Genomic DNA, 56301 nt, shown 5'->3' with positions numbered 1-56301 from the left:
GCCCATGAATTATCTATGATTGTGCGGATGCCCTTCGATTTGGAAAGCGAAGCTACCTCCTGAATATTTACCATATCGAATGTGAATGAGGTAGGAGACTCCATAAGAATAGCACGGGTCTGCGGGTTGATGGCATCAGCAACTGCTTCCGTAGAAGTGGAATGTACAATTGTATAATTTATATTGAACTTCGATAAGTATTTAGCTAGGCTGACGGAGGTTTCGTATATGTGTCCGACCAGAATCAGATGGTCCCCGGCGGATAAACTACACATTAAAGCCGCACTGATAGCAGCCATTCCGGAAGCAAAGCACTTGCAGTCCGCCCCACCTTCCAGTGCAGCAATCATTTGCTCTGCAATCTGAACGGTAGGATTGGTTCCCCTCGAATAGACATAATGCTCCTTTTCATTATTAGCCGCTTCAGCATAATCTTCGTAAGTATCAAAGAAAAATGGAGCAGTCTCATAAATAGGAGGAGCAGCAGCCTTAGCAAAACACCCTAGTTCGTCCTCAAATCGGAGACAGATAAGCTGATCATCCGAGAAACTCAAATCTGATCACCACTTTCTGAAAAATTTCAAACTCATGAGGTAGTCTCCTCAATCCGGGACTCAAATATTCTATAGGGTTATTTCAAAAATCTTTTAAAGAACTGCTGGGATCTAAAAATGATAATTAAATGCATGAAATAAATATGGAGCAGTGAATGGAAGCAATGAGTAAAAATACACTCAGGGTATCAGAGTTGATCATCTGTATTTCATTGTTTGAGCTGGGAAGTACAACCCTGACTGTTCACCTTGCTCCTCTTTTTTGGCTTAATTATCAAAATGGTCTTATTTTTAATGTTTTTTCTATCTCATTGGCACGATATGAAGTGTTCCATCCTCGCTTAACTCTGCATAGGCAATCTCATCGATACTATCATATCCCTGCTCTCGCACCTTAGCCTTAATCTCTCCAATATCAATTGTTTTCCCACGCATAGATTCATTTAGCAACCTTCCCTTATCAATGACAGTAACAGAAAAAAGATCAGGCTGTGCATCTATTCCCATATCCTGAGCGGCGGGTGGCTCGTATTCAGGTTTCCGCATGACTGACAAGGAGCCGTTCGTCTCTAACGTAGCGTACCAGACCTCACGCAGAGAAAAAATATTTTGCTGGCGTAGCATGGAGAGTAGCTGTGTAAATTCTATGTCATATTTCTCCAGCATTTCTTGATTAACCTGCCCTTTATCCACGAGCAGCACTGTTCGACCTTCTGCCATATATCCAAATTTCACAAAATGGGTCGTCGCTTTTTCAAAAAAGTAGGCCAGCGCGCACCATAGTGCCAAAGCAAATAAAAGCTGCCCAATGGTCACCTTATCGTCATATAACGTATTTCCCACAATTTCGCTTAACACCAATGATGTTAGGAAATCGAGTGGTGTTAACTGACTGAGTGTTTTCCGACCTGTAATAAAAGTAATGATCCACAAGCCAAAAAAGCTGATGATCAATTTGACACCAATCGAAACAAATACCTCCATAAATAGGCCTCCCGGAAGAAGTTGTTTTGTTATGTGTTATTTACACCGGCCTACCTCAGCATAAACAGAGGATTATTCCTGAAATGTCCGAATAAAAAAGCCCGCTACCAACTAGAGGCAGCGAACTTTTTAATTACGGCTAGTATATAATCTTAATCAAAGGCAATATGCCAGCTCCCGTAATTTTGTGCATAGTGACATCATTGCCCGCTAGCTTGGACTCCGGAGTCAGATTATCTACTTTTCACAAGCAGCTGAATCGCTTCTTTAACCAGCTTATCCGTGTCTCCTCCTGCCTCTTGCTCTTCCAATATACATCGTTGCAGATTCTCTGCTACAATTTGGGCAATCGCTTTATCTGATGCGTTACGTACGGCAGATAACTGGCTAACGACGTCTTTGCACGATTTTCCTTCATCCATTAAACGAAGTACCCCACGCACCTGTCCCTCAATCCTCCTCAGGCGCGTTTTCAGTTCATCACTGTAATTGTAATCCATAAGTAATGCACTCCTTTTTTGACTTACCATATACACGTATAGGTATATTATAAACCAAAAAAATAAATAGGATACCCTAAATAAATAGATTCACCTTGCCCTGGGAAGCATCCCCCAAGTAGGCGGCTACCCCAGCATATTCCAAACCTTCGATTAGCTCTTCTTGCTGCAGCCCTAACAAATCCATGGTCATGGTACAGGCGACGAGCTTGATCCCCTGCTCTCGTGCCAACTCTATAAGCTGCGGCAAGGAAAGCGCATTGTGTTTTTTCATGACATGCTTGATCATCTGTGGACCGAGTCCGGCAAAATTCATTTTGGATAGTGCAAGCTTTTTGGGTCCACGAGGCATGATCCAACCAAAGGCTTTTTCGAGTATCCCCTTATTAGTGCTCACGATTTCATCCTTGCGTAACGTATTTAGCCCCCAAAAAGTAAAGAAAATAGTTACTTCGTGATCATATGCTGCCGCTCCGTTCGCAATAATGAATGCAGCAATCGCCTTATCCAGCTCCCCGCTGAATAATACAATCGTTGTTTTGGGTGTGCTCATATGGATTCGCTTCCCTTAGTCTCTCCAGCCCATTCGGATATGCCTGAAAGCACAGATTTGACTTTTTTAGCGCCTTTGGCAACTAATAACTGACAAGCCATTTCACTGCGTGCTCCAGCTTGGCAAATCACTGCGATCTCTTCTTCCAAGTTCAGTTCAGAAAGTCTGTGCTCCAGTTCGCCAAGAGGGATGTGCTTAGATCCAGGGATATGTTTAAGCGTAAATTCAGCGGGTTCACGAACATCGAGTAAAATGAAGTTCTCTTTGCCAGAACATTTTGCTTGTAGCTCTTCATGGCTTATCGTAGAAGAAAATATTTGCTCCTTCTTCACCTCAGCTAGATTTGCTTTTTGTAGATAATGTCTCATTACATCTCCATCTTGGAGGGTGCCCAAATATTGATGTCCGGTGTTTTTGGCCCAGCTCTGAAAATCGGCTAATGAACCTTTGTCAGTCGCCTGAACCTCCATAATCTTTCCGGGAACGAGCTCATTCATAGCCTTTCTTGCTTTTACAATAGGCATAGGACAAGCTAGCCCTTTACAATCAAGAATATGATCTGCTTGGATATTGTTAGTTGATGACATTCTATAACCTCCGCCTGTTTTTTGAGGGGCTTAGCTTAGTTAAATCTTTTATACATATACCCCTATAGGTATTAGGATAATGATACTCACTTCTCTTGTCAACTTATTTGGCCGTTTTTTCTCAGAAGCAAACAAAATCATGTCTTAAACAAATAAAATTAAAAGCAAAAAAAGCCGCGCAAAAACGCGACTCTAATGCATAAACATAAACCAAAATTAATCGTCTTTTTTCATCAGTTCTGGCAGATCCAGCGACATCGAAATATTACACAGCATACCTCTAGCGAGAAAAAGCATCGTTCTTTCCATTGCTTGTTCAATACCTGCTCGTCGGAAAGCATCATACACCGTCGTATGAATTTCACGTAACCCTTGCTGCATCACGCTTACAACCTCATCCTCGCGGATCGTCTGCGCCTGCATTTGCAAAAGTGTTTCATTACGGTATTCCGTCATAATTTGCGAATAGGCTGCAATTAGCTCTTGCTCGAGCTGCTCAGATGAGGCCGAATGAATGACGCTGTGAAAAGAATCTATGATACGTGTAAAGGAAACCTTCAGGGCTTCAACAAGCAATGCTTCCTTGGTAGCGAAAAAACGAAAGACATAGGGTTGAGAAATATTGGCCCGTTCTGCAACTTTGGCTGTTGTAGCTCGGTAGTAGCCCATCTCAGCAAACACTTCAATGGCAGCAGATATGATTTCCTTTTGGCGATTTATAGATGTTGACGTAGCTTTAGTCATGTTTTTTCATCCTTTTATTTAACATTTCTGATTAGTGATTAATCAATTACAAAATAGTATAAACGACATATACTAAAAATACAATGAGCTTGAACAAAGTCGCCTCCGCAATTCTAACGAAAACGACTCTGTTATATACATCCAATTATGGCGTTTTAGAGTTAAAATATAATCGGATATAATTGACCTTTTGCGTTTTGGTTTGATAGGAAAATACTAAATTATAACTAAGTCCTGATGTGTTATTGATCGTATAATTAGCTTCTGCTGTGTCAGGTATGTCTCTAGAGGTATCAACGGTTTCCGTAGGTTGGCCTAAATCGTCAACAATTTGTTTGATAAGCAACTTTTTATAGTCTGGATCGGAAGATGTAATTTCTGTAACTTTATCGCTTCCATCCAGCATGATATCTGTATGATACTTAGCGTAACTTCTCATAGGACCAGTAGAACCAGACTCGGATTTCCCCCACAGCTCAAATAAAAGATCGCTGCTAGTTCCCAAGCCAAGACCTTTAGGCAAATTCGGTAAGGTTCCCTGCTTGGCTGCGCTAAATATAGCAGCTGCAGGGCTGTGTTTACTGTGAGGTGTAGCTGTACTATTGGCAGATTCTTGATGGGTCGAGGTTGAGGTTGAGCCTTGCCCATTAGTATTGAGATCCGTGTTTTGATCTGTAGAACTAGCAGGCGATGTGACTGTTTCTGCTTTAGTAGGAGCAGTTGATTTTGCTTCCCCGCTATTGCTGCATCCTGTCATCACAGCAAAACCTATCGCCAATAAAGCACTAGTGGTGATTAGCTTGTAAGCCAACTTTTTACGATCATAAGATTGATGTGTATGCTTCATTATAAGATCACTCTTTCCTTGTTCATGGGTACAAACCAAGTGTAACCGAACCTCGTTTCCAGAATACCTCTACTTGTTTCCAACTTGTAAACAAGGACATTAATGATTTTCTAATATACACTATTTACGACCATAAGATCCCAGCTGTTGTTTAGAAAAGGAGTAAGGAGAGTCACTCTTCTTCAACCATATATTCCCTTTAATGATGAAGATGTATACAGCAAAAACAAAGTAGATCGTACCCGCAATCCAGTCTATTGCCGTTGGGATGTCTCGCTGTACTATTGCATGTATATACCAAATTCCGACTGGAACATGCAGGAGAAGTGCCGTAAACAAGCCAGGATTATATAGGGTTTTTGCTTTAATATTTACGACGATACCGTGCCAGACGACCTGAAAAAATCCCATAAAAACGGGTGCGAGTCCAAGCCAGATTACTTGCGGAAACCATACGGGGAGCAGGTAAAACACATAGGCAATTGCAACATTGATAATCATCGCTGATTGAGTGTTTAAGGGGTAATGATCGGGTGCTTCACTTTTAAACATAACGTTGTTAAATAAACCAGCAAAATATCCAGGCCAGCGGTACTCCTCAAATTGATGAAACAATATAGCTACAAAACTCAACCATAACATGCCTGTTATATCCGAAAGGATAGCTTGATTCATAAGCAAAACAACACATACGACCACACCGATTATAGCCCCTGCATCTTGCCAATATTTTCTCAAATAATTCATATTAGTCACTCCTATGCTTTATTTTTGATCAAAATATCTTTCAAACAGCAGATTTAATTGTTCCTCTATTGAAGGTATTTTCACAACTGCCCCTGATTCAAGAATCGGACTCATCAATGCGGGCAGAAAAATAGCTCCGAATATTTGCAGCATCATCGCTAACAAGCGCTCCGGCTGTTGCTCGCCTGTCAGCTCCTTGATCGTGTTCTGAACCTTTGGAAATCCCATTATGTTTAAAAACCTTCCGTATTCCTGTTGAGATGTGAAGGGCGTGCTACCCATGGCAATAATTCGCGAAAGAAGCTCTGGATATTGACGAATCACCTGTAAATAGTTATGTAAAAATTGTTTCAGTCTATCTCGGGGGGGGATCGCTGTATTATCCAAAATAGAAAAGGTGTGTTGAAAGCCATTTAATATCACTTCAATAGCTTCACTGAGCAAATTTTCCTTGGAGCCAAAATAATAATTAACTAATGAAATATTAGTAGCAGACAGATCGGCAATTTTTCGGATTGTAACCGCCTCAAAACCTTCCTTTTGAATAAATTCCAGCGTAGCGTCTAAGATTTTTTCTTTGGTTTGTTGTTTTTTGTCTGGGTGATTCATGTTTTTCCTCCTCCTGTTTCGTTCAATCATAACGGACAAATGAAACGGACAACTTTATATAAGCAACTTTTCAAACAACAATTAAAACATTGTTTAAATTTTTGTTTGAACTCAGTTTAGCACTTTATATTTCACAAAACAAGGAGTGATTTGAGATTTAGGGAATAGAAAAACCCGCATACGAATGAGATCGTTTGCGGGTTGATTGAATTGAGGTTGAGAAAAGGACTAAATAGCCCAATTTCCTTTGCGGAACACGGCTTCTTTACTTCCATCTTGCAGTTCGCCATCAATATCCAGCTCAGCTGAGCCGATCATGAAGTCAACATGAGTCAGACTGACATTGGCACCGTTCTGGAGCAGCTCCTCCCGGTTCATTTGTGTCCCATTTTCCATATTAAATGGATACGCACTGCCTAGGGCCAAGTGACAGGAGGCATTTTCGTCGATACCTGTATTGTAAAAAATACGATTGAGATTGGAGATCGGTGAATCGTGCGGCACCAGCGCAACTTCTCCCAAATAGCTGGCCCCTTCATCCGTAGCGAGCAAATGAGTCAGATGCTGCTCGCCGGATTCTGCTGTATATTCAGTGACTTTACCGTCCTTAAAGGTAAACGTTATGCGATCCACCAGTTGTCCATTTAAATTGAGTGGCATGGTACTTGTGACATGACCATTCACACCTGTACGCTTAGGCATCGTGAACACTTCTTCTGTCGGCATATTCGCGACAAAGTAATCTCCGCGCTCGTTCTCCCCACCGCCGCTGCGCCAAATATGCCCGTCAGCCAGTTCAATTCGCAAATCTGTTCCTGGTGCACGATAGTGGAGACTTTTATACTTTTTATGATTCAGCTTGTCTTGTACCTGTTCAAGGTTTTTCAAATGTTTCTGCCAATTCTGAATAGGATCAGAGCCATCTACACGGTTCATTTGGAAGATTGTATCCCACATGACACGTATACGATCCTCTTCTGCTACATCTGCAAATACTTTATCGGCCCAAGCCTTCGTCGGCGCTTTAATTAAACACCAGCTAATTTTATGATTTCGGGTATATTTGGAAAAATTTTCTCTCGCCGTAGCTGCCGCCTTAGTCGCACGAGATACCTTTTGTGGATCAATGCCTTGATATAAATCGGGGTTCGGCACTTTAATCGTTAGTGTGGCTCCACCCTCTTCGGCAAATTTCTCCATCATTTCTGCCTTCCAAGCAGGGTAGTAATCGAAGCTAGCTTCGTCACCATGTTCAAAACGACTAAGTGTAATGGAATCATCCTCAAACTCTACCTGTACATATTTAGCGCCTGCTTCATAGGCTTTGCTGACAATCAGGCGTGTAAACTCAACAGTTTCCAGTGGTGCAGTTACCAAAAACACCTGTCCAGGCTGAATGTTAACCCCTACTCTTACAACCAGTTCTGCGTATTGCTCCAACAATGATTCAAATGTACTCATTTTTCCACGCTCCTGTTCCGTTTTGATTATATTGAATAATTTCATCATTACAGTACGGATTGCTTCTCCAGTTCACGCAGCTCCACTCTTCGTATTTTGCCTGAGCTGGTTTTAGGGAGTTCTTTAATAAACTCTATTTTTCGTGGGTATTTATAAGGCGCCGTCCATGTTTTCACATGATGTTGCAGTTCCTTCACTAACGCCGGTGATCCTTCTACCCCAGCTTTGAGTACGACAAAAGCCTTTACAACATGTCCACGGATCTCGTCAGGGCTGGCTACGGCAGCACATTCCTGCACGGAGTCATGCTTCATAAGCGCTTCCTCTACTTCAAAAGGACCAATGGTATAGCCAGAACTGATAATGATATCATCCCCACGTCCTTCGAACCAGAAATATCCATCCTCATCTTTGCGAGCCCGGTCTCCCGTAACAAAATAATCTCCGTGGACACTAGCTAATTTGCGTTCTGGATCATGGTAATACGTATGGAATAATGCCGGCAGATCAGCGCGTACCGCAATATCGCCCACTTGCCCCGGAGCCAGCGGAATGCCATCCTCGTCTACGACCTCAACGAGTCCCAGTGCAATAGATTTGCCCATCGAGCCTGTACGCAGAGGTGCATCCTTTAAATTACCAATAATTAATGTGCTCTCCGTTTGACCGTAGCCGTCACGAATCGTAATGTTGAACTGCTCCTGAAACTTATTAATGACCTCCTGATTGAGAGGCTCTCCCGCAGAAACTGCGCTGCGCAATTGGGATAGATCATATTGATCCAAACCATCCGTTTTCGCCATAATCCGATATTCTGTCGGCGTACAGCACAACACTTGGATTCCGTACTGCTGCATGAACTGCAAATAGCGACCCGGACGAAACGGACCATTATATACGAATCCGGTCGCTCCATTCCCCAGTACAGATAAAAACGGACTCCAAATCCACTTTTGCCATCCTGGTGCAGCTGTAGCCCATACTACGTCTGAAGCTCGAATATCCAACCATGGTGATGTTATCCGCAGATGAGCATATCCCCAGCCATGGCTATGTACAACACCTTTAGGATTTCCCGTGGTGCCCGAAGTATAGGCCAGAATGGCCATGTCGTCACGGTGCGTCTTCACAGCTTCAAAAGTATCTTCCTGTCCATCCATCAGCTCATTCAGCACGAGCCAGCCAGATACATCTAGCGTGTCGTCCCCGGAGACCACGATACGATAATCCAGAGTAGGCAAATCATCGCTTATTTTGTCCACTTCACCTGTTACTCCGGTCCAGGCAATGACTGCGCGTGCTTCAGAATGGCGAAGACGATATGCAATATCCTTGGCACGCAGCATTTCTGAAGATGGAATGACAGCAAGCCCCAGCTTCAAGCAGGCTAAATAAATTACATACGCAATAATACGCCGTGGTACTACGACCAGAACTCTGTCACCTTTGTTAAATCCCAGACTTGCGAGTCCTCCAGCCAGTCGATTAGCCTTTTTCAACAGCTCTCCATAGGTGATTTCTTCGTATTCTCCTGTCTCACTCAGCCACTTAAGTGCTGTTTTATCAGCCTCATGGTGTTCCATTTCCGAAGTCATATTGTAAGATTCAGGCGCAAGCCATTGTTGTTGATCTGTCAAATTATACCTTCCCCTTTATACATAAGATGAGATCCACTTTCTTACTGTAGTATAACACGTCTTAGTACCAGGTTCTAATACCAGAATCATTTTTTTGGAAAAAAATGAATTGGGTAAAAACAACCACAAAAAGAAAGAGCCTGATTTCAGACTCTTTCTCTTCACTGCAATCTTGATCTACAACTGGAGTTCTACCACTGTATAAGCCGCTTCCTGACCATTTACGAGCAACGCAATCCGATGCGTTCCCGCATAATGGCGACGAGTTGTCAGGTCTGCAAAACGGTGTGTCCGTGTACCTGTAAGATGGGTTCCTCCGGGGACCGTTTTGTCAGATAGCAAAAACAGTTTACGTGAAACTTGTCCTCTCGCCTTTACAAAGTCAATGCCGTACTCGATGCGGACTCGTACCGGGTCACCTTCACGAAGCTGAAGCGCGTAGCTCAACTCACAGCTATCACCAAGCTTTAGCACGGCAGGGTCTGTGGTGAAAGAGGCACCCGTGACCAACGGTCCCCCGTCTGTTTCATCCGCATAGCCGAACATTGCCATCACTTCGGGGATGGATTTGCGAATCAGGGTCCGGCAGCCATGACGCACAATCCAGTCGGTGTCAGGATGTGTCCCTTTCCACCGTTGAGCCGTAGCAATGACCACATCAGGATGATCCTTGGCAATATCGTTCAGGTTGTTGGCTACACTTTTACGTACATATAGTGATGGATCGGCTTTCAGTAATTCCAATACAGCCAATACTGGAGCAGGATCGCGCTTAAACACAGGCAACGCCTGTCCCCAGGGCAGCCGTGGACGGCAGCCTTCGCTGGCAAGACGGCGAACGTGCTCACTTTGATGTCCCGCCCAGGTCGTCATCTGCTGCATCATCCGTTCCGGTTCACGCAAGAGGAAGGGTCTTACGGCGAACTCCGCAGAGGACCTAGATGTGAATCGCTCCAGCGCCTTCATGGACAGGTCCCAATGCCCTTCTCCCTGTCCATACACCTCCACAAAATCGGGGAAAAACAAGTACGGAAAACCACTGCAATACTCATCTATAGTAAAAAGAATACCCAGAGCTTCTTCATAATTACTGGGCAAAAATGCCCCTAATGTTAACGAAATACGCCGTATTCGTTCTTTCAGCTCCAGCTCATCCCATTTTTTATCCATCACTTGATGGATAAATCCGATGGTATCGAACGGCCTGTATGCAGACTGTACTTTTTCACCGAATTGTTGAAGAAAATTCTCCGTGTACATATTTTTTAAGGGCTCAGCCATTATATATCTCCTTTTGAATGAGGTTGAGAGAATTGTAGCAAGGCATACTAAAAATGCCAAGTCCTATGATGAGGACCTGACATTTTTACATCAACACAAGAAATCGATTTAACTTATAATTCGTGTTGGGCAAACCAATTGGTAATGCGTTGCAGTCGTTCCACGCGAAGCTGCGGGTGCCCTTTTCGTGAAAGCTCGTGACTTGAAGCTGGAAAACGGACAAATTGCGTAGGTTTCCCCAAGCGACGCAATGCTGTAAACAGCTGTTCTCCCTGCTCTATAGGGCATCGCAGATCCTGCTCCCCATGTAATATGAGCAGCGGTGTGTTAATTTGCTGCACATAAGCCAGTGGAGATTGCCTCCACAAGAGCTCGCAATCCTCCCACGGATTCCCGCCGACTTCATCTTCAGTAAACGAGTACCCTATGTCGCTCACTCCATACATTGACAGCCAATTAGATATGGAGCGCTGGGTTACAGCTGCGCGGAAACGATCGGTATGGCCAACAATCCAGTTTGTCATAAAGCCACCATAGCTGCCCCCTGTTACACCCAGCCTTTCCGGATCAATGAATGGGAACTGGCGTATAGCCTCGTCCACTGCGCTCAGTAGATCAGTGTAATCGCGTCCGCCGTAATCTCTAAGGACGACATTGGTAAAAGACTGTCCGTACCCTCGACTTCCTCCGGGATTCGTGTAGATGACTGTATATCCCTGAGCGGCCAGCAACTGAAATTCATGAAAAAAAGAATTGGAATACATGGCATGAGGGCCACCGTGTATCTCCAAAATGGCAGGATAGGATACTCCCTCCTTAAACCCAGCAGGCTTCATTACCCATCCCTGCACCCGTCGGCCATCCTCAACCTCCGTCCAAAAGCACTCAGGCACACTAATCTCAATCTCATCAAGCAAAGAATCATTTACTCGTGTCAGCCGTTCCTCAGTTCCTGAATGAATCGCAATCCGGAACAAATCGCCTGGTAAAGTTACATCGGTGGAAGCGGCAATGATATGCTGCTCATCCGATGTAAGCTCGAATTGGTAAATTTCTCGTTCTCCTTGCGTTAAAATTTTAAAAGTTCCATCAAGAGCAAACTGATATACGTGCACATTTCCTTCACGTGTAACCAGCGTGTACAGGGATTGACCGTCCGCACTGAAGCGTGGTGGTCCTATATGAAGATGTGAACGCATGTCGCTCATACCCGCATTACCAAGGTGAGCGTCAAGCGTCTCACTAACGCATACTGCCTTCCCCCCACTGGAAGGAACCGTGTACAGTCGGGTCTGAGTAGCGCCTTTGGCATGTCGATCATGGCCGTAAAAGGCAATCGTTGAACCGTCGGGAGAATAAGCAGCACTCTCGATGTGCAGTTCAGAATGGGTCAGCTTAAGCGGTGCTGCGGCATCATCATTTGAAATCGCAGGAGTTATCGTAAACAAATCATTTAGTTCACGTAAATCCGTATCCTCTTTCGAATGTTCTGCTATTCTGGCGACGAATAAAATACGTTGAGCATCCGGTGACCACACAGGCTCTGCCACATCATAAGCGCCGGAAGTCAGTTGAACTGTGTGCCCCGAAGTCATATCCGTTACATACAAGTGATCACGAGTATCATCCCACAGTCCATAGCCGTCGGATTTAGCTTTCGTTCGATTAACAACTCGTCCCTTAAGTTGCGTCTCCTGAGTTCCTTCATCGGATATCGGGCTTGACGGGTTCTCGGCCGTTTTAGCTACAAACGATATGCAGGTCCCATTAGGAGACCAGGCTAATGAACGAACGTTGTTCTCTACGTATGTAAGCTGTCGTGCCTCTCCCCCGCGTTCTGGAATAATCCATACCTGGCGCTTGCCGTCTGTTGTACGGAGAAAAGCTAGTTGTGATCCGTCGGGTGACCAGACAGGCATTTCATCTTTCGGTCCGTATGTAAAGGGTAATGCGCTAGCGCCATCGGACGATAATAGCCAAATTCCTGAGTTATAATCTGTCCGTTCTTTATTAATATACTGTTCTACGTAAGCGATTTCACCACTAATAGGATGAATAACTGGATCGCTAACCCAGTGAAGTCGATATAAATCCTCGGCTGTTATACAGCGCTTGGTCGTGCTAAATTGCGAGTCGCCCAAAAAAATCCCTCCTTATATCATCAGATTCCACATTTTCAAATTTTAATTAATCCGATTAATTTTATGTGATTATAATAATTATACAATTACGTTACTCTTTTAATTTATTTCTGTCAATTTGTCCAAAATTAAAAAGCCCCTCTCTCAGTCGCTATCGACCAGAAAACACCGTTATTTCGGTTAATTTCATGAGAGAGGGTAACGTTATTCATCAATCATAACTGAAAATTCATTCGCTCCAAGCCCCTTTCAGCGAACGAATCGGCTTCGTCTGTTCCGGTTGATCGGGTCTAATTTTGGTTGGCTGTCTCGGCTTCATTTTTTTCACGAATGTAAGTGGAGAATAATTCAGGATTCACCACTTTACGCAGTAAATGCATCGTCCCGTCCCCTGTTCCATGGTCAAAAGCATGGATACGTTCATATCCCCAACGCTCGTACATGGATAGCAAATAGGGATGCTTTTCTGCAGTCGCCAGTGTTACTGCAGGAGCTCCCACCTGATCACGTATAATCGTTTGCTCTACCCAATTCAACAATTTTTTCCCATATCCTTTGCCCTGGGTAGCCGGGTCTACAGCAAACCACATCACAAACGGTAGATCGGTTATAAAATTAAGGGCTCTATTTTTGAGATGGCTAACGGTAGCCTGAATGACACCGTCTACTTCCAGCACATAGCAATCATTATTTTTAATATTTTCTTGAATGAGAGCAACGTCTGCCTGAGCGGCAGGCCATCGAAGCCCCAACTGCCGAATTGTTTCATACGCCTCATACGTCACATACTGCAATCTTTCTGCGTCCTCTTGGAGTGCCAGACGATAGATTTCACTCATACTAACCCGCCTCCTTATAGTGTTTTTATAAAACGCGTGAACCACTATATAATTATTCCTATCTATTTAATCAGATATAAAAGTTAACATAACTGTAGCATGCTCACCATCCAGCGACAAATTAATTTTTTCTATAACTCCATTTAAAATAACAATATCCCCTCGAAAGAGGGGCATTCGGTAAATCAAAGTCAACGCAAAAAAGCCCGAAAGCCGGGCCCCTTTACTTTCTTGACGAATAAAATGCTGTCCATGCCTCAGGCATTTTCAAACACAACATGTTTGCAGTGTTACTCCACAGGGGCAGTAAAGCTGCGTTTGGCAAACTCGCTGTCCAGCATATAAAAGGCGTTGCTGTCTCTTTCAATGCGTTTAAGCTTCTGGATAACACTGTCGAACAGCGCTTCTTCCTCGACTTGCTCATCAATAAACCATTTCAAGAAATGGATCGTTGCATGCTCACGTGCATCGAGGGCCAAGTCAGCCAAATGATAAAATTTTTGCGTGTTTTGCTGCTCATGCTTGTAGCCATGCTCAAATACGTCCAGCATGGAATCGTAGCTATTTTTGGGCTCTGGTAATGCAGCCAATGTAGCGCGTCCTCTACGATCATTAATGTATTTATACAGTTTCATGGCATGAAACCGTTCCTCCTCAGCTTGTACTAGGAAGAAGTTTGCAAACCCATCCAGACTTTCACTGGAGCAATAAGCAGCCATCGCCAAATATACGTGAGCGGAGTAAAATTCAAAGTTCATTTGCTCATTCAGAGCCTGTGCCAAATTGTCATTCATGTCTCAGGTCACCTCGGTCATGTATGTAATGATGTAACGATCATAGTGTACCACGAATCCGATCACAAAAAAACGGACGGAAATGAATTCAGTTCAGTGCTCTCACATTCCGCCCGCGATTTCCACACTCAGTTCGCAATCAAGGCTCCAGGCCCCAAACACGTTTGTCGTTTATATACAAAGGTGCTTTGTCCCAATCCGTATAAGAGGTCTTGGTAGAATCATAGGAAAAATCATCACTTTCGTTATAGTCGCTCCAGTCCGTCTTGTTCATGCGAATTTGAATATCTCCTGTATTTTCCCCTGCTGCCAGACTTCCCGCACCAGCTCCAAAGGAGATCTCCAGATAATAATCTGCACCTGTAACGACCTTATCCAGTTTCACAAAACGTCCCTGAACGTTACTACTACCCAACTGTGCATAGTCACAATGGAATTCCTGTGACTTGTCGCCATCTACGGTATAGTAGTATCTCAGCTTAACATTTTTCAGTTCGACAGCCTCTTTACCCTTGTTTACAACACGGAACAGTGGCCGAATCTGGTTATCTCCCGGATTAGTGTCGCCCACGCGGTATTGGGCAATCACGTCTCCCGTTGCTGGAATGGGAGCTGCCGTAGGCTTAGCACTGACCTCGACAGAATCCGGGCTGGTTCCTAAAGAATTTGTTGCATTTGCTACATAATAATAAGTGGTTTCATTCAGCACTCCTGTATCCTTGTAAGTGCTGTCTGTTACCGTTGCTACTGTGGTATAAGGACCACCACTGGTTGTCGAGCGCTTGACCGTATAGCTATCAGCACCCGTCGCTTTGCTCCAAGTGAGTGTAACCTGAGCATCCCCTGCGTTTGCCTTCACATTTGCCGGAGCTTTGGGAGCTGTCGGCTCGGTTGGTCCACTACCGTTAATGAGACGGTCATACTCAGCATAAGCCGTTGCCATATCGACTTGGGACCAGAAACGGTGATACGTAAATTCTGGAGCACCTTTATCCCATTTTTTGGTCTGATTGTTCCAAGAAGTCGTGTATTTATCTTTAAGATAGGACCATTGCGGATCTTTAGTGATATTAGGCCGGGTATCGCTATAGCTGGAATAGGTACCATTGCCGCCCTTGGACGGGTCAGAAGCGGTAGCGTCTGTGCCAGGGATCGTGTTGCCTTGTCCAGTCTTACCACTCCAGCCGTTCGGGATATACACTTCTTTAGTAAAATAACGATAATAATCCTCGCGAGCTTCCTTCGTTGTAATACCTATACCATCGTTATAACCCCATGCAGCATCAAGCAAAGCTTTAGACAGATCCTTAGCTTCCTTGCCTAACTCGGAATAGTCTCCTTTTTCAGCTTTCGTTCCAGCAGCAAAGAAAGTAAGTGCTTTAACATAGCTGCCCAGTACTCCGGCATCCTGCCCCGGATTCTTTGTTACCACATGGAGATTGGTATTCCCTTTATGATTGGCAAATCCGCTCCAGGTTTCAGGCTTTCCACTCCACTCCAGATTGCTCGGCAGCCAGAATTCGCCTTTAGCTGCTGTAGTAGCCACTTTCGGATTTTTGCCACCCAGAATACGCTTGCCTTGTGCATCCAAATAATATCCCTGCACGTCAGTCACAGGCCGTTCGTTGGCAAATACATAGTTCTTGGACCATGCGATCCAGTTTTCCGTCACTTGTTTAGCCATTTTAAACTGCTCGGACCAAGTATCCCCTTTCTTGGCTAAAATGTAGTACAGCTCGGCAACTCGCTCGACAGGCCAAGCCTGCATCCCGAACCAATTGTTCGACGGTGGATCGTTATATACAGGAGCCCCTGTATAAGCCATGCCATAAAAGGTGCTCGTGCCAGATGGATAAGCCTTGTAGGCACCATCCCAGCTATTCGTCGCTCCGCCTGCAATGGCCCCCTCATCAGATTGCAGCCAAGTATAAAACTCCAGTTGGCGCTTCAGCGAGGTCGCCCAGTCCTGTCCCGCCGTTGGAGAATTCGGTATTAATCCACCATCTTGATCGGACAACGCATAAGCTGCGACGACATTTTGGTAGCCCTGATGTGCATGACTGGCGCCGATACGCCAAGCCCAGTTGCCGCTTTGGCCCAGTCCGCCTCCCCAAGCCGTATACCACGCCATCAGGTAAAGGCTGGCATCCTTGCCCGTACCAGCAATAGGGGCACCGTTGGAAGCGCTTCCGGTTTTCTGGAAGTATTTATCGTACATACCGTAACGCAAAAAGTCTCCCATCTTTTTGGCTTTATTTAAATATACGGAGTTATCATATCCCAATTCCTTAGCCCAGTACATCGCTTGAACCGCCCGTGCATCCGCATCGGTGGCATTCGTGTAGCGCCATTGCTGTGCAGGGGCATTATTTTCCTTGGTGAACAGGCTCATAAAGCCTTCATTAGACTTCCCAAACTTATGATTATCTTGTGATGGATGCGGTACAGCCTCCCAGACCGATTCCTGTTCCCCGCGCTGGAAGGTGTTTACATAGGCTGCTGTATGCGATGGATTCAGAAGATTTCCGAAACCGTACCAATTATCCACGTCCAGCAACCAGTGCATCAGATATGTCTGGTTGTTGCCATAGGTTGCCTTCAGCTCAGAGTCCAGCGGATCCTTGCCAGCACCATACTGACCACTCAGGAGGCTCGGGTACTGATCCGGCTGCGAATATTCTGCTGCATAAGTGGCGGGGCTGTTCGGGTTATAGTTACTCATTGTCGGTTGCTCTTCCTTACCGTCGCCTTCATTAACAGGAATGATATATTTCTCCATGTTGTCCCACGCGGATTCCAAATGCCCCCAATCCCCGGTATAATGACCATACAGTACTTCCAGCCACATCCAGTAGCTGTACGCTTCCGAAGTCGTTAAGTGTCCGTAATCCGGAGCCTCGCTCATGAGCGTTTCAACGGAATGATAAGGTATGCCTTCTTTTGAAAAGTATCCGCTAGCCGGATCCTTCAGCTGTTTATACAATTGTAGAAAGCGTGTCGATTCCGGTGTTGCAGCTGATGCACGGTCGGGTTCTGCCTGAAATAAGCCCAAGGTTAACGGAAGTACCAAAATAGCTGACATGACCATAGAGACAGATTTCCTGAACACGGATTTTCTGCTGATCACTTTGCATTCATCCTCTCCATTATCAATTTTGACTTTACACAAGATTTTATTCCGAAAAATGACAGCACAAAAAGACAGCACCATCACCTCACTTTCCCATAAAAAAGGTGGAGGACACGCTGTCTATTGCTCCAAATGCTTCGCATTGGCCCTGGAAAAAATATACCACACTAGGCGCCAAATGAGAGTCGAAAAATTATATATGTTTAGAGTTTCACAAGGAAAATTGACGAAATCGATTGGAATCGGTACTATTTCACAGGGAGGCGTTAAAACATGAAAATTTTGCTATTGCTTGGTTGTATCGTGATGTTTTTAGCCGTAGCGCTTGGAGCGTTCGGCGCACACGCATTGAAAAAGAGACTTTCCGCAGACATGATGAGCATATTCCAGACAGGAATTCAATATCAAATCGCTCATGGACTGGGTTTGCTGCTGCTTGGAGTTCTTGCTGACAGACTTGTCCATTCTTCTCTCATCGTAACCGCAGGCTGGGTTATGCTGGTGGGTATTCTCCTGTTTTCCGGCAGTCTGTATGCCCTTAGTGTATCCGGTGTGAAAAAGCTTGGAGCAATCACCCCATTTGGCGGGTTGGCTTTTTTGGCAAGCTGGGTCATTGTGATCGTGGCGGTTGTGCAGGGTTAAACAAGGGTAAAGAAACAGAGACTTGGAAAAGGAGGCGCTTCCAAGTCTCTCGAATTATTAACGTAGCATTCCTGAGTATTATGAAAGAATACATTATTTCGTCTGCACTTGTTGCGCTTTCTGAGCGGCTATCCGGTGTCCTTCGATATAACGTCTGGATTCAGCCATCTCATGCTCCTGAGCAGCTTCCATAATAATATGAACCCCCGGCTTGTACTGCTCCAGCAGTTCCATGTAGAGGCCATAGTTCATGTCTCCAAAACCCGGCGGCACCGTCTCAATTTCACCCGACGATGACAAACGCCGGTCTTTGGCATGCGCAGCGATAATCCGGGGGCCCAGCAGTTGGAAAGCTTCCCGAATGATCTCATCCTGCTGCGCCATATTTTCCGTTTTCAGCAGATTACCTGGATCAATCACAACACCGATGTGTGAAGAGGGCACTTCCTCCAGAAAGGTAGCCAACTCTACGGCAGTTCCTACCAAGTGATCGTTTGCAGCTTCCAATCCTACGAATACGCCCCACTTCTCCGCTTCATCTGCTAATTCACGCACTACTTCCCTTACAACTCTCCAGTCACGTTCCGTATAGGCGGTACCATCCTCATTACGTCCCACTTCGGCTGCAACCATGGGTGCTCCTAACAGACCCGCATATCGGATCAGCTCTTTAAAGCGCTCTACATTTTCACGCAGCAATTCCTCATCCTGTACAAAAAAATGCAAATAGCACCCGAGCACCGAGATGGAAACACCATGCTTACGAAATTCTTCTGCTATAGACAGTGCCAATCCCGGATTGAACTTACCCGGTTTATTAAAATCCACATCACTGATCGCTCTCCACGGAGCCAGCTGAACATGAGTAAAGCCCGCTGCGCCTACCTTTGCAGCCAATTCGCGATAAGGCAACTTGCCAAACAAATGTGCCAATACACCTACTGTCACTAAAATTCACCTCTTATTTTTATTTTTGTATGCTACTTGTTACCGTAATCTGCTCCAAGGTCTCATTGATGATGTGCGTAATCCGCTCCACTTCATCATGAATAAAAAAGTGTCCTCCCTCAAAGGTAAACATACGAAATTGCTGATCCGTATGCTGTGCCCATGCCTCCGCATCTTGTAAGGTCACCGTGTTATCGGTCATTCCCGTCAAAGCGGTGATAGGACAATGTAAAAGTGCGGCTTTAGCCGTGTACTTATACAACTCAACAGCTTTGAAATCCGCTCTTAACACGGGCATAAAATAGTCGTATAATTCCTGATTGTCAAAAATCGCTTCCGAAAGCTGACCGTACTGCTGCAAATGCGTCCTGAACTGATCTGCGGGCAGATCGTGTAACCACGGGGAATTTCTTGGGACATGCGGTGCCCGTCCACCCGAAACGAACAGATGAGCAGGCTTGCCATATCCACCGGCCACCAGCTTGTAGTACAGCTCGAATGAGATCATCGTCCCCATACTGTGGCCGTATATGGCATAAGGATTGCCGGGGGCTATCTCTTCGCTGATCTTGTGCATCAGATCCTCGCTCATCTCCTCAATGCTTTCCTTTAGCGGTTCCCCAGAACGAATACCCCTGCCCGCTAATTCCAGTGGAACAAGCTTAATCTGCGGAAGTAGCGACTTTTTCCATTTGAAGCTGACCGACGCCGATCCGCCTGCATATGGGATGAAAAATAATGTGATAGGTGCCATTCTTGCAACCTCCTGCCTTGCTAAGTTCTAACTTTTTCATTTTAGCATAAAAAGGTATATTTACCCATTTCAAATATTTTGCAAATCCCAGAAGAAAGGTTGAGAAAATCAAGCGCATTTTACATAAAGAGGGGAATATCTTCCTAAAGGAAGAACGGCTTCATGTTTGAATATAATCATGTATTGGGCCTTTTATTTTTTCAAATCGAGAGGAGTTCTGCGCCATGAAGTATGGTTTCTTCGATGATGTCAATCAAGAATATGTCATCCACACCCCTCAAACCCCTTATCCTTGGATTAATTATTTAGGTAATGAACGATTTTTTGGACTGATTTCCAATACAAGTGGCGGCTATGCATTTTACCGGGATGCTCGCTTACGTCGCTTAACACGTTACCGTTACAATAATATTCCTGTCGATAACGGTGGTCGTTATTTTTATATTTATGATGATGGGGATTATTGGACTCCAGGCTGGATGCCGGTCAAACGGGAGCTGGAGCAGTATGAATGCCGCCATGGACTTGGTTATACCTCAATTATGGGAGAACGCAACGGTATTCGAGCCACGCAGCTGGCTTTTGTACCCCTATCCTTTGACGGCGAGGTCCATCAGGTTAAGCTTCAGAACACATCGTTACAAACCAAAAAGATCAAACTCTTTTCGTTCGTGGAATTTTGTCTGTGGAACGCCTATGACGATATGACCAACTACCAGCGCAACTTGAACACGGGCGAGGTTGAGATACAGGACTCTGTCATTTATCACAAAACGGAATACCGTGAACGCCGCAATCACTATGCTTTTTTCTCTGCTAATCGTCCGCTAGCGGGTTATGATACAGATCGTGAAGCTTTTCTGGGACTCTACAACGGATTAGATCAGCCTCAAACGGTCGCCGCTGGGCAAGCCTCGAACTCTATTGCCAGCGGATGGTCCCCTGTCGGATCACATTGCATTGAGATCACGCTGGAGCCAGGCAAAGAAACAAGCTGTAACTTTATACTCGGTTATGTGGAAAATCCCGAGGAAGAGAAATGGGAGTCCCACGGTGTTATTAATAAAAAACAGGCACATGCCATGATTGCGCAGTTTGCGGATGAAACCGATGTAAAACAAGCTTTGAGTGAACTCCGAGCCTATTGGTACAATCTGCTGTCCAAGTACACCCTTCAAAGCCACGACGACAAGCTGAACCGAATGGTAAACATATGGAACCCGTATCAATGCATGGTTACATTCAATATGTCACGTTCAGCTTCGTATTTTGAATCTGGTATCGGACGTGGTATGGGCTTCCGGGATTCAAATCAAGATTTGCTCGGTTTCGTCCACCAAATACCGGAGCGGGCACGGGAACGGATTATCGACATTGCCTCTACTCAATTTGAAAACGGCGGAGCTTATCATCAGTACCAACCGTTAACCAAAAAAGGAAACCACGAGGTTGGCGGTGGCTTTAACGACGATCCGTTATGGCTTATTGTCGGTACCGCAGCGTATATCAAAGAAACGGGAGACTTTGGCATACTGGACGAACAAGTGCCCTTTGACGGAAATGTAGAGCGTGCGGCTACGCTGTTTGAACATTTGAAGCGTTCTTTTTACCATGTAATAAATAATCTTGGTCCGCATGGTCTTCCACTCATTGGCCGAGCTGACTGGAACGATTGTCTGAATCTCAATTGTTTTTCCGCTACACCCGATGAGTCCTATCAGACAACACAGAATTTGGAGGGCCGAGTAGCTGAATCCGTGTTTATCGCCGGACTATTCGTATATACGGGACCGGATTTTATTGAGCTCTGCAAGCGCAGAGGTTTGGATGCAGAAGCGTCCACAGCTCAAGCCCATGTGGATCGTATGCGAGCAGCTACATTGGAGCATGGTTTTGACGGGGAATGGTTCTTACGTGCGTATGACCATTATGGAGACAAAATCGGAAGCAAGGATTGTGAGGAAGGTCAAATTTTCATTGAACCTCAAGGTTTCTGTGTCATGGCAGGAATTGGTGTTGAAGAAGGCCTGGCACATAAAGCTCTCGATTCTACACGTGATCGACTGGAAACTCCCTACGGCATCGTGCTGCAACATCCATCTTATTCCCGTTACTACATCAATCTGGGTGAAATCTCATCTTACCCACCCGGGTATAAGGAAAATGCCGGTATTTTCTGCCATAATAACCCGTGGATTATGATGGCGGAAGCCGTAATAGGACGTGGGGATCGCGCTTTCGAGCTATATAGCAAAATTGCACCTGCCTATCTGGAGGACATCAGCGACATTCACCGCACCGAGCCGTATGTGTATGCTCAAATGATTGCGGGCAAGGATGCTGTTCGTGAAGGCGAAGCCAAAAATTCCTGGCTGACGGGTACAGCGGCGTGGAATTTTATAGCTATTACTCAATCCATCCTCGGTATCCAGCCGGAATGGGACGGTCTGCGTATTGACCCGTGCATTCCTATAGCCTGGGACGAATTCACAGTCACCCGCGTCTTCCGTGGCGATACCTACGTGATCCATATCACGAATCCACAGCATGTCTCCAAGGGTGTAGCTACGGTTACTGTAGACGGTACCCTCCTTACGAATAATATTCTGCCGGTTGCAGCGGACGGGGCTATCCACCAAGTAAAAGTGTTACTAGGTTAACAAGTTCATGGCCTTCAAAAAAATTAGCTTCAACTTCATCACATAGTATCTTATAATACGAGAATGGCTAAAGATACATTAAGTGTGGTGACATCATGAACAAGACAAAACGGCTTACTCAAACCATGGATTACAAAACAAAGCAAGCCCACTGGGTACGCAAAATGTTATTACTGTATTGGATGATTATAGCTGTACATTTTATCGTCCAGCTGGGCAGCTACTTATTTCTTGATTACGCCGCTTCGCCTTATGAATTTTACGTCGGAACCCTGATTGTTCCTACGCTAATCATGAGTGGTTCCAACTTACTGGCAGAGTTGGCTCATTTTAAATTTAACAGGTATTCTTTTGCGATCCTGTTTATGGCAAGCACCGTCATTTGCTGGATGATTATTCGTCTAAATTATGATATCCGGATTATTCCTGCGCTATGTTTGTTGCCTATTTTCTCTTCTATTCTGTTCTTCAATCGTCGCTTAATATGGCTTTCCTTTGTATTGCAAGTGGTCGTCTTTTTTCTGTTGCTGGCAGCAGATGGATCATTCCGCAGCTATTTGTCAGACTTTGATATTGTGGCGATTCCAACCTTTTTGATTATGTCCACCTTTCTTGCTCTCATTATTCAGGCCAGCGGCCGCGATTTGTTAGTGGATTTGTATAAAACAAAGCGTGCCCAACAGGAATTAATGATCAGTAATGCGATTATCAGCAAAATGTCAATGACTGATGGTTTGACAAAGCTGTACAATCATTTGTCCTTTCAAAACTTTTATGAAAAAGCACTCGAATATGCCGAACAAGGAGCGATCATCCATCTGGCGTTAGTGGATATTGATAATTTCAAGAAGATCAATGACACTTACGGACACCAGTTCGGAGATAAAATTTTGGAAGGCATCTCGCAAATCATTACAGAACAGATTACCGCAAATGACATTGCAGCTCGCTATGGCGGTGAGGAATTTGCTATTTTGATGTTCGAGCATACTTTCGAAGAAGCTTATCAGATCGTCGAAAACATCCGGCGTGAAGTGGAGAAAATGACCTTTCATGAGAAATTGCAAATCGTTTCTGTAACCGTAAGCATTGGACTGAAAAGCTATACAGAGGAAATGAACAAAGATAAAGATGTATTTTTTCAGCAAGCAGATGACTATCTGTACCAAGCTAAGCGCTCCGGGAAAAACAAAATTGTTGCTCTTAATCATATCGCTTAATGTAAAAACACTTCATTTGATGAGACTCCGGCTTGCCGGAGTTTTCTTGTATATAGAGCTTAAAATGTAATAGAGTTGACAATTCCATAAGTTGAAACTAAAATCGTTACATATGTATTGGTTATTTACTTACGATAAATAAGTTCGAAGGAGATGGTTTTTAAATGTCAACCCTCGTTATTGTCGTTCACCCTGATCTTGCGGAATCTCGCATTAACAAAAGATGGGTGCAAGAACTCAAGAAACAATCCGGCGTGACCGTTCACAACCTGTATGAAGTATATCCGGATGAGCAAATCAATGCCGCCCAGGAGCAGGAACTGCTAGAGCAGCATGACCGTATCGTTCTGCAATTCCCTTTTTACTGGTACAGCACTCCTTCCCTACTGAAAAAATGGCTGGATAAGGTTCTAACCTACGGCTGGGCTTATGGGAGCGAAGGTGGCAAGCTACAGGGCAAAGAGTTGTTGATTGCCTTGTCTGCTGCCAGTGTTGAGGAAAACTATCAACATGACGGACGGAATAGGTATACGATCGAAGAGCTACTGAGACCTCTGGAAGCTACAGGCCATATGATTGGTGTCAAATTGCTCCCTTATTTCGTACAATATGGTGCTGCAGTACTGACCGATGAGCAACTAGACCAATCCGCACAAAAATACGCGCAAACAGTTATTTCTTAATTTTTTACTAGAAAGCCCCTTGGACGGCGCCTGTCATACCTGCTTTACAGCAGACGGCAGCTCCAACCAAGGGGCTTTACTGATTGATTACATCGTAACCAAGGTACTGGTTACCTGTGCCATGCTTTCTTTAATAATGTCGCAGCCCTTACGCAAGTTTTCCAAGCTTATCGTTAACGCTGGCATAATTTTAATTACTGTATCGTTACGCCCAGCACGCTCAACAATGAGTCCCCTACTAAAGCAGAGAGTCGTTACCTCCTTGGCGAACGCTTCTCCCAGATGAGATACATCAATCCCCCAGATCAATCCCATGCCGCGAATTTCAATAAGAGGATCTATGGATTGGATTTGTTCACGCAAGAACTGCTGAACAAAAGCCTCTTTTTCCTTCACTTGTGCTTCCAGCTCTACCGTATCTCTGAACTCCAGCGCAGCCTTTGCCCCGACAAAAGCAAGCTGATTTCCACGGAAGGTGCCGTTATGCTCACCTGGACTCCATATATCCAATTCTGGCTTGAGCAGCAATAGAGACATGGGCAAACCGTATCCACTGATCGACTTGGACAAAACAACCATATCAGGAACGATTCCCGCCCGCTCGAATGAGAAGAACGAACCAACTCGACCGCAACCGACTTGAATATCGTCCACAATAAGCAAAATATCATGATCATCGCACAACTGTCGCAAATCACGCAGCCATTCGGTATCTGCAATATGAATGCCGCCTTCAGCCTGTACCGTTTCCAAAATGATCGCGGCAGGCTTTTCCACACCTGAATGGGTGTCTGTTAAAAGCTGCTCCATATACAAAATGGTATCCATTCCGTTAAATGTGCTGTTATAAGGTATAAAGGTAACATTGTTCAGGGGAACCCCTGCGCTCTCTCGCATGGAGGTGTTGCTGGTAATCGATAAACTACCCAGCGACATTCCGTGGAACGCACCCATAAAGGCAAAAATACCATTTCTGTTTTTCACCTTGCGTGCAAGTTTCAGTGCTGCTTCCACCGCATTGGTTCCGGTTGGTCCGCAAAATTGCAGCTTATAATTCAAGCCCTTGGGCTGGAGAATACGCTCTGAAAAAGACTCCATAAACTCTTGCTTGGCCGTCGTGTACATATCCAGACCATGCATAATCCGATCGGATGTTAAATAATCCAATAACCGGTTTTTCATAAAATCATTATTATGCCCATAGTTCAAAGCCCCTGCCCCGGCAAAAAAGTCAATGTAACCCTTGCCTGTCTCCGTGTACAGTACATCGTTTTTAGCTTTGTTGAATACAACTGGAAAACTTCTGCAATAGGATCTTACATTGGACTCCAGCGCTTCGAATGTGTTCATGATCTCTCGTCCTCCCGCTGACCTGATTTTAAAAACATACAAGCATGGAAAGCAAAAAAAGTGTAAATATGTAATCTAAATGAGAAGACAGTCTGAATTCACAATGGGATATCCACACCAAAGAATCATGAGTACGATTACAAGAACAATTAAAGTACTAAAATTAAATACAGAGATAGCACATGAGAGTAGATTAGTAGAAGATTAAATAGTGGGTTTTTCTAAGAGGCCTATCAGAGGATGTCAACTCCTATGTAATAAAATACCATAATTTTCATTTAAGTCAATGCATGTTTCTGAGATGTTTTGTTAAATTTTTGTAATTTATCATCAGCGGCTTGTAGTATATTGTTAAAATAAAACGAAAAATGTCGTATTATAGTGATAAATCTCAAAAATAGTACATTTCCATATCAAATAGATATACATCTGGACTAATTGTCCACAGGATTGTCACAACAAACCTGATCTTTTGACAGACTGTCCAAAGGAGTTTACTCTATCAACAGAACCTGTCAAAACTTGTTGTAAACATTGCAGTTATCCTAACTATTTGGCTCGAATTTGATAGAAAGATAAGGAAATATGATCATGTCTAATGTTTTGATTATTGAAGATGACAATATGCTGGGAGATACCCTTTCCTTGTATTTAATAGGAGAAGACTACAACGTTACTCGAGTGGAACAAGCGTCTGAGGGTATTGCCAGGCTTAAGGTCGTACAGCCCGATATTATTTTGTTGGATCTGCTGCTTCCAGATTTGGATGGCGTGAATCCCTGCCCACTGATACGCAAGCATACGGACGTCCCCATCATCGTGATTTCTACAGAAAACAACATATCAGAGCGCATTCGTACACTTACGTTGGGAGCAGATGATTATATTTGCAAGCCTTTTAGTATGCAAGAGCTAAAAGCACGGATGGAGGCTCTTTTTCGTCGTATTGAAATCACGCGCTTACAAGGAAGTGGCAGAGCACCTGAACCTGAAACGGGCATTACTTTGGATCTAGCGAGAAGAGTGATTACCGTTAACGGACAAAATGTGGAGACAACATATTCAGAATTTGAGCTTATGAAGCTTTTTTATTTGAACCGGGGAATTGTATTCAGCAGGTATGCTTTAATTCAGGCTCTCCGTGGCACAGACTCCTTTATTAACGAGAGGGCCGTGGACGTACATATTAACCATTTACGCAGAAAAATCGAAAAAGACCCTAAGAAACCGCAATTGATTAAGACCATCTGGGGAATCGGCTACAAATTTATGCAATAACACGGTCAGCTCCAAGGAAGTGATGACTTGATTTGGTTAATATCCTTCTGAACCGTGCTCAGATGCTCTTTCCAGTCTGGATACAGTTCTCCTGTTGAGGTTTCATTGCTGCGCTTCAATGCCTTTTCCAGCTCTATAACCTTTGCCAGCAACTCAGGCGCGCACAGGTTCCCCGTTCCTCCCTTAAGCGAGTGGATTAATCGAAGAGCAGAAGATAACTGTCCATTGTCCATTTTTCTCACAACTCTTTTATCGAGATACTGGTATTCCTGTATCCATTTGTAAAGGGCAAATTGAAAAATATACACCTTGCCATCCATACCTGCTATCGACTGCTCAGCGTGAATACCATGTAAATCTTGCAGCCACGCTAAATTAATCCAGCTAGTTAACACTCTAGCAGCGGTCAGTTCATGGACAGGCTTGAGCAACACGGCATTAATACCGGCACGAAGACAAACTTCCTGTTCATGCTGCACAGCATCAGCGGTAAAAGCGATAATGGGAAGCCTGTTAAAAGCTTTGTTTCTCCGAATATGTCTCGCCGTCTCAAAACCATCCATCTCTGGCATATGCAAATCAAGCAGCACCATATCCCAGTAACGCAGTTCAAGTAACGCTATTAGTTCCCTTCCGTTTGTGACCATCGTTACCTCAAAGTTACGCTCTGCTAAAAACTCGGTAATCACCACCTGGTTAATTTCGTTATCCTCTGCTATGAGAATTTGATACTTTTGTGTTGTATCCCCTATCTCATTGCGGGAACTCATCGTCGCATGAGTCTCCAGAGTATTACCATCTGCAGGCACTGAATCTTCCTTCTTCCAGCAGAGAACCTCCAGCAGAGCGTTCCGGGTAACGGGCTTGGACAAAAAGGCATCCACACTATGATCCATGTCCCCTGCAGCTATTTTTTCCATCTGAAACACGGTTGTAAGTCCAATGATCTGAGTTATCTGCTTATCCAGCATTTGAAGCCACTGCCTCCGGGAGTCCAGTTCTCTCAAACCTTCCATCCCCATATCAATGATAACATAATCAAAATGCTCACCCTTTTGAAAAGCATCCACACTTTCTTGGAAGGATGAAATAGTGAATGTTTTTAATCCCAAGTCTTGCAGTAGTTCGTTCAAGCTGTATCTCACCAGTTCATGCTGCGCAACAATTAGGGCTTTGCCTTTGATTTGTTTTTCTATTCGTGTGCTTCCTGCATTCAATTCCCCAGTTTCCAGCTCGACATTAAAGTGAAATTGACTGTACTCTCCTAATCGGCTTTTCACCTCTACTTTCCCCCCCATAGCTTCAGCCAAATGCTTGCTAATGGCCAAACCCAGCCCAGAGCCCCCATATCTGCGGCTGGTTGCTGTACTCGCCTGGATAAAAGGGACGAATAGCTTGTCCATACACGTCTCGGAAATTCCTATGCCCGTATCTTCTACCATAAAAGAAACGCCTACTCGCCCTTCCTGCTGACTTAGCATTTTTACCTGTAACAATACATGTCCCTGATCCGTAAACTTGATGGCGTTGGTCAGAAGATTTGAAAGCACCTGCTCGATTCGAAGCGGGTCTCCCTTCAAGCTTTTCGGTAACGCCGGGTCCATTATAAATAGAACCTCTATTTCCTTATCTTCAAGTAAAGTTCCAACGGTATCTGCGAGATGCCGAAGCATTTTTTCCGGCTCGAATTCTACCTTTTCCAGTTCCAGACTGCCGGCTTCCATTTTGGAAAAGTCCAATACGTTACTGAGCATGGATGAAAGGGTACGAGAGGAAGCGAGAAGCTTGTGGAGGTAATCTCTTTGAACGGCAGTCAGTTCAGTCTTATTTAACAGCTTTGACAGACCGATGATTCCATTCAGCGGGGTGCGGATTTCGTGACTCATATGAGCCAAAAAAATGCTTTTCGCACGGTTAGCCTCGTCCACTTCCTTTCTCTTCTGCTCTGAGGCTTTACACTCCGTAATATCCAATGCGTGACCGATAACAGAGCTAGTAACCCCGTCCTCCATAACCGGATGTAAGGTAATGAGAGCCGAATATTCCCAAAACTCCAATTCAAATACGGTCCGATCACCGAACCAGGCCTGTTTGTAGTATTGGCAAAGCTGCTCCATCGTTTCAGAGGAAAGCTCCAAAATGTCCCCAAGACGCTTCACATGCTCCCTTTTATTGTAGTTGACTTGCATATTCAGACCCACGCGCTCCAGCAATTCACCTTCAAGCAGCCTATAATAAAATTCATTACCGCTTTTCTCCAGCTTGAAGGTAAAGCCAGGTTGAACACCTAGTAAATTCAGCAGATCACGGTCTTTGTTTAACAAACGTTGTCCATATGTATACTTAGCGGTGGTTAAAGTGTGCACAAACAGAGTCATGAACATTAGACCCATCCCTAACTCTAGCACGCAGGTCAACGGTGTTTTATCGCTTATGCCAAAACATAAGAACAAAATTCCCGCTCCTCCATAAAATACACCTGTGATCGCCTGACGAACAAGTTGACGCTGAAAAACCAAAACTAACAATAAAATCACGATAGCACATAGCACTAAATCTCGAACCAAATGTTCACCACTCCTATAATCTTCCATTTTTAGAATATATCAAAAACACAAAAAAAACTCAGGACAGATTCCTTATGCCATAAGGCTTAAAGAACTGTCCCGAGCATTCATTGTACTATAGATTCCATAAGGTTCAAGCTCGTTTTAATATTTGAAACGACTGATCATCATCTTCAAATCAGCAGCCATCGTCGAAAGCAACTGTGCTGAAGCTGATATTTCCTCCATGGAAGCCAGTTGCTCTTGTGAGGAGGCAGCAACTTCCTCAGATGTGGCGGCATTACCGGTTGCAATCGTCGCCAGCTCGTTGGCTGTCGCTGCGATTTCTTGTACACTGGCTGATATTTGCTCTGCAATCGCAGCGACCTCCTCTACCTGAGGTGTTGTCTCTCGAATGCCTTCCATCGCATAACCCAGCTTGACAATGGTTGCTTTGGAAATCTGTAGTCCATCCTGCACCTCAGTCGTGACCCTGTCCATCGTCTTCACTGTTGTTTCGGTTTCATGCTGAATTTCGGCAATCAAGGTGGCAATCTGTGTGGCGGATGTCTGAGACTGCTCTGCCAGCTTACGCACCTCATCAGCAACGACGGCAAAGCCTTTTCCATGATCGCCCGCTCTGGCTGCCTCAATAGCTGCATTCAATGCCAGCAGGTTTGTCTGATTGGAGATATCGCCGATAACCTTCGTAATTTCACCGATTTCATGAGAGCGGGCTTGCAAGGTTTGAATCATCTGGTTGGAACGCTCTACTGATTGATGAATGGAATTCATTTGCTCGCCTGTCTGCTCAACAGACTTTCGTCCTTCCTCGGCTTGCAAGGCAGATCGTTTGGCCAAATCAGCTACCGAAATCGATCGTTCAGCAATTTGGGTGATCCCTTGTGCAATTTCATCCAGGGCCACCGAATTATTTTCCAGCCCTGTAGTCTGCTTCTCTGCACCACTGGCAATTTCTTGTACAGCCTGGGACACCTGCTCACTTGCAGCAGTGGTTTGTTCCGCGCTTATTGTCAGTTCATTGGAAGAAATTGTGACATGATCTGCACTGTTCCCTACGTTCTGAATGACAGATCGCAAGTTATTCTGCATATTTTGAAAAGCCACTCCTAATTCTCCGATCTCGTCCTCGCTCTTTACTTGAATGTCCTGTGTGAGATCTCCGGCGCTCACATTTACCGCTTGTTCTTTTAACTTTAAAATCGGTTTGATGATGGAACGGATCAGGAAATAAACAATGATAATACCAATCACAAGACAACCGACAATGGTTAGTAAAGTGCTGATCAAAATCGGTCCTGCTGCATCATCGACTTCAGACAAATACAGCGTTCCGCCTATCTTCCAGCCAGTCAGCTTGTTAGTCGCATAGTTCATATATTTGAGCTGGCCCTCATACTCATACTCGTATTCACCAGTATCACTCTGAAACATGCGTGATTCAATATCTGTAATTTTGGTACCTGGTTCCTTCGTCGGATGAACAATGTAAGTATGGTTGTTGTCCAGCAATATGGCATAACCCTCATGACCTACTTTAATATTGTTCAACGTCTCTTTAATACCACTCATTTTCAGGTCAATGCCAATAACACCCGATCCATCTGACGTTGCCTTGGACACAGTAACCGTCATTTGCTTCGAGCTTGCCGAAAGATAAGGAGAACTAATTGCTGCCTTCGCTTGTTCCTTTATCGCTTTATCGTACCAAGGTCTGACTCGTGGATCATAATTATCTGGTAATTGCTTCTGTGGGTAGGTTGTAAATTTGCCGTCCTTCGTACCATAATAAATGGATTCTGTTTCAGGATGGAGTGCAATATATTGCTTAAAGAATTCTTCCAAATTCGCCGCTTGTTCCTCCGTCTCTACCCGATTGCCTTTTAGTCTTTCTGCAAAATAGTCTGCGTCATGTACCTTGGGTTCAATAGTACTATCAATAATAAAATTAGTGCGGACAATAGCCTGCTCGGCACTTTCTTCAATCTGGTTTCGAATCTGCTGACTCGCGCTTATAAACGACAAAGCCCCCACGATCATGGACGGTAAAATCAAAAATGCAATAAAGGCGACCATTAGCTTCGTTTTAAAATTTTTGCTGAGCTTCCTTGCGACTAGCCACTTTTTCCCCGATAACTTCTTCATTAATAAACATCTCCATTTCATTACCTGTATTTCCCAACCTATAGCGAACCTCTTCGTCTTGCCGATGACGACAATCACCCGACAGACTCTCTTTCACATTTTTCACATCTGCTGCTAAAACGCTTGGACATAAAAGATATAAACACGCTAGTTAAATAGGTATATGTACTTATTTTCGAAAACAGCAAGGCTGGTCGGAACCGGTTCTTTGATATAATATACCTAAAAAATATTAAAAAAAATGCAGTATAGATGTTAAGAAAGTGTTAGTTTCATCTCACTATACCTACCACTTAACATGAAAATAATCCCCCTGAAGGTAGCAAACATAGGGTCATTTTTGAAAATCGCCATATATTTTCTACTCCCAAGGGGATTAGGTTCGATCGCTTTATTCAGTTCTAATCCAACAACACCTTCAGATCTTCGAGCCTGGTAACAGGTGCCTGACAGGTAAAATGCTCACACACATATACGGCTGATTTGCCTTCCACAAGATCATAATCACGGATATAAGGAGCCGTCTCTGCAATCTCCGACTGTCCTTCATCCTTCAAAATAACGACCGTATTCGGCCTGAACCCAGCTCGAACCGCCTGAATGAACTGTACGGTCTGCGGATCATCCCTGTGACCCACAATCACAATCTCCTTCGTCGTTCCCGTCGCATACAACAACGCGCTGAGCAACGCGGAGTGGCCTGACGGGTAATGAGCAACCATACCGCCAAAAGCCTTAAACTGCTTGGCTGCATAGTTCTCCAATCCAGATTCACCCGTTAGCCGCGCAAGCCGCACAAAATTATAGGCCGCAATGCTGTTACCTGACGGAATGGCTCCGTCATCAATTTCTTTAGGCTTGGCAATGAGCTGCTCACTATCTGACCCATAAAAGAATAATCCGTCCCGTTCCTCATCCCAGAACAAATCGATCATATTTTGATTGAGCGTCAATGCCCGTTGCAGATATTGTACATCGAAGGTCGCCTGATATAGCTCGATCAAGCCCCACACATAAAAAGCATAATCATCCACATAACCGGGATAAGCTGCCTCGCCGTCCCGATAACGCGCCAACAGCCGTCCGTCCTCCTGTCTCAAATGGTTCCACAAAAACGTCTCCGCTTTCTGAGCTTGCTCTGTATATCTCGTGTCTCCAAAAGCTTGTCCTGCCTTCGCCAGTGCAGCAATCATCAATCCGTTCCACGAGGTCAAAATCTTGTCATCTTTGTGAGGATGAACCCGTTGTTCTCTGGCAGCAAACAGCTTGGCCCGTAGCTCACTAACCCGCTGCTCCAGTTCCTGCTCAGTCAAGTCATGCTTGATCCTATAGGCTTCCAGATTGATATCAATCAGGTTTGGAATGTTGTGACCTTCAAAATTGCCGTAAGGTGTAATCCCATACAAATCGTTGAAAAAGGCGGCATCCTTATCGCCTAGTACAGCCTTTACCTCAGAGTCGTCCCAGACATAGAATCTCCCCTCTTCTCCTTCGGAATCCGCATCCTCCGCCGAATAAAAGGCACCACCTGCATCCGTCATGTCCCTTGCGATATATGTAAAGATTTGTTCTGTAATCCGTCGGTACAGTTCCTTGCCTGTCACCTGCCAAGCCTCTGTATACGCGATGGCCAACAGAGCATTGTCATATAGCATTTTTTCAAAATGCGGCACCAACCACTTCTCATCCACGGAGTATCGTGAGAACCCCATGCCTATATGGTCGTAGATTCCGCCCCGGGACATCGCATCCAGCGTCTTCTCTGCCATTTCCAGTGCCTGTTGATTCCCCGTATGCTGTGCATATCGCAGCAAAAAAGACAGGTTATGCGGAGAAGGAAACTTGGGTGCTTCCCCGAAGCCGCCATATTCCTTATCGAAGGTGTGGCTGTATTCATGGAAAGCTTTAGTCAAGCTCTGTTCATCCAGTTCACCCCGATAACCCGCAAGCAAGTCCTGCCGCTCATGCTCGATCAGTACCTGCTCACTCAACTCCACCAGCTCTTCCGGCTGTTCTTTCCACCGGGTACCCACCTTGCCAAGCAGCTCCAACAGTCCGACACGGCCAAACTTCTGCTCCTTGGGCAAATACGTCCCCGCAAAAAAAGGTTTCTGATCCGGTGTCATCAATATCGTCAGTGGCCAGCCTCCATGCCCCGTCATCGTCTGGCAGATGGACATATAGATATGATCCACATCTGGACGTTCTTCACGATCCACCTTAATGGATACATAATCCCGGTTTAATACCTCAGCCACTTCTTCATCCTCGAAAGATTCTCTCCCCATTACATGGCACCAATGGCAAGTGGAATAGCCAACAGATAGGAAAATAGGCTTGTTATCACGTTTAGCCATTTCAAAAGCCTCATCTGACCAAGGGAACCAATTTACCGGATTGTGAGCATGCTGTAGCAAATACGGTGATTTTTCCTTGGATAGTCTATTCGGTTTGCTGCTCGTTGTCATGGGACATCACCACTTCCGTAGTTGAATTTTATACTTGGTACTATTTTACCCTAAATGGGTGGTAAAAGTCGGAAGAGATGAAAAAAGATAATGACTCTCAAGCATTATACTCATTAGAATTTATATCAAAGATCTCGAGAGCTTTCAGTAAGGCGTATTCACTTGTTCTGGCCCCTTCTTTGGAAAAATGTGCATCCGGAAACGCGGGCGACATATGATGGTACCCGGGATAGACATGTAATTCGACTAAGACTCCATCAAAGGCCAATTGTTTTGCAAAAAACAAGGATTCATCAATGAATAAATCAATGGTACCTATATTTATATAAGTCGGTGGTAATCCGGCCAATGACTTAGCACGAGCCGGCACATAATACTCACATACCTCCTCCTAACCCGGTTCATCCCCCAATACAGATTTCCAGCCAAAATAATTACTTTGTTTTGTCCAAATAAACTCTCCTGCGTATGGGTGCTCTGGTGCGGTACTTGTGCGATCATCTAGCATTGGCCTCATTAATCTTAGATGATGGATTTCGAATTCCTTCTGATCACGAATGTACAAGGCTAGGCCAGCCGCCAAACCGCCGCCAGCGCTGCTGCCCCCTACGGCAACTTTCTGAGTATCTATCCCTAACTCTTCCGCATGTTCAATGCACCATTTTAGGCCCGAATAACAATCCTGTAACTGACTTGGCTGTACATGCTCTGGTGCTAGGCGATAGTACACGGATACGCAACAGAAACCATGTTGTGCCGCAAGAGATGCATTAGCAGGACGATCCACGACTGGACTTCCTAAGACCATCCCGCCTCCGTGTATCGAATAATATAGAGGCATCTTATGATGCTTTGATTGTTTGGGCTTAATGATTTCGATTTGAATATCTGGACCACTAAAATAACTTGGCACAGCCTTTTTTTCTAATGTAATAGGGAACATCTGCGTTACATCTATTTGTTGCATCATTTGAGATTGATTTTTACGTGCTTCCCTTAGTGTAGATTCGGTAAGATCGGTTGTTGGTATTAAATCAACTGCACTGATAATTTCTGGATCAATCAGATGTCTACTTCTACTTTTTTGCTCCCTCATAGTAATCTTTTCCTCACTTTCTTGTTTTAAAGACAATGAATCAATACATATTTCCCTTCAATTGTTGTTGTCGTTTATATTTATATTTTAAGTTTAAAATCAGCTTTATAAATGAAAACAACGAGTTAGAATCATTCTTGACATAAAAATTATAAAAAAATGGAATGCCAAAAAAGTATTTCGGAATCTGGCTGTGGGAATGCGAAGGCACATCAAACCTTTTACCAAACAAAAAGACGCGACCGGATTGGTCGTTCATAGCGATTATCCGGTCGCGTCTTAAGCTTATCACGTTATGTCCATCTACTTTTTATGTGAATAAACAATTTTCTTAATGGTTTCGGTAGAGAGGAAAAACTCATTAGCTAATTGCTCGATACTGCTTCTATTTTGAAAAGCATTTCTGGTTGCGGCATTTCGCTGTTCTAGCAACCATCTCCCGCCACTCAAGCTTCCCCAATCCATATATTCCGTTTTTGGCTTAGGAATATACAGAGTCTCTCCTTGAACATATTTTTGGATTTCTATAATTAATTCTTGAGGTAAAACTTTGGAAGCATTCGTATATCTCAATTTTACTCGCCCCTTATTTTGATTTTTTAAAATAAGGGGCAAAGCCAAAAATATTAAAAAGCTTATTCAGCGTTAAAAATTGTTTCGCCCCATACAAAGTAACGCTTTCTTAATAATTGGCTTTGCATGAGTGTAAGAAGTCACAGACAATCCTAACAGATTCTCCATCAGTAGGCACCCCCTTTTACCTCGCAAGTATAGCATAACTTCTGCTCACCTGGGACCAGCTAAATGATATCAGCAAAAAGCAAGCGATTAAAAATTGAGCCGTTAGATAGCTGATTTTAAATACTAACCATGAATACGAACCACATAAATCTGTAGATTAATGCCACTAGCCCTACAATGCCCAACAAGCAGAAAAGTAAAAGCATAAGAACAAATTTTTTACCATCCATAACCGACTCCCCAATACTTTTTCCAGAGTGTGAGACACACTTTCTAACTTAGCTTCCGAATAAAAATTTGAAATTAAGTGCATTTATCCAGCTGAACAGGAGTCCCCGTTATCCTAAGAGCGGCTTCTAGATGTTACGGATTTACACTTTCTGCTTGGCTAGCCTGTCTTGCGTTTATTTTTTTCATTGCAAATCTTGCTATTGGCTGAGCATGGTAGGCTACACGAGTCGTGCCAATAATGATAATGTATAATCAAGCATAAGACTCATAAAGGAGCATATGAACCAGATGAACAATTTTTTGAATGAATTTGAGGAAAGATTTAGGGCAGGATTTTTGGATGATCTTAAAAGCACACTGAAAGAAGTGAAGAATGAGAAGGTTTACGCCTGTGCTTTTGGCACAGACAGCGATTTTGTCACCTTGTTTCTAGCTGTTAATACAGAGGAATCCCTTGTTAGACATATCACAAACATGAAAGCCGAAGGCCTGTGCGACAGCAAGGAAGATGAAAATTATTATAGATGGGGATTTTGCGAATATCAATATGGCGATGCAACACACTTGAATCATATTAGCAAATTTCTATATGCAACCGAAAATGTGTTTGATTATAAAGATGAAATGATAAAAATTATGGCCAAGGTAGTTAAGGAAACAGACGAGGTGCTTTTCAATCAATTTGGTCAAGCCAAAGAAGATATTATTTTTTTCGTGTCCATGACGGATGATGATATGGCCGAGGAACTCGAAGATCAGTCTGTAATTCAGATGACAAACGCCAAACTAGTTGATGGCTTCTTGCATCGTTATCAATAGAAATACAGTTTGAAATATTACACTCATTTCGTTCAGGTAGTTGCTTTAATTCGCAATTTGCTTGTCCCATGCATCGATTGATTACGTATCCTTTTCATTTGGTTTATCCCCATTAGATACGAATAAACCTATTTCTCCTCATGGTTCGAGTTGAAATAAGTTTATTTAAAGCTTTCATCCAGATGAACAGGAATTCTTACCATTCAACTTCTTCAAATAATCGGAAAACCATCTTTTTTTCAAATTCATCTAAAGTTCTAAATCCAGATATTTCTTCTTTCTTTTCTCCAAGTTTTATCAAGTCGCTATTGCTAGGTCTCCCACCTTATAATAACCTAATAGTTTATCTTGGGGTTCCCTTTTTAATGATAATTCACTTAATTTTTTTATCATTTTCTCTGTACGGAAGCCTTCTTTTCCATCTGTGTCATTGCATGATATAAGACTATGGGGTTATTATCTTCTAACAAATTTTCTAATTCACCTATTTGAACCTTCCCCTTCCGCTATCTTCTTTAATATACTTCATTTTAATCCCAGCTAAGAGCTATAAATTGGAATGACCGGGAAAATGTTTTATCAGAAATAACCACTATGATGAGTTCCACATTTCTCTTCGCAAACTACGCCGCTATCATACTCATGGTATGGGAATCCGTTTGTTTTACTGAAGCGAGACTCCGGTGCAGCTTATGATTAACGATTCCGATTACCACGTCCGGCTCCATTACATCCTGATGGGAGAGCATAACCAATGTTGCAATATCCCCCCTATGATATGCCGCTGTCAACGTTCTCAGAAAAGTTTTCGAGTTTTCACTTTCCGGTAAGGATAACTCTCCTTTGAGGAGATCCTCCTTGACTGCTTCAAGCGATTTTCGTGCCCGGTGGAGTGCAACTTTTACCGCTCCCTCCGTTGTTTTGAGCATGTCGGATGTTTCACTAATCGAAAATGCGAACACATCTCGCAGCAAAAAGACAGTTCTCTGAAGCGGTGATAGATGATTCATTAAGGACTGCAACGCTATCTCAATTTCAAAAGTTCCATGATCCGGCACAGTTACTTTCGCTTGTTCTCTATTCAATACCCGACTGTAGACTGCTTTTCTCCGTATCTCATCAATCCAGGTGTTCTTCGCAATCCGCAGCAAAAGCGCTTTGGGGTTTGTATGTTCGAAATTGTTTAACTTTCCTAATGCTTTTACCCAAGTATCCTGAGCCAATTCTTCCGCATCCCAATTTGATTTCGTAAGCGACAGACAGTAACGCTTCAGGACTGCCTGTAATTCCTCCAAGTTCTCGATGTTTATTGTATTATCTGTCATTTGTATAGAATCATCTATGCGCATAGGTCCTCTCCTCCACGGTCTTATTCTGCCCTTTCCTAGAGCAAAGCCTTTGTTACCTCCAATGTAAACGAACAAGTGGTTGTAAAAGTTACACCATTTACGCAAATCGTTTTCCCATTGAAACCTCCGTATCTTTTTACGGCCTCGGTTCGTTTACAAGGAGAAATCAACTGAAAACAGGAAATTGGGGGTATCAAAATGAGTGTTTATGTTCCTTATGTTGTTGAGCAAACTGCTCAAGGTGAAAGATCGTACGATATCTATTCCAGACTATTAAAGGATCGTATTGTGTTTGTCGGGGCAGCCATCGATGATCATTTGGCTAACAGTATTATTGCTCAATTATTGTTCCTGGCGGCAGAAGATCCGGAAAAAGAAATTTACATGTATATCAACAGCCCGGGTGGCTCTACTTCCGCAGGATTTGCCATCTATGATACGATGCAGTACATCAAACCTGATGTACACACGATATGTACGGGATTCGCTGCTTCGTTTGGCGCGATCCTGTTGCTAGCGGGCGCCAAAGGGAAACGTTCGGCGTTGCCGAACAGTGAAATCATGATCCATCAGCCGCACGGCGGCGCACAAGGTCAGGCCAGCGATATTGCGATCAGCGCAAAACGAATTTTATGGACTCGTGAAAAGGCAACCCGTATCACAGCTGAACGGACCGGACAATCTTTTGAAAAAGTCGAAAAAGATATGGACCGGGATTTTTACATGTCCGCTCAGGAGGCACTGGAATATGGTGTTATTGATCAGGTGATCACTTCTTTATAGAGTATGCTCAAACCCTAATGATCCGCAAGAAACTTTAAGAAAATATGAGGTGATATCATGTTAGCAAGTTTACAAGGTAAGGAAGTAACTATTCATTTTATAGATGGGGCAAATGTATGCGACGGGATATTGGATCAGATTGACGACAAGTTCGTTAAATATCTTACGCAATATCAAACGCTTGTTATTCCTATCACATCTATTCGCACCGTATCCATTGACATTAAGGAACGGCAACGCCATAGAGTTGGATTCGCCCCTTGAACCTATTTTAGTATGGGTGTCAATTACATTGTACGGAGGCCCTATATTATGTAAATTTTACAGGGAGTAGAAATGCTTCAGCTAAGACGTGTCGTTCGACAAACTAAAAGCTGTGATTTTGACACATCATGATGTCGATCATATAGGTTGTCTTCCTGAGATTTTGCAGGAGTGTGGCGATCATATTAAAGTCTATGCACACGAACTGGATAAGCCGTATATTCAAGGGGAGATCCCACTTTTAAAAGATAGTCACCTTGTGCATCGCCCGAAGGGCAAAGTGGACGATACCTTAATAGATGGTCAGGAACTGCCGTTTTGCGGCAGGATTCACGTCATCCATACGCCTGGGCATACACCTGGTCATATCAGTCTTTATTTAAGGCAAAGTAAGACTCTTATAGCCGGGGATTCGATGTACAGTGTAAGCGGGGTTCTCGGGGGAATTCATGTTCCGACCACACCGGATATGGATGCAGCTCGTCTTTCATTGAAAAAGTATTTAGATCTCGATATTGCATCCGTAGTTTGTTATCACGGGGGATTAAGTAATGTACATGTGAATGATCAGATATTAGGACTTAGTGGCGAGTTAATTTATAGCGAATTGAAGCAACCCCGTAAATGACCGGGGTTGCTTTTATAATGTTCATATGAATTGTATCTAATGCCCACACTTTATTGATAGACACGCACGTAATCGACTAGCATTTGGGACGGGAACTGCGTCGAGTTATTGGGAGCACCAGGCCAGTTTCCGCCGACCGCTAGGTTCAGGAGAATAAAGAACGGCTGCTGAAATTCTTCGGTGTTCCCGGTTCCGTTCTCTATATAAAATTCATTGAACTGCTGTCCGTCGACAAACCAGCGGATATACTTGGAGTCCCACTCGATGCTATACACATGGTATTGGGAAAAATCCAGATTGCCCGATACCCGCCCAAAGTCAGCGTGGCCTCCCGCATCCCAATGCACAGTACCGTTCACAGAAGGATTGTTGTTTACACGTTCCATAATGTCGATTTCTCCGCATTTCGGCCAACCTACCGAGCTGATGTTGCTGCCTAACATCCAGAAAGCTGGCCATATCCCTTGACCGGACGGTAACTTGATGCGCGCTTCTACTTTCCCATAAGTAAATTTTTTCAAGTCTTGAGTTTTGATCCGGGCAGAGGTGTAATTCATTCCGCCATAAGCTTCTTTTTGTGCCGTAATCACCAGATTGCCTCCGGTAACCTGCAAATTCTGCGTACGGTTGGTATAGTACTGCAGTTCATTGTTTCCCCATCCGCCGCTTCCGGTACCGATTTCAGGGGTCCAATTGGACCGGTTTAACGAAGTTCCATTAAATTCGTCGCTCCACACAAGATTCGAGTTCGGTGCTGCGCTTGTATGCATTTCTGGAAGCAGAACGATTAGGAGACTGAGCAGCGCAACCGCACATAATCCTTTTCTTAGCATTAGTTCCCTCCTCAATAATAATAATCCAGGTTCTTAGACACTTCAGAAAAATAAGCCTTCAAGCGGTATTGACCATTGAAACGGGGATCACCTCTCTTTATATTTTTCTTCTTGGACAGCTCATAAGTTAGAATCGTAGATAGACGATTGAAAAAATATACCGCTCAAGCAGGAGTATAATGGAAACAAAATCCATATTCAACCTATATTTAAGTTTTTTTCACAAAAATCACTTCCCCATCTAGATAAAGTCGGTCTTTATAAATCAATAAGAAATTTAACAGCCATTAAAACAAACGTAGTAGCACGTATCGCACCGGACACGGTGTAGCGCTGGCGGTCATCTACGATTACCAGAAGACACGTGGCGGCGAGCATCCACAAATCTTCTTATCCGGAGGAAACCTTCCCCCTCAATTCCGTACAACTCATAGCGATGTCGCCACTTCACTAAGGTGGTAACGCTGTGTTATGTTTTTTTGCTACTTCCACACGGCTGCTCTGTCCTGCTTTTAACTCCTGTATGATGGCTAGTTTCTCAATCGCATTGTATTCGTTTTTCTTAGACAAAATAAAACTCCCCTTCAAGCAGCGGTTTATTTATTAAACCTGTCTACTTGAAGGGGAGCATATCAAAATCGGTACTCTGTTCCGTAATTTATAATAGCGAGGTTACGAACTTCACCTCCGGAAAGCGGTTATCCGGTCCTTTCATTAAGATTCCGCCTTGATTTTTCAGATACCTATCGAAGAAATCCAGCATATAGGCATTGATAACGGAGTTCGCTCTTTCGGGCGCAATCTTTCCTGTAATGCCCAGCATTTTGAAAATCGGAGAAATGAACTGTACGTCGGTAAAATTCAAATGCTCCGTATTTTCGATATAGAGGACTTGTCCTCCTTCGTCGACCGTTTCGCGCATCCGTTCAAGCTCCAACTTTTTATCTTCCGTTACTTGATCCTCCCACTCTCTTGTTGATCCCATACGGTTAAGCTCTGCATCCGTGTAGACCCGGTTATCCATCACCATTTTCAATTTTTCGAAATAGCTTTCCGAGTTGATGAACAAAAACGGCTTTCGTAGACCCTCTCTGTCACGCAGTCGATAAAGCCCTCCATCAAGGTCTATTCCAGCCGTGATTCGCGGATCATAAGAAGCGTCATAGGCCGTCGCTCCGCCGATGGAATGACCGAACGTCCCGACATGACCGAGATCAATCCTCCCTTTTAGATGACTTGGAATCAACCCCGATTGGATGAGCTCGAATTGGTCCAACGCAAACGCCACATCGCCGGTTAAAACTTTTCCCAACTTGTCGCGATTTCCTCTACTCGTCTGGTAATCATGGTCGGGCGAGAATAAGTCGTTGGTTGTGCTGGTCGTGATTCGCCCGTCCGGAAACTCGGTTGCAAATGTATTGTAGGTATGGTCGATCACTGCCACGATATATCCATGACTCGCGAGATTTTCGGCTTGCGACGTGTGAAGAAACCTGGAAGAGCCGTTGCCGGGATTCGCAAGGATCAGCGGGTATGAAGTCTGTGCCGAAGAGACTTCGGCCCCCGAATAAGCATGACTGGATACGTACTTCAGGTGTTGAAACGTAAACTCGGGAAGGCCATAGTCTGCGGCCATATAACGTAAAATCTGGGTATCGGGAATAAAGGGAGCGTACTTGCCGGTGCTAGCTTGAGCCGGATACCAGACCTGAACCATCAATTCTCTCTTACCCTCTCTGGCTTCGTCGAAAATCTCTTCCCTATTTGTATCCACGAAATGAAAAGTTTGCGTTCCTACCTTAAATTCGCCTGTCGGTTCAGGTAGTTTAAATACAGGAAAAGCATACATGAGGCCCGCTGTTGCGACCAGCATTATTGCTATAGCGGTATAAGCTGAACCCAACATGAATCGTGTAATTTTTTTGGGGCCGGTTTTTTTAAAAGAGCTATAACCTGAAATGGCTAAAAAAATGATCGTTATGCAATATGGGAAAAATAGCTGAACTCTGTATCCTTCCACCGTCCAATGAATGACCAGTAAAAGTGTGGCAACCCCGCTTGCAACGAATACTGGAATTCTACGCCGTCCTTTTTTTAATAGTACGGTTAATACAAATAAGCCGATGTTTGACAATAAAAGCAACAGTTCAAACAGCCTCATCTCGATTCTCCTTTCAAAAAATTTCTATTTTCGTTTGTTCTAATCTTATCCTGCCAGGCTGGCCTAAGCTATCGATTTGCCTTACATCAACCTAACAATTTTGTAATTCGATCTTGCGGTATTGGAAGACTCGTAAAACCAAGGATGAATCAGGAAATACCAATAAGTATGTGGTTAATACATCACAGACTTATAACGACTATGGTAGTATCACAAGCGCTGTTGACGTGTTGGGTGTACCAACATGATGCAACGTCGCATTTACTTGTTGGTGGCTCGAAACCAATTTCTGCGACTCAAACACAATATACGGAATATGTACGTGATGCAGTTCACGGCAATGTGACAAAAATTCGTGTTCGTGAAGTCCGATATTATGGAAATTTCACAGGAAGTAGAAAATGCTTCAGCTAAGACGTGTCGTTCGACAAACTAAAAGCTGTGATTTTGACGCATCAAGATGTGGATCTTATAGGAAGTCTTCCTGAGATTTTGCAGGAGTGTGGCAATCATATCAAAGTCTATGCACACGAACTAGATAAGCCGTATATTCAGGGGGATATCCCCCTTTTAAAAGATAGTCACCTTGAGATCCCTCGAAAGGCAAAGTAAGACTCTTATTGCCGGGGATTCGATGTACAGTGTAAACGGGATTCTGGGGGGGATTCATGTCCCGACCACACCGGATGTGGGTGCAGCTCGTCTCTCATTGAAAAAGTATTTAGATCTCGACATTACATCCGTAGTTTGTTATCACGGGGGATTAAGTAATGTACATGTGAATGATCAGATATTAGGACTTACCCAAGGATTATAAAGTTAAAGTTCCAGCAAGCTACCTTTTCGTGAAACGATGTTGTTAGCGTAGAAGAATTGAACCAGTGCTTCAATTCTCCTACTGTTTCCTCCCTTCAACCCCTTCTTTAAAGTTTATTTCTGCAACCCATTGATGATTTATCAGTCATAAAAACATCACTCCACGCGTGCTAACTTGTATATAGATCAGACTTTAACTGATTAAAAATGTATTCTTGCATTTGATCTAAAAGAAGAATGATGTTAGTATCTTTGCCATTTTTCAAAACCCACTGAATAGACGTCATTGAGTTAGCAGCATATAGTTCAGCTAAATACTCCAATGCGATCGAAGTTGAAGAATTCTGTTGCTTTAAATAATCTAAACAAGTCCGAAACAAAATTTGTTCAAATTCTTTACGTAAATCGGCGGATATTTCATGAACGGTTAACAATGTTGAAATTTCCATCTTATTTTTAATCATTTGATCGGTTACAAGTTCTATGGCGTTTGCCACCTTGCCATCTTCCATGGAATCAAAACGCTGCTCAATTTCAACTTTAAAATCAGAAGCATACTGTTTAACTATCTTTTCTAGCAAGTCGTACTTATCCAAATAATGACTATAAAACGTAGAACGTCCGATAAGGGATTGATCACAAATTTTTTTGATCGTAATATCTTTAAAATCATGTTGTTGGAGTAATTCAATGAAAGCTCGCTCAATAGCTATTTTTGTTTTATAAATTCTGATATCTTCATTCATTTAACCACTTGCTCCTTATGTGTAAGTTTTCGAACACTTCATATATACCGTGTAAGATATCTTACAGATTATGCGATACTAATTATTTTTTATGTAGTAACTATACTCTATAGTAAGCACATACCCAAATTGAAGGAGGACAATATATGTTTAAATCCTATGTCCATAACGAACAGTTCAATCTTCAAATTAATCGTTTTATCAATGATTATTATCAAGAAGATGATCGAGCACAAGCTGACTTAGAAAAAATGATTCCGAAATTAAAAGACACCCATAGCTGGTATGAAGCTTGGCTCAATTTTGCAAGGGAACGCGAAGACAGCAAGGACTATGACTTAGCCTCAGTCTACTATCAAGCTGCAGAATTTTATCTTGCAACCACAGACCCCAATAAAGAAAAAATGTATCGAAAATATAGAGATACCTTCTATAAAGGCTTTCATGATTTTGATTATGAATCCTACCAAATTCCATATGAAGATTCCTATCTTCCTGCTGTAAAATTGTTGACGCCTGGAGCTACGAAAACATTACTTGTCTTTGGTGGGTATGATTCTTACATGGAAGAGATGCTTAAAATGATGAAATTCATGAAGGGAATTAATTACAATATTATTGTATTTGATGGTCCAGGCCAAGGAACTGCATTAAAAAACGGCCTAAAATTCATTCACAACTGGGAAAAGCCCATATCAACGGTGATTGATTATTTCAAACTAGATCGTGCAAGTCTCGTAGGTGCTTCTTGGGGAGGATATTTAGCTATGCGTGCGGCAGCCTTCGAAAAGAGAATCGATAAAGTAGTTGCTTTTAACATTTTCTATTGTGGTTTAGATGCCTTAAAAATGGGAATGCCAGAAGAAACTTACCAAAGCATAGTGCAGCTAGTCGAACGTAATGAAGTAGATCAAGTGAATTCATTATTCGAACAGATGATGACTCACAATATTGATTTGCATTGGAAGATTACCAAAGGGATGGAAAACACCGGTGAAGCAACGCCTTTTGATCTCATTAAAAATTTCGAAAAGCACACGATGCACGGCATTGGGGCATTCATTAATCAAGATGTTCTTTTACTAGCTGGAGAAGATGATCAATACGTACCTATTAGCCGACTCGCACAAATCCAACAAGAATTAATCAATGCTGCGTCCATTACAACCAAAGTATTTACTAAAGAAACAGGTGGCGAGCAACACTGCCAAGCAGGTCACAGGGAGTTAGCATTTAATGAAATGAAGAAGTTCCTATAACAACTGTAAATATATATTTTTTTTATACGCAACATGCCCATCAAAAAATCGTAGTTCCATAGCTTCAATCGTTGTTATCCCATTGGCAAGTAAAAACCGACTCCAATTATGGAGTCGGTTTAGTCCATTCATTTCCCCCTGTTATCTCAATGGAGAAGTCCGTAATTTCCTCTGAGCTTTTCAATTCATGCGGCCTAGCATGGTTAGATTTTCGAACCGAAGAACCTTGAAGGAGCGCAAGAAACGAACTTAGATGTCTATCGGCCCTTAATTTCCATTATTTAACATCTGATAGATCCAGGGAGTTAAGTCCACAGCTTCAAACCCTCTTGTTTGTCACTGCAAGTTTAAATAATCAAAATCAACAAAACCACCCGTTGATTTAGTAGCATAATTGAACAAAGCAAAACGGTATCCCATAAAGTGAGGGATTGTATATGACATCGGAAGTGTGTTGCCTATAGCCGTCCAATTTGTGCCGTTAAGACTGTAGTAGAAATATGCTTTATCCATCTGATTTGTAAAATCACATATAAGCTTAAGATATACTCTGTTCTGGGTGAAAGGGACACTTGCCACTTCAGTCATTGCTCCAGAGCTGGCATTCACCATAACAATGGATTTGGAGGTCCCGTTCATCTTTATGCCTACAAATCCATAATTAGCCTGAAAAGCTGCAAGACCGGAATAGTCTCCGTCCTTCATCCCGCTTGTTTCCATTGCAATGATTCCTGTACTTTTCGGTCCAAATGTCCTTTGGGTAAGCGTATTTCTGGCATCCAGAATACTTTTACTCACTTTCCCTGTAGTCATTCTCATAAATCCAGGACGCTGTGTAAGGGACCAATGAGTATTGTCAGGATTGTGGTTCCATTGCCACTCCTTTTTAAGAGTCGCTTCAGAAGACGAGGTTCCTGTAAACGAAACATCGTCCACATAGAAATTCATCAAATCACTGGTTGGGTCTGGGGTTGAACTGTAGGGTGTCTCAATGAAAATAAACGTTTGTGAGAGGTCGGCATCTGCCGGAAGTGTATATGTTCCTTGAATTGTGCCCCATTGGCCCTTGGTTAGCGTGGTGGACCCAAGAATCGATATACCTGTGTAACTTGGACCATTCTGAATACCAAAATTAAATTGCTTAGTGGCAGGACCTTCAGTGTATTTAACCTTTGCAGAAAAATTATACATTCCGCCGGCTGTTACTTTTCCGGTAATTACTTGTCTTGGACCAGCAGCTGTTTGTTGTCTACCGCTGACAAACAAGCTTTTTGAGCCGATGTAATAGTCTGTAGTGGTTGCTGCAACAAATGCAGTGTTATTATTCGTCCACGGGCTTATGGTGGCATTTTCAAATCCACCGTTTGCAATAAGCTGACTGGAGGCTTGAGAAGATGAAAACTCATCAGACGCATAGACCTTCTTTTCGGGATAACCTTCAACAGGAACATCCATCGTAAGAGGAACCTTACCGTTAACACCGAATACCGGCCAATTATTTAACCATGTAACCGGAACAAGATACGGCATACGTCCAATTGCTCCGCTGTCTTTAAACAGCATAGCATACCAGGAGCCAGAAGGAGTATCAACAATTCCCCCCTGTGCAATACCTGAATCATTCAATGACACCTGACCTGTATAGGGTCCTGTCAAGCTACTTGCACGATAGGTTAATTGTGTGCGGTTGCCTCCCGATGGCCAGCATATAAGAAATATATAGTACATTCCCTTGATCTTTTGTATGTGCGCGCCTTCAGCCTTGACTATGAAGCTGGAACCGGCAATATTACTAGCAGCGGAAATAATCACCTGATTAAGTCCCCCTGGCTTGATAGCCTTTGCATCTGCAGTAAGCTCAATAATGCTGATATTATCACTGCCATAAACCAAGAATACACGTCCATTATCAAACAGCAGCGATGCGTCATGATAATAGTTGTCAAGCACTGATGATGTCCATGGACCAGTTTCTATATTGCTGGTTTGATAGATGTATGTTTTGCCGGTAGAATTGGAGCCAAAGGACACATAGTAGATGCCGTTATAATATCTAAGGCTGCTTGCCCACGAGCCTTTTCCATATTCGTTCTGCCCGTTGTTAAGATTTTGTGCGTCATTGTTGGCATACGTATCGTAAACATAATTTACGATTTCCCAATTGACGAGATCATAAGATTTCATGATCGGAACTCCAGGATTCATGTGCATGGTCGTGCTAGTCATATAAAAAGTATTACCTACCCTGATAACATCGTTGTCTGGAGAATCAGCATGTATAAACGGGTTTGTAAAAGTAGTAGCTGCAAATACAGAAGTATTGGACATCATACTCATGAATAATGGTAAAACTAATAAAAGCACACTTATCCTCCTATACATATTAGAATCGCCCCTAATCTTTGATAGGTTCAAAAGCTTTTAGTTTTAGTTAATTAAATTGTAAATAATCCACATAGGCATCCCAAGTCCCGTTATCGGTGGTTACGATCAGTCTGACCTCTTGATTTCCGGTTACATGGGTGATATTAGACAAGGTTTGGACCGTCGGCGTAGTTCCCGTAAAATAAAAGGAGCCAACTGTGGTTCCTCCTATTTGCAAGTTTACTCTGGCGGTACTGGAGTTATTCGAAGCACCCCTGACTGAAATACTATGAATAGAGTTGGCAAAATACTGAGTGTATGCACTATAATCATCATTGGCGTATAAAGCGACCCCATTGAAAGGAGAACTGATCTTCCCAGCGTAAGTACCACCGAGAGTCATATCCTCAGCTTCAACCCTTGTTCCAGTAGTATTGGGTGTAAACTGCCAGTAATCAATATTAAATAAGTTACCAGTCCCTGTTCCGGTAAGCACTAAGAAAACCTTGTGGACTCCTGTTGCATTGCTTACAGTGGTTTCGACTTCCTTCCAGGTCTGTGTTCCTCCAGTAGAACTGACATTAAGAGTTCCAACCAGAGGACCCGTTGCACTGTCCAGACGTATTTCTATTTTACCGCCTGCATTGGACGCTATGTTTGTTTTAAACGTCTTGGCTCCACCGCTACCAAAGTCGGCATTTCCTACAGCGATCCAATCTCCATTGTGTACGTTTGTCACATTCAGATTACTAATGGGACCGCCGCTGGCTTGAGTAGGCTCGGTTGTGACTCCCGCTTGCCACGCCATGGACTCTGCTTCCACTCTGGTATACGGATTCAGATTGGAGAACTGAGCGATTCCTGTCATATTCCCCTGCACTTCAGCGATACTTCCATCTCCATTATGCGTCAGCTTATTAATATGCGGGGAGCGATAGCCTTTCCCAGCTCCAATTTGAGCCTTGCTGACCGTCTGGGCATGGTACACCACATACCATTCATTCTTAAAGTTAAATACAGCGTGATGGTTGTTGCCGCCCACACCGAAGAACGTATACGGATTTTTCAGGAAATGCCCTTTATAAGTAAAGGGACCCATCGGGCTGTCGCTGACCATGTAGCCAATTTCACCTGCAGGGTACTGTGGCGGGTGTGTCCCGGCAAAGTTGATACAGTAGGAATAGTAGTACTTTCCGTTATACTTATGAAGGCCCGAATCTTCAAACAGGTACGGGGCATCAATGGTGGTAGCGCTCCCAATAACGCTGGTCATATCTGCGCCCAATTTGATGACTCTGGCAGTTTTCGGATTCGCAATGGAGGCCGGATCGGATTCGTTCGGAATGCCGCCGCCGCTATACAAGTACCCTGTGCCATCATCATCCACCAGCACAGCCGGATCAAAAAGCCAGGTTACACCAGCCATTCCCGGCGTATTATGTGTCACAAGAGCTCTGCCCAGGGGGTCTGTCCAAGGGCCGATCGGCGTGTCTGCGGTCAGAACGCCAATGCCGGCTCCACCATTGGCAAAATAGAGAAAGAATTTATCTTTGCCATTGATTTTTTTTTGCGCAATGGCCGGAGCCCAGGAGTTGCCGGCCCACTTGGCAATGCCTCTGCCGTTGTTCTTGTTGTTCGCACCGGCAACCGGAATGGCACCGTGATCCGTCCAGTTCACCATGTCCGCGGAAGAGATGACCTGGATGCGATCCAGTCCGCTGAAGTCATTGTCTTTAATCGAGCCGTCATTGTTATACACATACGTATCACTGGACATATAGATATAGACTCTTCCATCATAGACCAACGCATAGGGATCAGCGCCCAATTTATGGTCCATAAGAGGATTCGAATTCCCTGGAAGCTTTGCAATTGCATTGTTAGCAGCATGTACAGGTACCATTGGTAAACAACTCAGCAATAATGTAAAAGCTAATAAAAACACCGAAAATTTTTTAATCATAAACATATTCCTCCATTTTTATATATTATGTCTATTAAAAGTTTACAAATTGCCTATGCATAGATTTAATTAGTAATTTTGTATCCTATTTGAAGGTTGGTGCTCCGAAACTTGGACTTGTAACATTTTCAGCAGATATTATAGCCTCCCCTCTAAATATGTAAACGCTTTCATTTTACGGTGGAGACTCGAATCAAGCCGAATTAGCCAGTTCATCATTTTTATTTTCGCCCAATAAATTTCAGTTAATAGCTTTTTATAATTACCTTGGTTACGATACATACAGCAAACTGCGTTGCACGGGTTCCAGGCATTCTTTTGGATATCAGCGCCTTAATTCACCGATGGCAAGCCATAACAGTCGTCTTCATGCAAGATGGTGCTCTTCGAGCTGTTTGTGCTCAAATGTCAATCCCCAAAGTTCAAGGTGCTCAAATATAGTGTCTGGTTCATAGGCAACCCTGTATATTAACGAACTACCGATCGTATTCCCAAATTCCCCTCCCTTCTTTTTCATTACACGTACCGATTGAAAACTTTAACTTTAGAGTTGAACTTGAAAGCTTTTACACAATTACAAAGGAATATTATGTCGTTAGTAAGCGTTGAAGCGAATTTTAGGCTACACATTCGGGAAAACGATATCCAGGAATATAATACCATAAACGCCACTTTGGAACAAGTGGTCGATACTATTGGGCATCATTCCTGCATGGTTCGCCAAGGCTTTATCCTTCCGGGGAGAGCAAAGCATGCGATTCTAATCGTTGCCGGGGAGAAATGCCAAGATCGACAACAAGAAGTGTCGGCTTCTGTCCTTTAACAGACCGTTCAAATTGGGCGACAGCTTTGCAACTTGTGGAGTATGCTAATAATTCCAGGCTGTTGCGAAGCTTATATTCATGCCATTTTATGCGACTAGTTCTAACCAGAATAGCCATCAACCATGAGTTATCTTACAATTCAAACTTCAATCTATAAATAACATTTATCCCCTCTCATTAATGCCCGATCCTTTTCTTTTAGTCGCGGATATGCGTAACAGTAACCATATTCAACGATCCAAGCCAAACTGTTTTCACTAACATTTTTAGATCAAGGATATTTAGGTGTTCAATGAAATTGGGTTTAATATTAAACGGATTGTTACGGAGTCCAAGCGCACTAGCATCGATAACGATTGTCTTTACCTGTCTAAACCTACGATGTTTGCTTTTTGCCTTCTGGACCTCAACAACACACCTAAACTTTCAAAATGAATTGAATACAAACGCTCTACAGCTTGAATAAGTATTCTATTCATTTGGTCCACCTCCATTAGATATGAAAAAAACTTATTTCTCCTCATGGTTCGAGGTGAAATAAGTTTTGAATTAAGTGCATTCAGACGAACAGGAGGCATTACCATTCGATTTCTTCACATAAACGGAAAACCATCTTTTTTTCAAATTCGTCTAATATCTTAAACCCAGTCATCTCATCTTCTTTTTCTCCAAGTTTTATCATAGTAGCTATTGCTAAGTCTCCTACTTTATAATGACCTATCAGCTTATCTTGATGTTCCCTTTTTAAAGATAATCCATTTAATTTTTTAAATATTTCCTCTGTACGAATACCTTCTTTTCCGATATGTGTCATTGCATGATATAAAACTATGGGGTTCTTTTCTTCTAGCAAATTTTCTAACTCATCTATTGAACATTTTCCTTCTTCAATTTTTTTAATATATTCATTTTATTCCACCTTTAAACTGATATTAATTAATGTTCCAAACTGTAAATACTCGCCCCAACTTGAACAAGATCAGGAGATGCTAACTTGCCAATGCATATTCCAATATTTTTCCTTTCAGCCATTGAAGTTGAAATTTGAACAGAGCTAACGCTTAATACCGTCTCAATTTGATTTGCATTTTTAATAAGAATTTTATCACCTATGATTTTTTTTATTTCTGGGTAGGTTAAATGGTCTAATCCTTTGTTTGTTCCTACTATAATTGTACCTTCATCTTTTGACTCAAAAGTTAAACTAACATCCATTATTTTTTCCATTTTAAACGTTACCCCTTTATCGTTCTTCAATATAAAGTTCTCCCTTAACATCACCTATACGCAAATCAGCACTTTTTAATCGGGTTATGGCATCCCTCAGTAGCGTCATCCTTTCTATTGATGTTAAATCGGGAGCGAACCTTGCAGCTCTTATACTAGCTTGGGCTTCATCTAGAGCAAAATTTCTTTTAAATGCATCTGGAGCAACATCATATAATTCAAATGCTCTCCCTGCCTTATATGCCTCATAGTGTCCCACAATTTCATGTGCAATCGTTGCCTTGGCTGACACACGTGAGTTAGCACTTAAGGTTCCAACTCCTGTATGCTCTGCTGGTAATACATCTGTATTTATAATAAATCTATCGTACATCATACCTGTATTCCACTCATCATAAAAACCAGGTCTACTCATTATTATATTATCTTCGGGAAAATCCAACGATTTAGTATACTGAATAATCTCCGTTTTCTGGACATCTGTTAATGGCAATTCATTACGCAAACCGTCCGAAGAAATTTGTCGTAAGTCCACTGCGCCCTCATACTTAACCGATGATTTCAAACTAATCTTAGGTTTGATTACTGAACTAACTCCTCCAAATAATCCTGCTGTACCGATCATATTAGCCCAGTGTTCTTTTGACCATGCATTTGTGGGATTAAATGCTCCCTGAATCATGCCCGTTACACCAAATGTACCGAAATTGAGCATATCATTCCATGAATCGTTTTGTTTAGCTGCCCGTTCCATGTACCCTTGATACATTCCCTTCGGAATGCCGTACGACATATAATCTAGGAAGCTCCATACTGAATCAAATTTTTTCTCATATCGTTCTGAATTAGCTGCTACAAAATCCTGACCAAGCTCCGTTAAGCTATCCGCCGATTTCTGGAGCGCATTTCGTGTATCTGCAACAGGAACTGCGCAAGTATTCGGTGGAGGTGGCAAGCAACCTGGGTCTAGATTCCCATCCTCCATCATATCTGCTAATCTAAATTTATTTGCATGCTGCCGTAGTTCTCTAGCAATCGAATCTGTTAGTGTAACAAAGTCAGCCATATTCTTCTGAGATGTTTGGAAACTATAATAGAATTGCTCCTTTGTTATCCCCTCCCAAAATCGTTCCATAAACGAAATTTGCTGCGATAACTGACTATTCATTTGCATCGCCGTTTGCTGCGCAAGCTCAAATTTCTTAGAGACAGTTATAAGTTGTTCAGGTGTCACTTTAATTGTTGTCATAATTTACCTCGGTTGAGTTCATTAAGACATAATAACATTATTCAAATTTATGGAAAACCATCTTTATTACTAATTGTTATATGAATTAGAAGACTTAATCCCTACGACCTCTGACTTATATTTATTAAATACAGCTCCTCCTCATTATAAAGAAGTACCTTTCTAATGCCTCATCTTCAGCAGAATATTCGAAATATATATCTTATTTTAGTCAATTTACATCAAGGTAATCTCCCTAAGGAGCAGCACGCTATGACTAAGGGTTATCGAAAATTTTTATTGGAATATGGTTACCAGGAGGACTTAGTCGACGAAAAAGCAACCAGCCTTGCGGTGGAGGAATATTTGGAAACAGTTCGTCAGAATCGTCAGATTGGCTTTGTACGTCGGGAAGCAGCAATTACTTAGGCGTATTCATATAGAGAGCATCAATCGACAAATGAAATATCCAAGCAAACGGAGAACATCGCCACATACAACGTGAACAGGGAGGCAAAGCTTCAGGCTAAAGATCGGCTGCTGGAGCTTGCAATGAGCAAATTGTCCAGTATACAACGAGAGGTTATCCAGCGCAGTTATTTGGATGATGAGGAGAGTTTGATTACATTAGTTGCGGGGAAATGGGGATTAGCGAGGGCACGTTTAGGAGGATCAAGATCGAGGTATTGAGTATTTTAGCTGCTGCATTGAGACTGGAAGTGATTAAATAACAAACAAACAATGGAAGTGAAGTTGTTTGCTAAGCCAATAGAAGCAGTGGTTATATCAACACGTACGACGAATAACTAAAAAGGGTGGAGTTGATATAGTTTATCAACTCCACCCTTTTTCTGTGTGTGACGAGTTCAGTCTCTTTTCTTGGTACCGCTTTTTACTGTAAAAAACAACAATGATAAAAAGAATAGAGCCTGTGAAGTTTTAACCATCAACCTGATTCCTTCACCGGAATCTTTTATATCAAACAAAATATCAGCTATGGATACCAAACCTGTAGTAATAAGTATAATCAATGCGAGTATGTACACGTTTAGTCCCCCTTTTTTCCGATTTTACAGCAAGAAGAAGACAATAGCTCTGGATGCGGGTTCGGCCAACCACGCAGGCAACCCAACATATTTTAAGGCGTAAGCAAGACCGTCCTCTGCTGTGCCTGTGAAATCTACCATGATATCCAAAGCTTGCATTATTACTTGATAACCAAGATAATATTTCAAAGTTTCTTTTGCACCGTCGGTCAAAAGTGGTATCTTATCTACATAAATTTTTATCTGTTCATTCCAAGCACGTGATCCAATATTTTTCAGTTTAGAAATTAATTCTAACGCTACTTCCTTTGCGAACTTTGATCTCCAGCCTTGTGTACTTACTTCCCCAGATGGACGTTGAGTATCGACCATTCCAAGATTAGTGCCTACAGTTTTGAAAAGGTCATCATAATCAACTTGTCTTAATTCTTGCTCTACTCTTTCATCAACAATTCCATTTTCCAAGTCTATCTTAGTCTCTGAAGTTATAGAAGATTCTACGTTGTTTACAGCTTGAGCATTAGCGAAAGCAGGAAGTGTAAACGATGATAACATAAGAGCTGATAATGACGCGATACCCAATTGCTTAAACTTTTGCATAAAATCAATCCTCTCTTCATATATTTGGTATTTTCATCGATATACTAACATGAATTATATATACTTGTAAAATAGAGGGATATAGTAGTTGTTTTTTCCTGTAATAATATCTATTCATAGTATTTGGACAATAAATGGTTATTATAACCTGTGAAAAGAGACTGTTTATTAAATAACTTTTGACCGAATGATGGCCGTTCGTTAGACTTTTAGCATGATATATTTATATCATGGAAAATTAAATAAGGAACACCCCGCCGCTTTCGAGCCTCGGTGAACCAGGTCGGCCAATGTGCCGGCCTTTTGATTTTTCAACAAACCAAATTAGGGAACATAAATCATGTCTACAGAAGCAAGCGCAGTAAGAAACGGTGGGTGCGCATATTTGGTAAAAATATTGAGTCTCAAAATCATATACTTCAAACAATAAATGGATGCACATACGTTTGTTCCCTTCATGCTCTAAACCTAAATGAAATCCTCCGACTAAATAGCGAAATATTCGCTAAAAATAAATAGCGATTATTTCGCTGGGATATTCTTGGTTTGGAGGTGAGAAGATGTACCAAAGAATCCGAGATTTGCGTGAAGATAGAGATTTGACTCAAACCCAAATGGCTGAATATTTGAATTGTAGTCAACGAATTTATAGCAATTACGAACGCGGCGATGTTGATATTCCTACAAGGATTCTAATCAAACTAGCTGATTTCCATAACACAAGCACAGACTACTTGTTAAACAGAACGAAACAAAAAAAACCTTATCCGGCAGGCTAGCTACTTTTAGAAATAAAAAAGGTAACTCCTCATGAAGGAGCTACCTTTCAAATTTTTTTTATAATCGCCCCCTACAATCTTCTGAACTACCTATTTCAACTCTTCTTTCCCGTCAAATACTTCAATCATTATTAGTGCCCCCATTTTATAACCCTCAATATAAGCCGAAGCGGACAATAAGGAAATTAAAACATCTTGTAAATCCGAAAGCTCTTCAATTAATTTGTAATCTTGTTCTGGCAATTTTGTTTTGAGGGCTTCCTCAGCATCGGCTATTCTCTGAGAGACCAGTTCAAACTCAGTGTCTTTCGATTTGATTCGTTCACTTGGGTTACATTTTCCGTAATAAAAGTTCTCCAAGATACTCATGTTCTACTCCTTCATGATATGTATTATTAACCCCCTGACTAATTTTAGCGAA

Annotated in this window: 45 protein-coding genes and 4 pseudogenes (1 of these 49 running past the window's edge); 14 read left to right on the top strand and 35 right to left on the bottom strand. The window is 42.9% G+C overall.

Annotated features, from left to right (window positions below):
* From MKX46_RS01860 to MKX46_RS01785, 16 genes are all read right to left on the bottom strand, one after another.
* A protein-coding gene (locus MKX46_RS01860; RefSeq protein WP_029516789.1) for a trans-sulfuration enzyme family protein crosses the window boundary here: on the bottom strand, positions 1-554 show its start. 607 nt of this gene lie to the left of the window's left edge; 554 of the gene's 1161 nt are visible here — the first part of the coding sequence; it begins with the start codon at positions 552-554; its stop codon lies off the left edge, out of view.
* Between the two features lie 303 nt (positions 555-857).
* Positions 858-1538, bottom strand: coding sequence for a YetF domain-containing protein (locus MKX46_RS01855; protein ID WP_029516790.1), 681 nt, complete (start codon positions 1536-1538; stop codon positions 858-860).
* A gap of 233 nt (positions 1539-1771) precedes the next feature.
* Positions 1772-2038, bottom strand: coding sequence for a metal-sensitive transcriptional regulator (locus MKX46_RS01850; protein ID WP_013310304.1), 267 nt, complete (start codon positions 2036-2038; stop codon positions 1772-1774).
* A gap of 76 nt (positions 2039-2114) precedes the next feature.
* Positions 2115-2591 (bottom strand): DsrE/DsrF/DrsH-like family protein, encoded by a 477-nt coding sequence (locus MKX46_RS01845; protein ID WP_029516791.1) that lies wholly within the window; start codon positions 2589-2591, stop codon positions 2115-2117.
* Positions 2588-3178, bottom strand: a complete 591-nt coding sequence (locus tag MKX46_RS01840) for a sulfurtransferase TusA family protein (protein WP_029516792.1) — start codon at positions 3176-3178, stop codon at positions 2588-2590. The genes MKX46_RS01845 and MKX46_RS01840 overlap by 4 nt, the downstream gene beginning before the upstream one ends.
* A 216-nt stretch (positions 3179-3394) precedes the next feature.
* Positions 3395-3922 (bottom strand): TetR/AcrR family transcriptional regulator, encoded by a 528-nt coding sequence (locus MKX46_RS01835; RefSeq protein ID WP_029516793.1) that lies wholly within the window; start codon positions 3920-3922, stop codon positions 3395-3397.
* A gap of 145 nt (positions 3923-4067) precedes the next feature.
* Complete coding sequence (locus MKX46_RS01830) at positions 4068-4769, bottom strand: DUF4309 domain-containing protein (protein ID WP_069012581.1); 702 nt, start codon at positions 4767-4769, stop codon at positions 4068-4070.
* Positions 4770-4889: 120 nt separating this feature from the next.
* Positions 4890-5516, bottom strand: coding sequence for an HXXEE domain-containing protein (locus MKX46_RS01825; protein WP_029516795.1), 627 nt, complete (start codon positions 5514-5516; stop codon positions 4890-4892).
* Positions 5517-5534: 18 nt separating this feature from the next.
* Positions 5535-6125 carry a TetR/AcrR family transcriptional regulator gene (locus tag MKX46_RS01820; protein WP_341070819.1) on the bottom strand — a complete coding sequence of 197 codons (591 nt, stop codon included), beginning with the start codon at positions 6123-6125 and terminating at the stop codon, positions 5535-5537.
* Positions 6126-6353: 228 nt separating this feature from the next.
* Positions 6354-7586, bottom strand: coding sequence for an aminopeptidase (locus MKX46_RS01815; RefSeq protein ID WP_341070818.1), 1233 nt, complete (start codon positions 7584-7586; stop codon positions 6354-6356).
* A 47-nt stretch (positions 7587-7633) separates the two neighbouring features.
* The gene (locus MKX46_RS01810) at positions 7634-9223 is read right to left on the bottom strand and encodes an acyl-CoA synthetase (RefSeq protein ID WP_341070817.1); all 1590 of its coding nucleotides are present in this window, start codon (positions 9221-9223) and stop codon (positions 7634-7636) included.
* Between the two features lie 177 nt (positions 9224-9400).
* Positions 9401-10504, bottom strand: a complete 1104-nt coding sequence (locus MKX46_RS01805; protein WP_341070816.1) for a DNA alkylation repair protein — start codon at positions 10502-10504, stop codon at positions 9401-9403.
* 113 nt (positions 10505-10617) lie between these two features.
* Positions 10618-12645 carry a S9 family peptidase gene (locus MKX46_RS01800; RefSeq protein WP_341070815.1) on the bottom strand — a complete coding sequence of 676 codons (2028 nt, stop codon included), beginning with the start codon at positions 12643-12645 and terminating at the stop codon, positions 10618-10620.
* 290 nt (positions 12646-12935) lie between these two features.
* Entirely contained in the window at positions 12936-13484 is a 549-nt protein-coding gene (locus MKX46_RS01795) for a GNAT family N-acetyltransferase (protein ID WP_029515029.1), read from the bottom strand.
* 290 nt (positions 13485-13774) lie between these two features.
* Entirely contained in the window at positions 13775-14278 is a 504-nt protein-coding gene (locus MKX46_RS01790) for a ferritin (RefSeq protein WP_029515030.1), read from the bottom strand.
* Positions 14279-14417: 139 nt separating this feature from the next.
* The gene (locus tag MKX46_RS01785; RefSeq protein WP_341071892.1) at positions 14418-17366 is read right to left on the bottom strand and encodes a glycoside hydrolase family 48 protein; all 2949 of its coding nucleotides are present in this window, start codon (positions 17364-17366) and stop codon (positions 14418-14420) included.
* A gap of 315 nt (positions 17367-17681) precedes the next feature.
* Here MKX46_RS01785 and MKX46_RS01780 point away from each other — a divergent pair, with 315 nt between their 5' ends.
* Entirely contained in the window at positions 17682-18050 is a 369-nt protein-coding gene (locus MKX46_RS01780; protein ID WP_029515033.1) for a DUF423 domain-containing protein, read from the top strand.
* Positions 18051-18143: 93 nt separating this feature from the next.
* On the opposite strand, the gene MKX46_RS01775 is transcribed toward MKX46_RS01780, so the two are convergent.
* The gene (locus MKX46_RS01775) at positions 18144-18998 is read right to left on the bottom strand and encodes a sugar phosphate isomerase/epimerase family protein (protein WP_039275066.1); all 855 of its coding nucleotides are present in this window, start codon (positions 18996-18998) and stop codon (positions 18144-18146) included.
* A 19-nt stretch (positions 18999-19017) separates the two neighbouring features.
* The gene (locus MKX46_RS01770) at positions 19018-19752 is read right to left on the bottom strand and encodes a thioesterase II family protein (protein WP_341070814.1); all 735 of its coding nucleotides are present in this window, start codon (positions 19750-19752) and stop codon (positions 19018-19020) included.
* A 224-nt stretch (positions 19753-19976) separates the two neighbouring features.
* Here MKX46_RS01770 and MKX46_RS01765 point away from each other — a divergent pair, with 224 nt between their 5' ends.
* From MKX46_RS01765 to MKX46_RS01755, 3 genes are all read left to right on the top strand, one after another.
* A complete protein-coding gene (locus MKX46_RS01765; RefSeq protein ID WP_341070813.1) occupies positions 19977-22412 on the top strand; it encodes a GH36-type glycosyl hydrolase domain-containing protein in 2436 nt (811 codons plus the stop codon).
* A gap of 95 nt (positions 22413-22507) precedes the next feature.
* Positions 22508-23632 carry a GGDEF domain-containing protein gene (locus tag MKX46_RS01760; protein WP_341070812.1) on the top strand — a complete coding sequence of 375 codons (1125 nt, stop codon included), beginning with the start codon at positions 22508-22510 and terminating at the stop codon, positions 23630-23632.
* A 164-nt stretch (positions 23633-23796) separates the two neighbouring features.
* Positions 23797-24315 (top strand): NAD(P)H-dependent oxidoreductase, encoded by a 519-nt coding sequence (locus tag MKX46_RS01755; protein WP_341070811.1) that lies wholly within the window; start codon positions 23797-23799, stop codon positions 24313-24315.
* 87 nt (positions 24316-24402) lie between these two features.
* Here MKX46_RS01755 and ectB read toward each other — a convergent pair whose 3' ends face one another.
* Positions 24403-25665: a diaminobutyrate--2-oxoglutarate transaminase gene (ectB, locus tag MKX46_RS01750; protein WP_341070810.1), complete on the bottom strand. Its 1263-nt coding sequence runs from the start codon at positions 25663-25665 to the stop codon at positions 24403-24405.
* Positions 25666-26256: 591 nt separating this feature from the next.
* Here ectB and MKX46_RS01745 point away from each other — a divergent pair.
* The gene (locus MKX46_RS01745) at positions 26257-26943 is read left to right on the top strand and encodes a response regulator transcription factor (protein WP_341070809.1); all 687 of its coding nucleotides are present in this window, start codon (positions 26257-26259) and stop codon (positions 26941-26943) included.
* 5 nt (positions 26944-26948) lie between these two features.
* Here the strand turns inward: MKX46_RS01745 and MKX46_RS01740 are convergent, their stop codons facing one another.
* The 5 genes and pseudogenes from MKX46_RS01740 to MKX46_RS01720 form a co-directional block, all read right to left on the bottom strand.
* Positions 26949-29510, bottom strand: a complete 2562-nt coding sequence (locus MKX46_RS01740) for a response regulator (RefSeq protein ID WP_341070808.1) — start codon at positions 29508-29510, stop codon at positions 26949-26951.
* A gap of 144 nt (positions 29511-29654) precedes the next feature.
* Positions 29655-31655 (bottom strand): methyl-accepting chemotaxis protein, encoded by a 2001-nt coding sequence (locus tag MKX46_RS01735; protein WP_341070807.1) that lies wholly within the window; start codon positions 31653-31655, stop codon positions 29655-29657.
* Positions 31656-32056: 401 nt separating this feature from the next.
* Positions 32057-34123 (bottom strand): thioredoxin domain-containing protein, encoded by a 2067-nt coding sequence (locus MKX46_RS01730; RefSeq protein ID WP_039275054.1) that lies wholly within the window; start codon positions 34121-34123, stop codon positions 32057-32059.
* Between the two features lie 97 nt (positions 34124-34220).
* Positions 34221-35219 (bottom strand): annotated as a pseudogene (locus MKX46_RS01725) (alpha/beta hydrolase fold domain-containing protein).
* A gap of 303 nt (positions 35220-35522) precedes the next feature.
* Entirely contained in the window at positions 35523-35792 is a 270-nt protein-coding gene (locus MKX46_RS01720) for a CD3324 family protein (protein WP_341070805.1), read from the bottom strand.
* 687 nt (positions 35793-36479) lie between these two features.
* On the opposite strand from MKX46_RS01720, the gene MKX46_RS01715 reads away from it, so the two are divergent.
* Entirely contained in the window at positions 36480-37010 is a 531-nt protein-coding gene (locus MKX46_RS01715; protein ID WP_165150170.1) for a DUF4303 domain-containing protein, read from the top strand.
* Positions 37011-37633: 623 nt separating this feature from the next.
* Here MKX46_RS01715 and MKX46_RS01710 read toward each other — a convergent pair.
* Positions 37634-38359: an RNA polymerase sigma factor gene (locus MKX46_RS01710; RefSeq protein WP_165150168.1), complete on the bottom strand. Its 726-nt coding sequence runs from the start codon at positions 38357-38359 to the stop codon at positions 37634-37636.
* A gap of 198 nt (positions 38360-38557) precedes the next feature.
* Here MKX46_RS01710 and clpP point away from each other — a divergent pair, with 198 nt between their 5' ends.
* The 3 genes and pseudogenes from clpP to MKX46_RS01695 form a co-directional block, all read left to right on the top strand.
* The gene (clpP, locus tag MKX46_RS01705; RefSeq protein WP_013310269.1) at positions 38558-39142 is read left to right on the top strand and encodes an ATP-dependent Clp endopeptidase proteolytic subunit ClpP; all 585 of its coding nucleotides are present in this window, start codon (positions 38558-38560) and stop codon (positions 39140-39142) included.
* A 57-nt stretch (positions 39143-39199) separates the two neighbouring features.
* Positions 39200-39406 (top strand): hypothetical protein, encoded by a 207-nt coding sequence (locus tag MKX46_RS01700; RefSeq protein ID WP_039275041.1) that lies wholly within the window; start codon positions 39200-39202, stop codon positions 39404-39406.
* Between the two features lie 88 nt (positions 39407-39494).
* Positions 39495-40034: pseudogene (locus MKX46_RS01695) on the top strand (MBL fold metallo-hydrolase); the annotation flags it as partial.
* 53 nt (positions 40035-40087) lie between these two features.
* Here MKX46_RS01695 and MKX46_RS01690 read toward each other — a convergent pair.
* Together MKX46_RS01690 and MKX46_RS01685 are read right to left on the bottom strand one after the other, a co-directional pair.
* Positions 40088-40867, bottom strand: a pseudogene (locus tag MKX46_RS01690) (glycoside hydrolase family 16 protein); the annotation flags it as partial.
* A gap of 658 nt (positions 40868-41525) precedes the next feature.
* Positions 41526-43028 carry an alpha/beta hydrolase family protein gene (locus MKX46_RS01685; protein WP_341070804.1) on the bottom strand — a complete coding sequence of 501 codons (1503 nt, stop codon included), beginning with the start codon at positions 43026-43028 and terminating at the stop codon, positions 41526-41528.
* A gap of 417 nt (positions 43029-43445) precedes the next feature.
* On the opposite strand from MKX46_RS01685, the pseudogene MKX46_RS01680 reads away from it, so the two are divergent.
* A pseudogene (locus tag MKX46_RS01680) lies at positions 43446-43845 on the top strand (MBL fold metallo-hydrolase); the annotation flags it as partial.
* Positions 43846-44014: 169 nt separating this feature from the next.
* On the opposite strand, the gene MKX46_RS01675 reads toward MKX46_RS01680, so the two are convergent.
* Positions 44015-44590 carry a TetR/AcrR family transcriptional regulator gene (locus MKX46_RS01675; RefSeq protein WP_069011159.1) on the bottom strand — a complete coding sequence of 192 codons (576 nt, stop codon included), beginning with the start codon at positions 44588-44590 and terminating at the stop codon, positions 44015-44017.
* Positions 44591-44736: 146 nt separating this feature from the next.
* On the opposite strand from MKX46_RS01675, the gene MKX46_RS01670 reads away from it, so the two are divergent.
* Complete coding sequence (locus tag MKX46_RS01670; RefSeq protein ID WP_069011161.1) at positions 44737-45849, top strand: alpha/beta fold hydrolase; 1113 nt, start codon at positions 44737-44739, stop codon at positions 45847-45849.
* A gap of 336 nt (positions 45850-46185) precedes the next feature.
* Here the strand turns inward: MKX46_RS01670 and MKX46_RS01665 are convergent, their stop codons facing one another.
* Both MKX46_RS01665 and MKX46_RS01660 read right to left on the bottom strand, forming a co-directional pair.
* A complete protein-coding gene (locus tag MKX46_RS01665) occupies positions 46186-48213 on the bottom strand; it encodes a beta-xylosidase family glycoside hydrolase (RefSeq protein ID WP_340885303.1) in 2028 nt (675 codons plus the stop codon).
* A gap of 67 nt (positions 48214-48280) precedes the next feature.
* Positions 48281-50176, bottom strand: a complete 1896-nt coding sequence (locus MKX46_RS01660; RefSeq protein ID WP_341070803.1) for a carbohydrate-binding protein — start codon at positions 50174-50176, stop codon at positions 48281-48283.
* A 589-nt stretch (positions 50177-50765) separates the two neighbouring features.
* Between MKX46_RS01660 and MKX46_RS01655 the strand changes: the two genes are divergently transcribed.
* Positions 50766-50999, top strand: coding sequence for a hypothetical protein (locus MKX46_RS01655; RefSeq protein WP_341070802.1), 234 nt, complete (start codon positions 50766-50768; stop codon positions 50997-50999).
* Between the two features lie 578 nt (positions 51000-51577).
* Here MKX46_RS01655 and MKX46_RS01650 read toward each other — a convergent pair.
* The 3 genes from MKX46_RS01650 to MKX46_RS01640 all read right to left on the bottom strand — a co-directional run bounded on the left by MKX46_RS01650 (position 51578) and on the right by MKX46_RS01640 (position 53476).
* Positions 51578-51853, bottom strand: coding sequence for a hypothetical protein (locus MKX46_RS01650; protein WP_318628357.1), 276 nt, complete (start codon positions 51851-51853; stop codon positions 51578-51580).
* Positions 51854-51936: 83 nt separating this feature from the next.
* Positions 51937-52257 (bottom strand): hypothetical protein, encoded by a 321-nt coding sequence (locus MKX46_RS01645; protein WP_237449070.1) that lies wholly within the window; start codon positions 52255-52257, stop codon positions 51937-51939.
* The gene (locus MKX46_RS01640) at positions 52244-53476 is read right to left on the bottom strand and encodes a WXG100 family type VII secretion target (RefSeq protein ID WP_340885295.1); all 1233 of its coding nucleotides are present in this window, start codon (positions 53474-53476) and stop codon (positions 52244-52246) included. Before MKX46_RS01640 ends, MKX46_RS01645 begins: the two co-directional genes overlap by 14 nt.
* A gap of 252 nt (positions 53477-53728) precedes the next feature.
* On the opposite strand from MKX46_RS01640, the gene MKX46_RS01635 reads away from it, so the two are divergent.
* Positions 53729-53884 carry a hypothetical protein gene (locus MKX46_RS01635; RefSeq protein WP_230585206.1) on the top strand — a complete coding sequence of 52 codons (156 nt, stop codon included), beginning with the start codon at positions 53729-53731 and terminating at the stop codon, positions 53882-53884.
* 641 nt (positions 53885-54525) lie between these two features.
* On the opposite strand, the gene MKX46_RS01630 is transcribed toward MKX46_RS01635, so the two are convergent.
* Positions 54526-55101 carry a hypothetical protein gene (locus MKX46_RS01630; protein WP_322252602.1) on the bottom strand — a complete coding sequence of 192 codons (576 nt, stop codon included), beginning with the start codon at positions 55099-55101 and terminating at the stop codon, positions 54526-54528.
* Between the two features lie 560 nt (positions 55102-55661).
* Here MKX46_RS01630 and MKX46_RS01625 point away from each other — a divergent pair.
* Positions 55662-55880: a helix-turn-helix domain-containing protein gene (locus MKX46_RS01625; protein WP_044645949.1), complete on the top strand. Its 219-nt coding sequence runs from the start codon at positions 55662-55664 to the stop codon at positions 55878-55880.
* Between the two features lie 90 nt (positions 55881-55970).
* On the opposite strand, the gene MKX46_RS01620 is transcribed toward MKX46_RS01625, so the two are convergent.
* Positions 55971-56249: a DUF6809 family protein gene (locus tag MKX46_RS01620; protein WP_029515068.1), complete on the bottom strand. Its 279-nt coding sequence runs from the start codon at positions 56247-56249 to the stop codon at positions 55971-55973.
* Positions 56250-56301 lie beyond the last annotated feature (52 nt).

The organism is Paenibacillus sp. FSL P4-0113, assembly GCF_038009305.1.
Lineage (GTDB): Bacteria > Bacillota > Bacilli > Paenibacillales > Paenibacillaceae > Paenibacillus > Paenibacillus polymyxa_D.
Note: the sequence above shows the minus strand (reverse complement) of the source record. Positions and strands in the feature narration are given on the sequence as shown.

Coding starts and splice junctions, on each gene's coding strand:
- MKX46_RS01630 (WP_322252602.1), bottom strand. CDS start 55,101: ATGCAAAAGTTTAAGCAATTGGGTATCGCGTCATTATCAGCTCTTATG.
- MKX46_RS01735 (WP_341070807.1), bottom strand. CDS start 31,655: ATGAAGAAGTTATCGGGGAAAAAGTGGCTAGTCGCAAGGAAGCTCAGC.
- ectB (WP_341070810.1), bottom strand. CDS start 25,665: ATGAACACATTCGAAGCGCTGGAGTCCAATGTAAGATCCTATTGCAGA.
- MKX46_RS01805 (WP_341070816.1), bottom strand. CDS start 10,504: ATGGCTGAGCCCTTAAAAAATATGTACACGGAGAATTTTCTTCAACAA.
- MKX46_RS01825 (WP_029516795.1), bottom strand. CDS start 5,516: ATGAATTATTTGAGAAAATATTGGCAAGATGCAGGGGCTATAATCGGT.
- MKX46_RS01655 (WP_341070802.1), top strand. CDS start 50,766: ATGTCGTTAGTAAGCGTTGAAGCGAATTTTAGGCTACACATTCGGGAA.
- MKX46_RS01700 (WP_039275041.1), top strand. CDS start 39,200: ATGTTAGCAAGTTTACAAGGTAAGGAAGTAACTATTCATTTTATAGAT.
- MKX46_RS01730 (WP_039275054.1), bottom strand. CDS start 34,123: ATGACAACGAGCAGCAAACCGAATAGACTATCCAAGGAAAAATCACCG.
- MKX46_RS01620 (WP_029515068.1), bottom strand. CDS start 56,249: ATGAGTATCTTGGAGAACTTTTATTACGGAAAATGTAACCCAAGTGAA.
- MKX46_RS01765 (WP_341070813.1), top strand. CDS start 19,977: ATGAAGTATGGTTTCTTCGATGATGTCAATCAAGAATATGTCATCCAC.
- MKX46_RS01635 (WP_230585206.1), top strand. CDS start 53,729: ATGACTAAGGGTTATCGAAAATTTTTATTGGAATATGGTTACCAGGAG.
- MKX46_RS01815 (WP_341070818.1), bottom strand. CDS start 7,586: ATGAGTACATTTGAATCATTGTTGGAGCAATACGCAGAACTGGTTGTA.
- MKX46_RS01820 (WP_341070819.1), bottom strand. CDS start 6,125: ATGAATCACCCAGACAAAAAACAACAAACCAAAGAAAAAATCTTAGAC.
- MKX46_RS01790 (WP_029515030.1), bottom strand. CDS start 14,278: ATGAATGACAATTTGGCACAGGCTCTGAATGAGCAAATGAACTTTGAA.
- clpP (WP_013310269.1), top strand. CDS start 38,558: ATGAGTGTTTATGTTCCTTATGTTGTTGAGCAAACTGCTCAAGGTGAA.
- MKX46_RS01760 (WP_341070812.1), top strand. CDS start 22,508: ATGAACAAGACAAAACGGCTTACTCAAACCATGGATTACAAAACAAAG.
- MKX46_RS01685 (WP_341070804.1), bottom strand. CDS start 43,028: ATGAGGCTGTTTGAACTGTTGCTTTTATTGTCAAACATCGGCTTATTT.
- MKX46_RS01670 (WP_069011161.1), top strand. CDS start 44,737: ATGTTTAAATCCTATGTCCATAACGAACAGTTCAATCTTCAAATTAAT.
- MKX46_RS01675 (WP_069011159.1), bottom strand. CDS start 44,590: ATGAATGAAGATATCAGAATTTATAAAACAAAAATAGCTATTGAGCGA.
- MKX46_RS01855 (WP_029516790.1), bottom strand. CDS start 1,538: ATGGAGGTATTTGTTTCGATTGGTGTCAAATTGATCATCAGCTTTTTT.
- MKX46_RS01715 (WP_165150170.1), top strand. CDS start 36,480: ATGAACAATTTTTTGAATGAATTTGAGGAAAGATTTAGGGCAGGATTT.
- MKX46_RS01755 (WP_341070811.1), top strand. CDS start 23,797: ATGTCAACCCTCGTTATTGTCGTTCACCCTGATCTTGCGGAATCTCGC.
- MKX46_RS01785 (WP_341071892.1), bottom strand. CDS start 17,366: ATGGTCATGTCAGCTATTTTGGTACTTCCGTTAACCTTGGGCTTATTT.
- MKX46_RS01625 (WP_044645949.1), top strand. CDS start 55,662: ATGTACCAAAGAATCCGAGATTTGCGTGAAGATAGAGATTTGACTCAA.
- MKX46_RS01770 (WP_341070814.1), bottom strand. CDS start 19,752: ATGGCACCTATCACATTATTTTTCATCCCATATGCAGGCGGATCGGCG.
- MKX46_RS01850 (WP_013310304.1), bottom strand. CDS start 2,038: ATGGATTACAATTACAGTGATGAACTGAAAACGCGCCTGAGGAGGATT.
- MKX46_RS01745 (WP_341070809.1), top strand. CDS start 26,257: ATGTCTAATGTTTTGATTATTGAAGATGACAATATGCTGGGAGATACC.
- MKX46_RS01840 (WP_029516792.1), bottom strand. CDS start 3,178: ATGTCATCAACTAACAATATCCAAGCAGATCATATTCTTGATTGTAAA.
- MKX46_RS01830 (WP_069012581.1), bottom strand. CDS start 4,769: ATGAAGCATACACATCAATCTTATGATCGTAAAAAGTTGGCTTACAAG.
- MKX46_RS01845 (WP_029516791.1), bottom strand. CDS start 2,591: ATGAGCACACCCAAAACAACGATTGTATTATTCAGCGGGGAGCTGGAT.
- MKX46_RS01795 (WP_029515029.1), bottom strand. CDS start 13,484: ATGAGTGAAATCTATCGTCTGGCACTCCAAGAGGACGCAGAAAGATTG.
- MKX46_RS01640 (WP_340885295.1), bottom strand. CDS start 53,476: ATGACAACAATTAAAGTGACACCTGAACAACTTATAACTGTCTCTAAG.
- MKX46_RS01835 (WP_029516793.1), bottom strand. CDS start 3,922: ATGACTAAAGCTACGTCAACATCTATAAATCGCCAAAAGGAAATCATA.
- MKX46_RS01660 (WP_341070803.1), bottom strand. CDS start 50,176: ATGATTAAAAAATTTTCGGTGTTTTTATTAGCTTTTACATTATTGCTG.
- MKX46_RS01780 (WP_029515033.1), top strand. CDS start 17,682: ATGAAAATTTTGCTATTGCTTGGTTGTATCGTGATGTTTTTAGCCGTA.
- MKX46_RS01710 (WP_165150168.1), bottom strand. CDS start 38,359: ATGCGCATAGATGATTCTATACAAATGACAGATAATACAATAAACATC.